Genomic DNA, 55,020 nt, shown 5'->3' with positions numbered 1-55,020 from the left:
GATCGGGCGGTCGCCGGCCTGGGCCAGAACCGCATCGAGCATCGCCAGATCGTCATAGGTCGTCACCGCCTGCTTGATCGGATATTCACCCTGCAGAAACACCGCCAGCGCGCCTTTGGGCAGCGCGGTGCTCTCGGCCTTCTGCCCGTATTTCGACAGGCGCCGGTCCACCATCCGGGCGCGCTGGGTGTCAAAGAAGCTTTTCGCCCGGGCAAAGGGCATCGAGCCCGGCTCATATTCCAGCGCCCCGATCGAGGACAGGGCCTTGGTGCCCAAGGGATCGAGGTGCCAGAACTCCCAGAAATAGGCGACGCCGGCATTCAGCACGCCTGCGGCCCGGATCGAGCGGTCGTCGATGATGTGCAGATTGCCATCGGCAAAGCGGTCGTCGCTGACCTGGCGGGTCGCGCGGGTCAGGTCGTCGGCGCGGGGCCGGATCTGCAGCGCGATGCCCTCGGCCCGGGCCAGGTCGCGGATCACCCGGTAAAGCCGCAAATGCCGCCCGCTCAGGTCCGGCGGAGCGGTCTCCGGCAGGTGCAGCACGATGGCAGGCGGGGGATGAGGCACGAAAGCGAGGTCCTTTGAGCGCGGGCGGTCTTCTCCCGCCCGACCATAGCCGGGGCCGTGGCCGGATGCGCGCGAAAAAGGCCGCAGCCCCAAAGAACTGCGGCCTCGAAGAATTGCGGCCTGGCGGATGAGGGCCACCCGGGTGGCTCCGGTGGCGACCCCCGAAGGGGCCGCCGGGGCGGGCTTACATGCCCAGAGCTTTCTGAACGGCAGCGACGGCTTCCGGCACTTTGGTCGCGTCGGTGGCGGCTGCGGCCACCGAAGCCTTCAGCGAGGCCTTGGTCGCATCGTCCAGCGAGGAAGCGTCGATCAGCGCGGTCACTTTGACAGCATCGAACTTGGTCGGGTCGAGCGTCGCCATCATCTCGGTCATCGAGGGCGCAGCGGTGGTGGCTGCGGCCCCTGCGGCGGCAGCGGCTGCGGCATCGGCGGCGGCCTTGTCTGCAGCGGCCTTGTCGGCGGCGGCCTTGTCGGCGGCGGCTTTGTCGGCGGCGGCCTTCTCGGCGGCGGCGGCATCGGCGGCGGCTTTGTCAGCAGCGGCCTTGTCGGCGGCGGCCTTGTCGGCAGCAGCCTTGTCAGCGGCGGCTTTGTCGGCGGCCATCTGGGCCTCGTGCTGCGCTTCGGCCATCTTGTTGGAATTGTACTTGTAGTAAACTCCGGCGGCAGCCGCGATCACGATGATGGCGAGGATTACGTTTCTGTTCATTTTAGTCTCCCTAAACCGGCGGTTAAACACGCTGCGGCCATATGACAGACGATACCACCGAAGGAAAGCCTTGGGAAAGGCTTTGCAGAAGGTGCCAAGTGCCGCTTTGCCCACGCCTATTGGGTTGAAGCTTGCGTCGAGGAGGTCTATCTTGCGCCATCATAACAACGATGAAGGACCACAACCATAGCACGCCGCCCTCACAACGCTCCGCCGCAACGCGAAACCGGCCCGCGTATCAATGACCGCATTCGCTCGCCCGAAATCCGCCTGATCGGCGCGGATGGCGAGAATGTGGGTGTCGTGACCCCCGCGCGCGCGATGGCCATGGCCGAGGAAGCGGGTCTGGATCTGGTCGAGATTTCGCCCACCGCCGAACCGCCGGTCTGCAAGATCATGGACTTCGGCAAGTACAAGTATGAGCAGCAGAAACGCGAGGCCGAGGCCCGCAAGAAGCAGCACATCATCGAGATCAAAGAGATCAAGTTCCGCCCCGGCACCGACACCAATGACTACGACGTCAAGATGCGCTCGGTCCTGAAATTCCTGGACGAGGGCGACAAGGTCAAGGTGACCCTGCGCTTCCGTGGCCGCGAAATGGCCCACCAGGAGCTGGGTCTGGCCCTGCTGCACCGCGTCGCAGCCGATGTCGGCGACAACGGCAAGGTCGAATCGATGCCGCGCCTCGAAGGCCGCCAGATGGTGATGATGATCGGGCCGAAGTAAGCCCCTCTCCCACAGCCAAAAGAACCGGGGCCGTCTGGCCCCGTTTTTTTATCGCATCATTCCACCTTTTGGTTGACCGACTCGGCGGGGTCGGCTAATTCAACTATATGGTTGAACAACACCCTAAACCCGACCTGACCGAGATATTGAAGGCTGCCAGCGACCCGTCGCGGCGCGCGATCCTGACGCTTCTGGCGCAAGCCGGGCCGACCCGCGTGACCGAGATTGCCGCAAGGTTCGAGATGAGCCTCAACGCCGTCTCCAAGCATATCAAGGTTCTGGAGGCCGCCGGGCTGGTCAGCCGTCGCACGCTCTGGCGCGAACATCTGATCGAAGTGCAGCTCGGCCCTCTGTCCGAAGTGGACAGATGGTTCCGCCAGCTTCGCTCGATCTGGGACCTGCGGCTGGAGGCCCTGTCCGATCTTTTCGAGGAGAAAAAGGATGAACGAGATGACCCCGACCGAAGTTGACCCCGATACGCTGAGCCTGACCCTGCAACGCCATATCAAGGCCCCGGTGGACCGGGTCTATGCCGCCTGGCTCGACCCCGCCACCCTGACCCGTTTCATGAGCAATTGTCAGGGCATGAGCCTCGCCGCCGCCGAAACCGACCCCCGCGTCGGCGGCCGCTTCCTTCTCGGCATGAACACCGGCAGCCGCGTGATCGATCACCGCGGCACCTATCTGGAACTGGTGCCGCACAGCCGCATCGCCTTCACCTGGGAATCGGAATACTCCACCATCGAAGGCAGCCGCGTGACGCTGGACCTTGTGCCCGAGGGCGATGGCACCCTGCTGACCCTGACCCATGTCCGCTTTGCCAACGCAGACAGCCGCGATGGCCACAGCGGCGGCTGGGCCACCATCCTCGACGGTCTGGTCAAGACCAACCTCTGAAACGCAAAACGCCGCCCCGCAACGGGCGGCGTTCTGATCTGTCGCGGCGCGGGCCTTAAAACCCCGGATCGCCACCGCCGCCACCCTGCCACTTCTGCGCCAGGTTGCCAAAGCGGGTGAAGCGGCCTTCAAAGCTCAGCTCGACTGAGCCGATCGGCCCGTGGCGCTGCTTGCCGATGATGACCTCGGCCTTGCCATGGACGTTCTCCATGATGGTCTGCCACTGCGCCATCTTTTCCAGCTCATGGTCGCCGGGCTTCTCGCGTTCCTTGTAGTATTCATCGCGGTAGACGAACATCACGACGTCGGCGTCCTGCTCGATCGAGCCGGATTCGCGCAGGTCGCTGAGCTGCGGCCGCTTGTCCTCGCGGCTTTCCACCGCCCGCGACAGCTGCGACAGGGCGATGACCGGGATGTTCAGCTCCTTGGCGATGGCCTTGAGCCCTTGGGTGATTTCCGAGACTTCCTGCACCCGGCTTTCCTTGGACGAGCCTTTCAGGAGCTGCAGATAGTCCACCACGATCAGATCCAGCCCATGGGTCCGCTTCAACCGCCGCGAGCGCGCCGCGACCTGAGAAATCGGCAAGGCCGGCGTGTCGTCGATGTAAAGCGGGCAGCTTTCCAGCGATTTGGCGGCCTCAACAAAACGTCGGAACTCCTGCTCGGTCATGTCGCCGCGGCGGATCTGCTCCGAGGGCACTTCCGAGGCTTCCGAAAGGATCCGCGCCGCCAGCTGTTCCGCGCTCATTTCAAGGCTGAAGAACCCGACCGCCCCGCCCTCGATCGTGCCTTCGCTGCCGTCCGGCATCCGGCCACGCTTGTAGGCCTTGGCGATGTTGAAGGCGATGTTGGTGGCGAGCGAGGTCTTGCCCATCGAAGGCCGCCCGGCGAGGATCAGAAGGTCGGAGGGGTGGAGGCCGCCGAGCTTCTTGTCCAGATCAATCAGCCCGGTCGAAATCCCCGCCAGGCCGCCGTCGCGCTGATAGGCGGCGTTGGCCACGTTGACGGCCTCGGTCACGGCCTTCAAAAAGCTTTGAAATCCGCGCTCTGCGACGCCTTGTTCACCCAGTTTGTAAAGCCGCTGCTCGGCCTCGATGATCTGCTCGCGCGGCTCGGAGTCGACCTCGACCTTGCCCGCCCGCGCGGCGATGTCGCGGCCAAGCCCGATCAGCTCGCGCCGTACCGCCAGATCATAGATCATCTGGGCATAATCGCGCGCCGCATAGGCCGAGATCGCAGCCCCGGCCAGACGCACCAGATAGGCCGGCCCGCCCAGTTCCTTCAGCCCCGGATCATCCTCGAAGAACGGCTTCAAGGTCACGGGGCTCGCCAGAGCATTCTTCTGGATCCGCGCCGCCATACGCTCAAAGATGCGCTGGTGAACCGGGTCGAAGAAGTGCTCGGCCTTGACCAGGCTCGAGACCCGGTCATAGACCTCGTTGTTGGTCAGAATGGCGCCCAGAAGCTGCTGCTCGCCCTCGATGTTGTGCGGCATCGCCTCGGTTTCGGGAACCGCAGGCAAAACCTGCCGCAGCGTGGCCACTTCATTCATGCTCGTCCCCATTTCTTATTATGCCTGCGACATAGCCCCCGGACCGGCCCACCGGCAAGCCATGAACAAGTCGGTGGATAAGTCCCGGACAAGACTCATGCCAGACCCTCACCCTACCACATCTGGCGGTCAAATGGGCAAGGAAACCCCATAGTCACGATTCGGACCGGCAGTTATCCCCAAAATGCCCACAGAAGCATCCCCCGCTTTCCCTTGCGCTTTGCCGAAATACTCTCGGGGGGTGCAGGGGGGCAGACAGCCCCCCTGCGGCCGGGACAGATCACTTCGCCCGGGCAGCCTGCCAGGCGCGCGGGTCACGCAGGAAGGCTTCAACCTCGCTCAACGTCGCTTCGTCAAAGGCACCCTGGGCGCGGGCTTCGGCCAGAACGTCCCACCAGGTGCAAAGATGGTGCAGGGCCACACCGTGATCGGCGAGCTTGCCCACGGTTTCCGGGAAAATACCGTAGTAGAAGATCACCGCGGTATGGGCGCAGGTCGCCCCGGTCTCGCGGATCGCATCGACGAAGGAGAGTTTCGAGCCGCCATCCGTCGTCAGATCCTCGACCAGAAGCACGCGCTGGCCGGGGGTCATGGCGCCCTCGATCCGGGCGTTGCGGCCATAGCCCTTGGGCTTCTTGCGCACATAGGTCATCGGCAGGGCCAGACGCTCGGCCACCAAAGCCGCGAAGGGAATCCCCGCCGTCTCGCCGCCGGCGATGTTGTCGAATGCCTCCATCCCGGCATCGCGCAGCACGGTGGCCGAAAGGAAATCCATCAGCACCGAGCGGATGCGCGGATAGGAGATCAGCTTGCGGCAGTCGATATAGGTCGGCGAGGGCAGGCCCGAGGCGAGCGTGAAGGGCGTCTCGGCGTTGAAATGCACCGCCTTGATCTCCAGAAGGGCGCGGGCGGTCAGGCGGGCGATTTCCTCTTTCGGGGGGAAGCTTGCAGGGATCATGCTCTCTCTCTTTGCGCTTTCATTTTGGTGCAAATATCCCCCGCGGAGCGTCCGGCAGCAGCCGAAAGAGCCTCCGGCGGGGATATTTTCGCCAAAATGAAATCAGCTTGCCACGCGCCAGAAGACGGGGAAGCCGGGGTTGAAGACGGTGACCGGGCCTTGGCCCGAGGCGATCTTTTCGGGGAAGCTGCTGGCTTCGGGCGCCTTGACCAGGGTCAGGGTCGCGTCGTTGGGCGGCAGGCCGTAGAAGGCGGCGCCGTTGAGGCTGGTGAAGGCTTCGAGCTTGTCGAGGGCGCCTTCCTCATCAAAGACATGGGCGAGAAGCGGCATGGTGTTGGTGGCGGTGAAGCAGCCGGCGCAGCCGCAGGCGTGTTCCTTCAGCGCATCGGTATGGGGCGCGCTGTCGGTGCCGAGGAAAAAGCGCGGGCTGCCGGAGGTGGCGGCACGGCGCAGCGCCAGGCGGTGCTTCTCTCGTTTAGCGACCGGCAGGCAGTAGTAGTGCGGCTTGATCCCGCCCACGAGGATATGGTTGCGGTTGATGATCAGGTGGTGCGTCGTGATCGTAGCGGCGAGGTTGGCGCCCTCGGCGGCATAGGCGACACCTTCCTCGGTGGTGATATGCTCCATCACCACGCGCAGTTCGGGCAGGCTGCGGCGCAAGGGGTCCAGAACCGTGTCGATGAAGACGGCCTCGCGGTCGAAGATATCGACCTCGGGCGTCGTCACCTCGCCATGGGTGCAAAGCGGCAGGCCGATTTGGGCCATCTTTTCCAAGACCGGCATCACCTTGGTGAAATCGCGCACCCCGCCGTGGGAATTGGTCGTGGCGCCCGCGGGGTAGAGTTTCACCGCCTTCACGAGGCCGGAGGCCGCGGCGGCGGCCACGTCGGCCGGGTCGGTGTCCTCGGTCAGGTAAAGGGTCATCAGGGGTTCAAACGCGGCACCCTCCGGCAGGGCGGCGAGGATGCGGTCGCGGTAGGCCGCGGCCTGCGCCCCGGTCACCACCGGCGGCACGAGGTTGGGCATGATGATCGCGCGGGCGAAATCGCGGGCGGATTCGGGGGCGACCGCCGCCAGCATCGCGCCATCGCGCAGATGCAGGTGCATGTCGTCGGGGCGGCGGAGGGTGAGGTTCTGGTGCATGGCCCCGCCCTAGCGCAAGGTCCACCGAATTTCCAGTGGGATTGCGCCGAACCGATCGCGCGGTCTAGGATCAAACCTCCTTTGGAGACCTTTGTGATGAAAGCCTTTGCCGCCCTGCGTCTTGCCCTCTGCGCCCTGCCCTTTCAGACGCAGGCCCTGCGCGCGCAGGAGGTCGATTGCGCCAATGCCACCGCCCAGGTCGAGATGACCTATTGCGCCGAACAGGACTGGAACGCCGCCGATGCCGCCCTGAACGCGGCCTACAAGCAGGCCATGGCCCTGATGAAGCAGACCGACCAGCAGCTCGACCCCGCCGATCAGGGCGCGGCCCTGGCCCTGCGCAACGCCCAACGCGCCTGGGTCACCTTTCGCGATGCCACCTGCGCCGCCGAGGGCTGGGCCTATCACGGTGGCTCGGCCGAGCCGATGGTGATCTATGCCTGCCGGGCGCGGGTCACCCAGAGCCGGGCTGAAGAGCTGGACAATATGGCGGCGGCAGACTGATGCCCGCAGACTGACTCGCGCAGCCTGGGCACCCCAAGTCCTCAGCCTTGGCTTTGCGCCGGCGGGGTCAGTTCGGCCAGGCGCCGCTTGAAGCGGTTCTGGTTCAGCCGCGTCACGACATTGCGGCAGAGCATCGCCTCGCGCGCAGGGTGCGAGGCGGTCGCGGCCTGCAGCTGGCGCAGATAGGCGGTATCGCCGCGCCGGTTGCGCCAGAGCGCGCCGAAGCGGGTGCCGTCCAGCCCGCCCTCCATCGCCGCCACGATCAGGTGGTTCAGGATGCCGAGCCGGGCAAAGCTCGCCTCAAGGTCGGGGCCGCCGAAGCGGGCGGTCAGGTGCGAGATATGGGGCGCGTGGAACAGGGCGGCCTGCATCGCATCGGCCGGGCTCACCGGATCGCAGATCACCGTGGCGGCCAGCGCGCCTTCCAGCATGTCCGGCGCGAAACCGAACCGCGAGGTGAAATCGAGCCGCCGTGCCGAGCGGTAGCGCTGCTCCCACGAGGCGAGGCCCGGGTTCAGCGTGGCCACCGGGTTGACCAGAAGCACCCTCGACCCCGGCGAGGCGATCGAGAACGCCGCCGCCGCATGGCCTGAGGGGCCGGCGCCGTAAAACAGCACGCGGTCGAAATCCTCAAAGAAGCCATCGTCGATCAGGCGGTCGACATGGGCATAGACCTCAGGGTCGCGGTACCAGGGCCCGGCCTGCGACAGAAGACACAGATGCGACCAGTCACATTCGTCGGCCACATCCATCCCGACCGGCAGCTTGCGCGGCCGGCTGCTCGCCGACTCGAAACTGTCGAAGCTGACCAGAAGAGTCGTGGAATTGTCGAGGAACAGCGCCTTGTGCTGCGCGCCCACGGCGTGGAAATGGCCAGCCTCTTCCCCGATGGCGGCCAGAATGCCAAGCCATTCCTCCTGCGACGTCGCCGCTGAGGCATCCAGCATCAGGTCGCTGTCAAGATCCATCATACCAACTGTCACTTTACCGAATGCACAAAACCCGAAGCCGCATGGCCGCTCACCTCAGCCGCAATTGCCGAGCTTTGTCGTAGCGCCCCGATCCCCTTCGGTTCAACAAAATAAGTCTTTGGATTGCGGGCTTTGGCGGAACAGTGCCGGGGCATTGTTGACGCGCCTCCGTTTATCGGCGGTATTGCTGCAAAAGCGCCGCCTCGCGCGCGGTCAGGCTGCGGCTCGGGCCGGTCATCAGAAGGCGGCCGAAGAGGGCGCGCCAGGGCTCCTCCTCCATCAGGGCGGCGAAACGCGCCTTGCGCCAGGCCACCGCCTGGGCGTGCAGGGGTGCCAATACCTGATCGACGCGCAATTCCGCCCGCAGATCGCCCGAGGCCAGGGCGGCAATCGATCGGTCCTCGACCTCGCAAAGGTTGCGCTCCACCCAATAGCCCATGTCGAAGGCCGAAGCCTCGCGGTTGGCGCGGCCCCGGTCGCATTTGACGAGGTAGCTTTCGGCCGACCCCAGCGCGTAGTGGTTGAGCTGTACCAGACGGTAATTGTCCTGCCGGTAGTCCGAGAACAGCCTTTGCCCCAGCGCCACCTCGCGCCCCGATCCGTCGAACCAGCGCGCCTCGGTCCCCGGCGCGGGCGATTTCGGGCGGTGGACGCCCAGCTTGCGGAAGAGTGCCGGGCGGAACAGCGTCTTGAACATCTGCGCCCGCCAGGGCCAGGCGAGGGTCACCGGGGCGGCCTTGTGAAAGACCTCGGTCACCGGGCGGTCCTCGTAGGCCACCACCCCGGCATTGCCGAACATCCGCCAGGTCAGGGTGATGGCATCCGCCTCCGGGACGGCCGCCAGAAGGTCGGGCAGACGGCGGGCGCCGACATGGATGTTCACATATTCATCAATGTCGGAAAACAGCACCCAATCGGCCTGCCGCACCAGAGGATGCTTGTCTGCCGCCTTCAGCGCCGCCCATTGCGGGCCTTCGGCATGGGGGCCGTCGTTGCGGACATGGCTCAGCCAGCCCAACGCCTGCAGCCGGTCGAGCATGGCATCGGTGCCATCGGCGCAGTCGTTGGAATAGACCAGCACATCGCTGAACCCGCAGGCGCGATGATGGGCGAGCCAGTCCAGAAGGAAGGCCGCCTCGTTCTTGACCGTCAAAACCAGAGTGGCGCGCATCTCGAAGGCCTAGCATCCCGCACCCTGCCGCGCAAACACCTTGACCATCCGCGCCCGCCCCCGCACCTTGGCGCCATGACCCAGCACCTGCGCATCAGCGAACCGCATCCCGGCCTTCTGGCCTTTTATGATGGCCGCATCCCCGGCCACCGCTTCATGGCAGAGGACAACTGGGTCGATGACGGGGCGATCTCGCTGGGGGTCGCCTCCTATGCGCTGATCCGCGGGGCCGAGGCGCTGGTCTATGACACCCATGTCTCGCTGCCCCACGCCCGGGCCATCCGCGCCGCGCTGGAGGCGCGCGGGGTCACGCGCTTTACCGTGGTCCTGTCGCATTGGCATCTGGACCATGTGGCCGGCACCGAGGTTTTTGCCGACAGCCCGGTGATCGCGAATGCGCTGACCCTGGCGCATCTGACCCGCCACCGCGCCGCGATCGAGAATGGCAGCCTCAAGGGCCTGCCCGTCATCGCCCCCCTGATCCTGCCCGACCGGGTGTTTTCCGGCCAGATGACGCTGGACCTTGGCGGCACAAAGGTCGTGCTGATCGAGGCCAATATCCATTCCGACGATGCCACCCTGCTGTGGCTCCCCGAGACCGGGGTGCTTCTGGCCGGCGATACGGTCGAGGACAGCGTGACCTATGTCGGCGAGCCTGCCGATTTTGCCACCCATCTGGAAGATCTGGACCGGCTGGCCGCCCTCAATCCGCGCTTTGTGCTGCCCAACCACGGCGCGGCCGAGACGATCGCGGCGGGCGGCTATGGCCCGGGCCTCTTGACCGCGACGCAGGCCTATATCCGCTGGCTGCAGGGCCTGCAGCACGACCCGGCCCGTGCAGATATGCCGCTGTCCGAGGTGATCGGCGCCGATACCGCCGCCGGCACCCTGCGCTATTTCGCACCTTACGAGGTGGTCCACGCCCAGAACATCCGCCGCACCCTGGCGCTTTGGGCGTAAACCCCGCCGCCCGGCAAAGCATGGGGCGGCAGACTGGCGCATTCTCGCCTAAAGGGGCGCCGGACATGGGCTTTCATCACGTCGATATCGCATATCAGCCCGAAAAACCGGCTAGTGACGCCATGCAATCGGCAAGAATCGGGCCCTTTGCAAATATGCACGGACAGTTGGGGAACGTCTTGCCGACTGGCGCGTTTGTGCCGCGACTGTCCCTTCACTTCGAAAGGTGTGCGAATGAGAAGACTGATCAACACAACCACGATCCTGTCGCTGGCGCTTTATGTCGTGCCGCCCTTTGCGGCGCAGGCTGAAGACCTGCAGAAGGTGACCGTGGGTGACAAAGAGGTGATCTGCCTGCCCAACAAGGCCGCAGCCTGCCCTGACGGCGCCTTTTGCGTGATCGCGAAAAACCCGAACAATTGCCAGACCAATGCCGACAAGGCCGTGGCCGAGGGCAAGGCTTCGGCGGGTGTCTCGGCAGACGCCGCCGTGACGGCGGACACTTCGGCAACCGATCAGGCGGCAAGTGATCAGGCCATGGCCGACAAACTCGCCGCGGACAATGCCGCTGCCGAGGCTGCCGCTGCCGCGAAAGCCGCCGCTGACCAGGCTGCTGCCGACAAGGCCGCTGCCGATCAGGCCGCCGCTGACCAGGCGACGGCTGCCAAGGACGCGGCCGACAAGGCCGCAGCCGATCAGGCCGCTGCTGAAAAGGCCGCAGCCGACAAAGCCGCTGCCGATCAGGCTGCTGCCGATCAGGCCACTGCTGATGCCGCCGCTGCGACCAAGAAAGCGGTCGCCGACCAAGCTGCCGCCGATCAGGCAGCTGCCGACAAGGCCGCCGCTGATGCCTCGGGCACGGCCACCGCGGATGCGACGATCACCCCGCCGGTGATGAACCCTGAACAAAAGCCGGCCACGACCCCGCCGGTGATGAACCCCGACCAGAAAACCGTCACGGTGGACGGCGTCACGGTCATCTGCCTGCCCAACAAGGCCGCGGCCTGTGCCGAGGGCGATGTCTGCGTCGTGGCGGCCAAGACCGCCAAATGTGAAGAGCTGGCCACCAAGAAGGTCGGCAAGATGACCCCGGCGGAGCTTGCCACCGCGCAAGGCGCTGCCAGCGCCGATGCGACGGCCGGTGCGACCGTTGAGGGCACCACCGCGGCTGACGGCACCACGATGGCTGACGGCACCACGGCGGGCGCCGATCCGACGGTCGTTCTGACCCCGGAACAGAAGGCCGCCAAGAAAGCCGCCAACAAGAAAGCCCGCGAAGAGCAGGCTGCGATGGACAAGGCCAGCATCGCTGCGGCCCAGAAAGCCCAGGAAGACGCCGCCAAAGCCGCGGCCGCCGACCCGAACCTGAAGCCGGTCGAAGCTCCGGTGCCCGATGCCAAGGCCGTCCAGACCCTGGCGACCGTCCTCGACGCCCCGGTGGCCGATCCCTCCGACCCCGGCAAGGCCCCTGAAGTGGCCGCAGCCGCCGGCGAGACCGCCGACCTGACCAAGGCCCCTGCCGATCAACCGGCGCCCAAGGATGCCAAGGTCACCACCGAGACCGTGACCGAAGCCGATACCCGCACCTCGTCGGAAAACTTCTCGGCGGCACCGGCCACGGTGTCCCCGGGCAAGAAATCCGGCCTGTCGGACCTGGAAAAGGTCGGTCTGGTCGCTCTGGGTGCGCTCGCCATCGGCGCCATGCTGAAGGGCAACAAGGAAGTCGTCTCCAACACGGGTGACCGGGTTGTGGTGCGTCAGCCGGACGGCACCTATCAGGTCTACAAGGACGACAACGCCCTGCTGCGCGAGCCGGGCAACAAGGTCACCACGCAAAGCTTCAACGACGGTTCGACCCGTTCGATCGTCGTGCGCGAGGATGGCAGCCAGATCGTCACCGTGCGTGACGCCTCGGGCCGGGTTCTGCAGCGCATCGCCTATGACCGCGATGGCCGTGGCACCGTGCTGATCGACGACCTGCAGCCCGAACAGCGGGTCGATGTGTCCCGTCTGCCCCGCACCCAGCCGCGTGGCAATCTGATCGAGATCGGTCAGAGCGATGCCGACATGCGTGCCGCCCTTGCCGCTTCGAACGCGGTGGATTACGGCCAGAAGTTCTCGCTGCGCCAGATCCGGACCATCTTCGAGGTCCGCAACCTTGCGCCGATGATCGATGTGAACAACATCACCTTCCAGACCGGCTCGGCCGCGATCCAGCCGAGTGAAGCCAAGAAGCTGAACACGCTGGGCGGCTTCATTGCCAAGATGATCCGCAACAACCCCGGCGAAGTCTTCCTGATCGAAGGCCATACCGATGCGGTGGGCTCTGCCGCCTCGAACCTGGCGCTGTCGGACCGTCGTGCGGAATCGGTGGCCAAGGCGTTGACCGAGTATTTCAACGTGCCGCCGGAAAACCTGGTCGTGCAGGGCTATGGCGAATCCGAGCTGAAGGTGGACGTGGCGGGCGACGAGCGGATGAACCGCCGTGTGGCCGTGCGCATCATCACTTCGCTGCTGCGTCAGTCTTCCAACTGAGGTTGCAGGGTTGATGTTGCAGCTGTGAGGTTGCAGCTTTGAGACAGAACGCCGCCGGGTTCGCGCCCGGCGGCGTTTCCTTTTCCGCCGTGCGGGTGCATGCTGGGGCCATGCCCCATCGCGGCGGCCACCGATGACCGCCGCCTTTCCCTGCCGGAAGGAACCCAGGATGTCCGAACCCTCCTTCACCCCCGACCAGATCCCCGAGATCGCCCTCGCCTGGAGCAGCGCCGGGCGCGCGCCCTGGCTTGCCACGGTGATCGAGACCTGGGGCTCTGCCCCGCGGGCGGCGGGCAGCCAGATGGTGGTGGACGCCTCTGGGGCGATGATGGGCTCGGTCTCGGGCGGCTGTGTCGAGGGCGCCGTGGTGGCCGAGGCGCAGGCCGGCGGGGTGGCACGGGTGCTGACCTATGGCGTCTCCGATGACGAGGCCTTTGCGGTGGGCCTCGCCTGTGGCGGCACGATCCGCGTGCTGCTGGTGCCGGTGGCCGAAGAGCCGGGGGCGCTGAGCCCCGCCCTGCTGGCCGACCTGGTCGCCGCCCGCGCCGCCCCGCGTGCCGTGGCGCTGGAGGTGGGCCTGGAGGATTTCGCGCACCGCCTGGTGCCCCTGGGCGCCGACCCGGCCGTCGATGCCCGCCTGCGCGCCGACCGGTCCGGCGTCGAGGAGGGGCGTTTCATCGGCGTCCACAACCCGCCCCTGCGGCTGTTCGTGGTGGGGGCCGTGCAGATCGCGCAAAGCCTGGTGCCGATGGCGCGCGCCTTGGGTCACGCGGTGACGCTGATCGACCCGCGGAGCGCCTTCGGTTCCGCCGCGCGCTTTCCCGGCGAGGCTTTGGTGGAGGAGTGGCCGGACGAGGCCCTGCCCCGCTTCGCCCCCGATGCCCGCAGCGCCATCGTGACGCTGACCCATGACGCCAAACTCGACGACCCGGCGATCGCCTTCGCCCTGCGCGCGCCGGTCTATTACCTCGGCTGCCTCGGCTCGACCCGGACCCATGCGAAAAGGCTGGACCGGCTGCGGGCCCTGGGCTTCACCGAGGCCGATTTCGCCCGCATCCACGCGCCGGCGGGGCTGAACATCGGGGCGAAGTCCCCGGCGGAGATTGCGCTGTCGATCATGGCGGAGATCACCCAGGTGTTGCGCAAGGGGGCCTGACCTGACCGGGGGGCGCTCGGCGGACCCGGCCGGGGCTCTGCCCCGGACCCCGGGATATTTGGGCCAGTATGAAAGGGGGGGCCGGGGGGGACTTCAGCCCTTGGGTTTGCGGATCGGGTCGGCGAGGAGGCGCAGGCCGTTCAGGACCACGAGGAGGGTGCCGCCCTCGTGGCCGACCACGGCGAGCGGCAGCGGCAGGTGGAAGAACAGGCTGCTGGTGACCAGAACCAGCATGGCGCCGATGGCGAAGGTCAGGTTCTGGTGGATGATCCGCATGGTGCGGCGGGCGAGGCGGCGGGCCTCGGCGAGGCGGGCCATGTCCTCGGAGAGGAGGGCCACGTCGGCGGCTTGCAGCGCCACCTCGCTGCCCGCCGCGCCCATGGCGATGCCGACATCGGCGCGGGCGAGCGCCGCGGCATCATTGACGCCATCGCCGACGAAGGCCACCTTGCCCTGCTGCGCCAAGGCATCGACCAGTGCCACCTTGTCCTGTGGCAGGAGGTCGGCGTGGACCTCTTCGGGGGCGAGGCCCAAGCGGGCGGCGATGCGCAAGGCCACCGGGCGGCGGTCGCCGGTCATCATAACGATCTGCGCCACGCCATCGCGACGCAGCGCCGCCACCGCCGCCGCCGAACTGCCGCGCGGCTGGTCGGCCACCGCGACCGCCCCCAAGAGCCGGGCACCGCGGCCGAGGTAGATCAGCGTCTCGTCCCCGTCGCGCAAACCCTGCAACCCGGGATGGTCCGGCGCCGCCCCCATCCGCGCCAGCATGCGCGGGTTGCCGGCCCAGAGCGCGCCCGCGGCATCGCGCCCGGTGATGCCTTCGGAGGGGGCGGTGGTCACCTCGGCCACCGGGGTAGGCGAAAGACCGCGTCGGGCCATCTCGCGGCGCAGGGCGCCGGCGACGGGATGTTCGCTATGCGCCTCGATCCCGGCGAGGAGGCTCAGAAAGCCGTCCGCGTCGCCGTCGAGCGCCACCACCGCGGTGACCTCGGCGCGGCCCGTGGTCAGAGTTCCGGTCTTGTCGAAGGCGAAATGCCGCACCTCGGCCAGGCGTTCCAGCGCGGCGCCGCCCTTGAAGAGCACGCCACCGCGCGCCGCCGCCGACAGCGCCGAGAGGATCGCCGCCGGGACCGAGATCACCACCGCGCAGGGCGAAGCCGCCACCAGGAGCGTGGCCGCCTGATAGAGCGCCGGGCGCACCGCCACCCCGAGCCACAAGAGCACCAGGAAGGCCGCGACCGAGCCCAGAAGCACCGCCACGGTATAGCGTTGCCCGAACCAGTCGCTGAAGCGTTCGGAGGGCGCCTTCATGCCCTGCGCCTCGGTCACCAGGGTGATCATCCGGGCCACGGTGGATTCCTCCAGCCGGCGGGCGACTTCCATCACCAGGACCGCGTTCAGGTTCACCGTGGCCTCGTGCAGTTTGGAACCCGGCTCTTTCGCCACGGCCACCGATTCCCCGGTGATCGTGCTTTCGTCGATCTCGCCCAGCCCCTCGGCCAGGATGCCATCGACCGGGACCCGCGCACCGGGACGCAGCACCACGCGGTCGCCGGGTTCCAGATCACCGACCGCCACCTCGACCGCCACCCCCTCCACCAGCTTCAGCGCGGTTTCGGGGCGCAGCGCCATCAGGGCCTCCACCGCGCGACGCGCCTTGCCCAAGGCACGATGCTCCAGCGTGCCGGAGAGGGAGAAGAGCGCCAGAAGCACAGCCCCTTCCAGCACCGCGCCGACCGAGGCCGCGGCCAAGGCTGCCACCACCATCAAGAGGTCAATATCGAGGCGGAACTTGCCAAACAGATCGCGCAGCGCCGCGATCCCGGCCGGCACCCCGCCGCAGAGATAGGCGAGGATCAGCGCCGCCGTGACCAGCGCCTGCGGCAGGGGCAGCACGAAGGCCGAGAAGCCCGCCACCGCAAGGCCCACGATGGTCAGAAGGGTCAGGCCGAGGTCGCGGGTGTCGTTCGTCACGGGGGGCTCTCCGGTTGCCTGCGGCTTAGGCTATCGCATTTTGCGACGCAGCCCTATCGGCGGTAACGCCGCAGGGGCGAACTTTCCCCCTTGACCCCAGACGCCTGCCTGTCAAAACCCCCGCATGGCAGTAGCAACTCTCACCATCGACCTTGATGCGCTGGCCGCCAACTGGCGGGCGCTGGACCGTGCCTCGGCCTCGGGCGTGCAAACCGCCGGAGTCGTCAAGGCGGATGCCTATGGCCTGGGCGTCGCCCCCGTGGTGCGCACCCTGGCCAAGGCCGGTGCGCGGCGCTTTTTCGTGGCGGCGACCGAAGAGGGGGTCCTTGTGCGCAAGGCCCTCGGGCCGGGACCGCAGATCAACGTGCTGTCGGGGCACATGGCGGGCGATACGGCGCTGATCCGCGACCATGACCTGACACCGATGCTGAACTCGCTCGACCAGGTCACCCGGCATCTGGAAAGCCTGCATGGCCATGCCTTTGGCGTCCAACTGGATACCGGCATGAACCGTCTGGGCATGGAAGAGGCCGAGTGGGAGGCCGCCGCTCCCTTCGTGCTGGAGGCTGGGCCCGATCTTCTGATGTCGCACCTCGCCTGCGCCGATGATCCCGATCACGGCATGAACGAGGTGCAGCTGGCGAATTTCCACGCGATGACGGATGGCACCGGCGTGCCGCGGTCCTTGGCGGCCACTGGCGGCATCCTTCTGGGGCCGGCCTATCACTTCGACCTGACGCGCCCCGGCATCGGCATGTATGGCGGCCGGCCCTATGAGGGGGCGGCGCCGGTCGTGGCGCTGTCCTTGCCGGTCATCCAGACCCGTCCGGTCGCGGCGGGCGAGGCGGTGGGTTATTCCTGCACCTGGACGGCGGAGCGGCCCTCGGTCATCGCCACCGTGCAGGGCGGTTACGCCGATGGCATCATCCGCAGCCTGTCCTCCAAGGCGACGTTTTGGGCCGGGGATGTGCCCTGCCCTCTGGTCGGCCGGATCTCGATGGACCTGATCACCGTGGATGTGACCCACTTGGCCCATGTGCCCGAGGCGCTGGACCTGATCGGGCCAGAGCAGGGCATTGACCGGCTGGCCGATGTCGCCGGCACCATCGGCTACGAATTGTTGACCCGGATGGCCCCGCGCCTGAACCGGCGCTATATGGGGGGCGTGCGATGATCCTCACCTTGGCGAGCGGTTTTCTGGCCGGGATCGGCCGCATGGTTCTGGGCGCCCTTGCGGCCTTTGGCCGGGTGGCGCTGTTCGGCCTCAGCACGCTGCGCCATCTGGCTACCCCGCCATTCTACTGGCGCGAGTTCCTGCAGGCGCTGTTGCAGATCGGCTGGTTCTCGCTTCCCGTCGTGGCCTTGACGGCATTCTTCACCGGCGGGGCGCTGGCCCTGCAGATCTACGCCGGCGGCTCGCGCTTTTCGGCGGAGGCCGTGGTGCCGCAGATCGTGGCCATCGGCATGGCGCGCGAACTGGGTCCCGTTCTGGGCGGGTTGATGGTGGCGGCAAGGGTCGCCTCCTCGATCGCGGCGGAGATTGGCACGATGAAGGTGACCGAGCAGATCGACGCCCTGGTGACCCTCTCCACCCATCCGATGAAATACCTGACCGTGCCGCGCGTGCTGGCGGCGACCATCGCCGTGCCTCTTCTCGTCGCGGTCGGTGACAGCATCGGGATCTCGGGCGGCTGGCTTGTGGGGATCATGCAGCTCGGCTTCAACTCCTCGACCTATCTGAAAAACACCAGCGATTTCCTGGAGTTCTGGGATGTCGGTTCGGGTCTGGTCAAGGGCGCGGTCTTTGGCTTTATCGTGGCCCTGATGGGCTGCTATTTCGGGATGAACTCCGGCCGGGGCGCCCAAGGGGTGGGGGCTGCGACCAAATCCGCCGTCGTCGCCGCCTCGATCCTGATCCTGGCCGCCAACTTCCTGCTGACACAGGCGTTCTTTTCCTCATGATCACCCTCAACGGCGTTCACAAGACCTTTGGCCAGAACCGCGTGTTGCGCGGGGTCGATCTGACCCTGCCCAAGGGCGAGAGCATGGTGATCATCGGCGGCTCGGGCACCGGCAAGTCGGTGCTTCTGAAATGCATCCTCGGCCTTGTGACGCCCGATTCCGGCACCATCACGCTGGAGGGCCGCGATGTCACCGCCAAGGGCCAGTCGGGGGCGGAGCGTGATGCTTTCCTCGCCCGCTTCGGCATGTTGTTCCAGGGCGGCGCCCTCTTTGATTCGCTGAAGGTCTGGGAGAATGTCGCCTTCCGTCTGGTGCGGGGCCTGAAAGCCATGCCGAAGGATCAGGCCCGCGCCGTGGCGATCGAAAAGCTGCGCCGTGTTGGGCTGAAGCCCGCGGTCGCCGACCAGTTCCCGGCAGAGCTGTCGGGCGGCATGCAAAAGCGCGTCGGCCTCGCCCGCGCCATCGCAGCCGAGCCGGAGGTGATCTTCTTTGACGAGCCGACCACTGGCCTTGACCCGATCATGTCAGGCGTCATCAACACCCTGATCCGAGAGATCGTGGTGGAGATGGGGGCGACGGCCATGACGATCACGCATGACATGTCCTCGGTCCGCGCCATCGCCGACCGGGTGGCGATGCTGCATGACGGGCTGATCCGCTGGACCGGCCCCGTGGCGGAAATGGACACCGCAACAGACCCTTACCTGCAGCAGTTCATCCACGGCCGCGCCGAAGGCCCGATTGAATCGGTGCGCTGAGACGTCAGGCCCCCAGTGCAGGCTTGACCTTGCGCCGGCTTCGGTGATGGTCAGGCGATGATGCGCGCCCTGACCTACCTCAACCTCTGCCTTCTGGTGCTTTACCCCGTCGCGTGGTTTGCGCCCCTTCTGCGGGCGGCGCTGCTTCCGATCTTTGGCATGACGGAAATCTCGGTCATCTCTGGGCTGCAGTCGCTCTGGGCCTCGGACGCGGCGCTGGCGCTTCTGGTCACCTTCCTTGCGGTCTTTGCGCCCTATGCCAAGACGATCCTGCTGGCGCTGGTGCAGTTCGGGCTGCTGTCGGACCGTGTGCTGCCGGTGCTGCACCTTCTGGGGCGGCTCGCCATGGCGGATGTGTTTCTGGCCGCGCTTTACATCGTGCTGGCCAAGGGCATCGGCCATGCCACGGTGGAGGTGGCTTGGGGCCTCTGGCTTTTCACCTTCTGCATTCTGGGCCAGATGGCGCTGTCCTGGGCTGCGGGCCCTGCCAAGGCTTGATGCGGCCTCACTTTCATAGCATCAAGCTGGCATGAGCAAAGCCAGTCATAGTTTCACCTGCACGGCCTGCGGCGCCAGCCACAAGAAATGGAACGGCCAGTGCGATGCCTGCATGGCATGGAACACGCTGGTCGAGGAATCCCCCCTTTCCGCCGGGCCGAAAGGCCCCGTCGCCAAGGGCCGCACCATCCCCCTGACCGATCTTGCGACGCAAGCCGAGGCGCCTCCGCGCGCAGCCTCGGGGCTGGCGGAACTGGACCGGGTGCTGGGCGGCGGGTTGGTGCCGGCCTCGGCCATTCTGGTCGGCGGCGATCCGGGGATCGGGAAATCCACCCTGCTGTTGCAGGCGACGGCGGCTTTTGCCCGTTCGGGCCTCAAATGCATGTATGTCTCGGGTGAAGAGGCGGCAGCCCAGGTCCAGATGCGGGCGCAAAGGCTCGGGCTGCAGGATGCCAAGGTGCAGCTTGGGGCGGAAACCAACCTGCGCGACATCCTGACCACGCTCGACCGCGAACGCCCGCATCTGGCGGTGATCGATTCGATCCAGACCATGTGGCTTGATTCCATCGAAAGCGCCCCCGGCTCGGTCAGCCAAGTCCGCGCCGCAGCGCATGAGCTGGTGACTTTCGCCAAGAAGCGCGGCGTTTCCATCGTGCTGGTCGGCCATGTCACCAAGGACGGCCAGATCGCCGGCCCCCGCGTCGTCGAGCACATGGTCGACACCGTGCTCTATTTCGAGGGCGAGCGCGGCCACCAGTTCCGCATCCTGCGCGCGGTCAAGAACCGCTTTGGCCCCGCCGACGAGATCGGGGTTTTCGAGATGACCGGCGGCGGGCTGTCCGAGGTTTCCAACCCCTCCGCCCTGTTCCTGTCGGACCGCGAGAAGGCCACCCCCGGCTCTGCGGTCTTCGCCGGCATCGAGGGCACAAGGCCCGTCCTGACCGAGATTCAGGCGCTCGTCGCCCCCTCCACCCTCGGCACGCCACGCCGCACCGTGGTCGGCATCGACGGCGGCAGGCTTTCGACGATCCTCGCCGTGCTGGAAGCGCGGGTCGGGATTTCCTTCGCCGGGCTGGACGTGTTCCTGAACGTCGCGGGCGGCTTGCGGGTCAGCGAGCCTGCCGCCGATCTTGCAGTCGCGGGGGCGATCCTTTCGGCCCGCGAGGATGTGGCAATTCCGCCAGACATGGTGCTTTTCGGCGAGATCAGCCTGTCTGGCGCGCTTCGTCCGGTGGGTCAGACGGAAAACCGGTTGAAAGAAGCCTCCAAACTTGGTTTCACACAGGCCGTAGCCCCGCGTTTGTCCAAGTACACGCAGGCCAGCGGGATCACCTTGCGCGAAATGCCGGATCTGACGGCTTTCGTGGGGGAAATGTTCGGCGCCGGTTAAAAGGCGAAGGTTAAAGGGCGCGGATCAAACTGCGCAGGTCAAACGGCGCAACACTTGGCGCGGGAGAGAGTGATGAACGGATTTACCCTAGTCGATGGTGTCGTGGCCGGTGTGATCGTGCTGTCGGCGATCCTCGCCTATTCGCGCGGCTTCGTCCGCGAGGCCCTGGCCATCGCAGGTTGGGTCGGGGCGGCGGTGCTGGCCTATCTCTTCGCGGCCTCCGCCCAGCCCCTGGTCAAGGAAATCCCGGTGATCAACAAGGTCATCGGCGAGAATTGCGAATTGTCGATCATCACGGCCTTCGCCCTGGTCTTTGCGGTGGGGCTGATCATCGCCTCGCTCTTCACGCCCTTGTTTTCCTCGGTGGTGCAACGCTCCTTCCTCGGCGGGGTCGATCAGGGCATCGGCTTTCTGTTCGGCGCCGTGCGCGGCATCGCGCTGGTGGCGGCGGCCTTTTTGATCTATGATATGGCTCACCAGTCGATTGGCATGGTAGACCAGTCGCGGGCGGCAAAGGTCTATGCCAGCTTCAAGGACGGCATCCAGTCGGCGATGCCGGACAATGTGCTGAACCTGGTGGTGGACCGCTACAACACGCTGACCGCGACCTGTCCGACCGTGGGCGGCACCCCGGTTGATCCCACCGCCACTGGTACCACCGGGGATTCTTCAACCACCCCGAGCAACTGATCTGTGCAATGCCGCAATGCGGCAAATGCCTGTATTACGGGCGTGACTTCCCGCCCGCAAAGTCCTAAACCACCCGCAGATTCACCCGCCCCCCGGAGGAACCATGCAACGTCACCTGGCCAACCCTTTTGACGACGACAAACTGAAAGAGGAATGCGGCGTCTTTGGCGTGATCGGGGTGGGGGACGCTTCGAACTTCGTGGCCCTCGGCCTGCATGCCCTGCAGCACCGCGGCCAGGAGGCCGGCGGCATCGTCAGCCATGATGCCGCCTCGGGCTTCAACTCGGCCCGCCGCTTTGGCTATGTCCGCGACAATTTCACCAAGGCGGATGTGATGAACACCCTGCCCGGGCCCCTGGCCATCGGGCATGTGCGCTATTCCACCGCCGGGTCCAAGGGCGCCACCGCGATCCGCGACGTGCAACCCTTCTTCGGCGAGTTCTCGATGGGTGGCGCTGCCATTGCCCATAACGGCAACCTGACCAATGCCGCGGCTTTGCGGAAAGAATTGATCGAGCGCGGCTCGATCTTCCAGTCCTCGTCGGATTCGGAATGTATCATCCACCTGATGGCGCGCTCGATCCAGAAAACCATCCCCGAGCGGATGAAGGACGCGCTGCGCCGCGTCGAGGGCGCGTTTTCGGTCGTCGCCATGACCCGCACCAAGCTGATCGGCGTCCGCGATGCCTTGGGCGTGCGCCCCCTGGTCCTCGGTCGTCTCGGCGACAGCGCCTGGGCCCTGTCTTCGGAAACCTGCGGTCTGGACATCATCGGCGCCGAGTTCGTGCGGGAAATCGAGCCGGGCGAAATGGTGGTGATCGAGGATGGCAAGATCACCTCCTCGCGGCCCTTCGGTGCCCCGGCCTCGCGCTTCTGCATCTTCGAACATGTCTATTTCTCGCGCCCCGATTCGATTCTGGGCGGGCGTTCGGTTTATGAGACCCGCCGCCAGATCGGCGTAGAACTGGCGCGTGAGGCGCCGGTCGATGCCGACCTCGTCTGCCCGGTGCCCGACAGCGGCACCCCGGCGGCGATAGGCTACAGCCAGGAATCGGGCATCCCCTTCGCCATGGGGATCATCCGCAACCAGTATATGGGCCGGACCTTCATCGAGCCCTCCGAAAGCATCCGCAACATGGGCGTGCGGCTGAAGCTGAACGTGAACCGGGCGCTGATCCGTGGCAAGCGGGTGATTCTGGTCGACGATTCCGTGGTGCGCGGCACCACCTCGCGCAAGATCAAGGACATGATCCTTGAAGCCGGGGCCGCCGAGGTCCACTTCCGCATCGCAAGCCCGCCAACGGCCTGGCCCTGCTTCTACGGGGTCGACACGCCGGAACGTTCGAAACTGCTCGCCGCCACCATGTCGGAAGACGAGATGCGCGACTGGATCGGCGTCGACAGCCTTAAGTTTGTCACGCTGGACGGCCTCTACCGCGCCGCGGGCGAGGTCAACGGCCGCGACCCGAAGGCGCCAAAATACTGCGACGCCTGCTTCTCGGGCGAATACCCGATCATCCCCTCCGACAAGATCGACGAGGGTTTCGAGATGAAGGCGGCCGAATAGGTCCGGCGCAGAAACCAGGGGAATCGAGACAGGGCGGGCGCGGGGCAAGACCTCTGCGCCCGTCTTCCTATCCGCGCGGCCTGCCCGGCTCTTGGGCAGCGAGGGGCCGGGCGCCTCAAAAGGCGGCGGATTCCCGGCCTGCCGCGGTCCCGCCCACCTTGCCCTTTCGGCTTTGCTCACATAATTCAAAAGGGTGCGGGGTGATCAGACCTTGCGTCCCTTCCCCCCTGCGCCGGACCGATCCCCGCGCATCGCCTGACCGGAGCCCTGCATGACCCAGAATGTTGCCCTCAAGGTGGCCCTCGTGACCGGAGCCTCCCGGGGCCTCGGCGCTGCCTTTGCCCAACAGCTCGCGTCGCGTGGCTGGCAGGTGGTGGCGGTGGCACGGACCGTGGGCGGGCTGGAGGAGCTGGACGACCGGGTCAAGGCGCTTGGCCTGCCGGGCGCGGGTGGTGTCACGCTGGCGCCGATGGACATCACGCAGGACGATGCGATGCAGCATCTCTGCCTGTCGATCCACCAGCGCTGGGGCAAGCTCGACCTCTGGGTCCATGCGGCGATCCATGCCACCCCCCTGACGCCGGCAGGGTCGCTCGCGGCCAAGGACTGGGACAAGGCACTGGCGATCAACATCCGCGCCACCGGCCAGCTGATCCCGCTGGTCGAACCCCTGCTGAAGGTGGGTCAGGGCACCGCGCTCTTCTTCGACGACCCGCGCGCCGGGCAAAAGTTCTTCGGGGCTTATGGCGCCTCCAAGGCCGCGCAGATCGCCCTCGCTTCCAGCTGGCAGGCCGAGACCCAGCGCATCGGCCCCCGCGTCGTCATCGCCTCGCCACGCCCGATGCCCACCGCCACCCGCGCCCGCTTCTTCCCCGGCGAGGACCGCAAGCCGCTGGCGGCTCCGATTGCCGAAGCCGACCGCATCCTGCGCGAGATGCTGCCCAAGGCCTGATCCGTAGCGCCCGGCGCCCCGCTGCGGAAGCCTCCGGCGGGGATATTTGGACCAAAATGAAAGCGCAAGAAAGCGCGCGCCCCGCGACCGGAGCGCGCGCATTTGATTTCATTTTGGCAAAAATATCCTAGGGTGAGGCCCGCAGGGCCGAGGGGCGAAGCCCCTATTTCAGCCAGTCCTCATAGTCGCTGACCAGAAGATGGGTGGGGGCCACATCTTCCTCGATCCGGGCGAAACGGCCGATCGGTTCGCGGAAGATGTTGTCGGTGACGTCATCGTTCACCGTCGAGACCTCGCCGATCAGCACATCGCCGCCCTCGCCCCAGAAGGCGTGCCAGTCGCCGGGCTTCAGCGTGACGCTTTCACCGGGGGCCAGTTTCAGCTTCTGGCCCGGCGCATAGGGCACGTCGATCCCGTCGCAGCGCACGAGACCTCCACGGTCTGCCGCCCAGTTGCCCTTGTCGTCCGAGCCGAAGAGCTCGACGACCAGCGTCGCCCCGCCCCGGTTGATGATATCCTCGGCCTTGATCACATGGGTATGCATCGGCGAGAGCTGATCCTGCCGCGAGATCAGCAGCTTTTCGGCATAGCACATGCCGCCGCCGCGCTGCAGGTCGGCGAGTTGGCCGTTGCGCAGGGTGAAGAGGAAGAGGCCCATCTGGTCAAAGCGGCCCTCGCCGTAATCGGTGATGTCCCAGCCGCAACGCCCTTCGATCACCCTTGAGGCGCGCGCGGCATTGGCCTTGAACTCTTCCGGCGACCAGTTGGCGAAGGGCGGCAGGACGAAGCCGTAATGGCCGATCATCTCTTCGGCCGCGGCCATGATCTCGTTGACGCGCGAGCGTTTCATTGCAGTCCTCCCCCGGTGTGTTGCAGCGGACTATAGCGATCGCAAGGCCGCCAACAACCGGTTTTCACCGCGCGAGGCCCGCTTGCCACTGCGTCAGGCTTTCCGAGAGCGCGGCCCAGTCGGTGTATTCCTTGTCGGCATGGGGATCGACGTCGTCGCCCTTGGAGCGCGCGATGCGGCGCATCATCCAGGCGCGGAAAAAGTCGTACTCGGTGAAGCGCAGCGCGCCCGCCACATGGTCGACGCGGGAGGGTTGCCAGGCCGTTTCGGCCAGGAACTGCGCCACGGCAGCGTTGAGGCCGGCCCAATCCTCGGCATCCTGCCCCGCCGCCGCCAGCGAGACCGCCAGAAACAGCGAAGGCCGGGCGTTCAGCGCCGCCGCATTCTGCCGTATGAAATCCGCCAGGGCCTTCTGGAACCTGCCGACATGCAGCGAGCCCGCCAGCACCACCCCGGCGAACCGGATGAGGTCGAGGCCCGAGGCATCCGCGACATTCAGCAGTTCGACCGAGTGGCCGAGACCGCTCAGCACATCGCCGGCAAAGCGGGCGATCTTGCGGGTCTGCCCGTCGGTGGTGGCATAGGCGATCAGGACGGTCATGGAAGCCTCCGGGAGATGACGACTGCCGGCAGCCTATCCTGTCGCGGGGGGTTGTGCCGTGACGCCGCGCAACGGCGGAGCGCGTGGCGCGGCGGGGGCCGGTGGATCAGGCGCTGAGGCGGATCGGGCGGCGGGCTTCGGCCCAGGCCCGGGCGGCCTGGCCGAAGGCCGTGAACAGCGGGCGCGACACCGGGTCGTCGGCGGCGTTCCATTCCGGGTGCCATTGCACGGCGAGGGTGAAACCCGGCGCGTCCTTGACATAGGTCGCCTCAGGCGTTCCGTCCGGCGCCCAACCGTCGATCACGATGCGCTCGGCGGCGCGCTGGATGCCCTGGCCGTGCAGCGTGTTGGTCATCACCTCGGGCGCGCCCATCAGGCGTTCGAACACCCCGCCTTCGGTGAAGCGCACCGCATGGCGCGGCGCGAATTGCTCTTCCAGCTTGGCATCCGGCGGCATCCGGTGGTTCATCCGTCCCGGAATCTCGCGGATCTCGGGGTGGAGCGAGCCGCCGAGCGCCACGTTGATCTCCTGAAACCCACGGCAGATGCCGAGGAAGGGCTGGCCGCGCGCCACGCAGGCCCGCACCAGCGGCAGGGTGATCGCATCGCGGGCGCGGTCAAAGGCGCCATGGGCCGGGGTCTCATCCTCGCCATATTCGCTGGGGTGGACATTGGGCCGCCCGCCGGTCAGCAGGAAGCCGTCGCAAGCCTCCAGCAGTTCCTCAACCGAGACGAGGCCCGGGTCCGCCGGAATGATCAGCGGCATCCCGCCCGCCACATTGGCCACGGCGCAGGAATTCATCGTGCCTGCGGTATGGGCCGGATAGCGGTCATTGATCGAGAAAAGGTTTCCGATGATGCCGATGACGGGTCTGGGTGATGTGAAACGTGTCATGATCATGTTTTGCGGATTTGGCATCATACTAGGCCTGCAATTCTGCAGGGGAAAGCCTTGAAATTGCGCTAATGCCTCAAGAACGCTTGATCAGCCGGGGCCCGTGCTGCCAATCTGGGCGAACTGCCCGAAATAAGGACCGCCCATGCCCAAACCGCGCGCCCGTGACCTTGGCCTGCCCTTTCCCGGCCGGACCGGGCCTTTCAATGCCATCACCGATGTGCCGGGCGTCAAGGTCGGCTTCTGCACGCTGACCGATCCGGCCAAGGCGATGCGCACCGGGGTAACCGCGATCCTGCCCCGCGCCGAGCGCGGTGCGCCGCAGCCGGTCTGGGCCGGGCAGTTCACGCTCAACGGCAATGGCGAGATGACGGGCACCCACTGGATCCAGGATGCCGGTTATTTCATCGGTCCCGTCTGCATCACCAACACCCATGGCGTCGGCGCCGTTCACCACGGCATGACCGAATGGATGATCGAGACCTATGCCGAATGGTTCGAGACCGAGCACTCCTGGGCCATGCCCGTGGTGGGCGAGACCTATGACGGCATCCTCAACGACATCAACGCTTTGCATGTGACACCCGACCATGCCAAGGCGGCCATCCGCGCCGCGAAGGGCGGCCTCGTGGAAGAAGGCTCCTCCGGCGGCGGCAACGGCATGATCGCTTACGAGTACAAGGCGGGCACCGGGACCGCCTCCCGCCAGGTGACACTGGGCGGGCAAGGCTTCACGCTCGGCGCGCTGGTTCAGGCCAACCATGGGCGCCGCGAGTGGTTTCAGGTGCTGGGCAAGCCGGTGGGCAAGCTGATGCCGGAGGGCGCCTTCCGCGCCAAGGAGCAGGGCTCGATCATCGTGGTCATCGCGACCGATGCGCCCTTGTCGGCCCTGTCGCTGCGCCATCTGGCCCGGCGCGCCAGCATGGGCGTGGCGCGGGGCGGGACGCCTGCGGGCAATTCCTCGGGCGATATCTTCCTCGCCTTTTCGACCGCCAATGCCGGGCCGATGCCGCAGGCCGCCTGGCCCTTGCTGACCAAGGTCGAGCTGAACAACGAGATCCTAGATCCCCTGTACCTTGCCGCCGTCGAAGCGGTGGAGGAGGCCGTGGTCAATGCGATCGTGGCCGGTGTCGATGTGGCCGCTGTCAAACCCAAGGGGCTGATCGTGCCCGGCATCGACAGCGCCCGACTGGCCGCGCTGTTTCAGGACTGATCCGCCTCTGCCGACACTCATTGCCCTGAGTCCCCCGGCGCGGCGCAGCGTCCGGTGAGGGCAAGCGGCGTCTTGCCCAAAAGGCCGGCTCATTCTGCCTTTCCCCCCAGGCACAGAATATTCCGGTCGCCTCCGCGAAATCTTTGAAATGGACCGGCAGGGCTTAAAGCCGTAAATATCTACCAACTAAGTAGATATTTGGAGTCCATGATGCCACACCTCAACCTGATCGGCCTGTCCGGCAATATCACGACCCCCTCCAAGACCCGAAAACTCGTGGAAACGGCGCTGGCGATTGCGGCGACCCGGTTGAACATCACAACGCAAGTCATTGAAGTGAATGACTTTGGCGACCAGCTGGGCCGTGCGCGCCGTCTGGAGGATCTGGACGCCAGGGGCCGCGATCTGGTGGCGCGGATCGTGGCCGCCGATGCGCTGGTGGTGGCAACGCCGATCTACAAGGGCTCCTATCCCGGCCTCTTCAAACACCTGATCGACCTTCTCGACCCCACCGCGCTGCACGGAAAACCGGTGCTGATCGCGGCCACTGGGGGCGGCGACAAGCACGCCCTGGCCGTCGAGCACCAACTCCGCCCGCTGTTCGGCTTCTTCGAGGCGCAAAGCCTCGCCACCGCGGTCCATGTCTCGGACAAGGATTTCGAGGAGGGTCGCCTGACCAGCCCCGCCGCCCTCGCCCGCCTGACCCGCGCCGTGGCGCAGTTCCATCCCCTTTTCCCGCAACACCTCCGCGTCGCTGAAGCGGCCGAATAAGCAGGAGTCCCTCATGACCGAACCCGTCAAATTCGCCTATTGGGTGCCCAATGTCTCGGGCGGCCTTGTGATCTCGAACATCGAGCAGCGCACGGATTGGAGCCTTGAATACAACGTGAGACTGGCGCAGATCGCCGAGGCCGCGGGCTTTGACTATGCCCTGAGCCAGATCCGCTTTACCGCGGGCTATGGTGCGGACAGCCAGCACGAGCCGGTGTCCTTCAGCCAGGCCCTGCTGCAGGCCACCGACAAGCTGAAGGTGATCGCAGCCCTGCTGCCCGGCCCGTGGAACCCGGCGCTGGCCGCCAAGCAGATCGCCACCATCTCGGTCCTCAGCAAGGGGCGCATCGCGATCAACGTCGTTTCCGGCTGGTTCCGTGGCGAGTTCCATGCCATCGGCGAGCCCTGGCTTGACCATGACGAACGCTATCGCCGTTCGGAAGAGTTCATTCGGGCGCTGCGCGGCATCTGGGGTCAGGACGATTTCACCTTCAAGGGCGATTTCTACCGCTTCACCAATTACACGATGAAACCGAAACCGGTCGATCCGCAGCCCGAGATCTTTCAGGGCGGCTCCAGCCGGGCGGCGCGCGACATGGCGGCGCGGGTCTCGGACTGGTACTTCACCAACGGCAACACGCCCGAGGGTCTGGCGGCCCAGGTCGATGACATCCGCACCAAGGCCGAGGCCGAGGGCCGCCGCGTCAAGGTCGGCATCAACGCTTTCGCGATTGCGCGGCCGACCGAGGCCGAAGCCCGCGCCGTGGTGGACGAGATCGTGGCCAAGGCCAATCCCGAAGCCGTGCAAGGCTTTGCCCATGAGGTGAAGAACGCCGGCAAATCCAGCCCCGAGGGCGAGGGCAACTGGGCCAAGTCGAGCTTTGCCGACCTCGTCCAGTACAACGACGGCTTCAAATCCAACCTGATCGGCACGCCAGAGCAGATTGCCGAACGCATCCTTGCGCTCAAGGATGCCGGCGCCGACCTGATCCTTCTGGGCTTCCTGCACTTCCAGGAAGAGGTCGAATTCTTCGGGCGCCACGTCATCCCGCTGGTCCGCCAGCTGGAGGCGCAGCGCGACCAGGCGGCCAAACCCGCTGTGGCGGCCGAATAGGCCGCCCCTAACCCCAACCGAAGGAAGACGAAAATGACGGGCGTCACGTTGCGCACGGCGGCTTCGGCCACCCTGAAGGAGGCCGCGATTGCTGCCGCCTATGCTCCCCCCCATCCGATGGCGATGACCGGCACCGCGCTGGCCATGGGCGGCATCAGCCTGTCCTTCGGCGGCATCCGCGCCCTGCGCCATGTCTCGTTCCACGTCGCCCCGGGTGAGATCAGGGCGGTGATCGGGCCGAACGGGGCGGGGAAATCCTCGGTCCTGAACGTGATTTCCGGGCTTTATCAGGCGGATGCCGGCAGTCTGGTCGTGGGCGGGAAAAGCTTCGCCCATGTGCCGCCGCAGGATCTGGCCCGGCTGGGCGTGGCGCGGACCTTCCAGAACCTCGCCCTGTTTCCCGGCCTGACGGTGGCGGCCAACATCGCCGCCGGCCTGACCTTCCGGCGCAAGAGCGGGCTTCTGGCGCAGGTGCTGCACCTGCCCGCCGCAAGGGCCGAGGCCGCGGATGTCGCGGCCCGCGTGACCGAAGTGGCCGGGGCGCTGGACCTTCTGCCGCATCTGGGCCGGCCTGTCGCCACCCTGCCCTATGGATTGCAAAAGCGCGTCGAACTGGCCCGCGCCCTGGTGGCCGAGCCGCGCCTTTTGCTGCTGGACGAGCCGATGGCCGGGATGACCGCCACCGAAAAGGCCGAGATGGCCCACCACATCCGCGCCGCCCGCGACCGGCTGGGGCTGGCGGTGGTGCTGATCGAACATGACATCGGCGTCGTCATGGGCCTGTCGGACCGGGTGGCGGTGCTGGACCACGGCGTCAAGATCGCCGACGGCACGCCCGCCGAGGTGCAGCACGACCCCGAAGTGATCCGCGCCTATCTGGGCCAGGATGCCGAGGGGGTGGCCGCCTGATGTCCTATGATGATGTCCTTTTCCTGATCGAGGTCACGCTGGGCGGGCTTCTGTCCGGTGTCATGTATGCCCTTGTCGCGATTGGCTTTGTGCTGATCTACAAGACCTCGGGCGTCCTGAACTTTGCGCAAGGGGCGATGGTCCTTTTCGCCGCGCTGACTTTCGTCAGCCTGGTGGAGCGCGGCGTGCCCTTTGCGCTGGCCCTGGCGGTGACGGCGGCGATCATGACAGCACTTGGCTTTGCGATCGAACGCACGGTGCTGCGCCCGCTCGCCAACCGCTCGCCCATGACGCTGTTCATGGCGACGCTGGGCCTGTCCTATGTGATCGAGGGCGCGGCGCAGCTGGTCTGGGGCACCGGGGTGCACCGGCTGGACCTTGGCATCTCCAACGCGCCATTTGAGGTCGCGGGGGTCTTCATCTCGACCTTCGATCTGGTGGCGGCGGGGATTGCGGCGGCGCTGGTGGCGGGGCTGACGGCCTTCTTCCGCTGGACCCGCACGGGATTGGCCTTCCGCGCCGTGGCGGATGACCAGTTTGCGGCCCTTGCGGTGGGGCTGCGGCTGGACCGGATCTGGGCCACCGTCTGGGCCGCCGCCGGTATCGTGGCCCTTGTCGCAGGCCTTCTCTGGGGCGCGCGGCTGGGCGTGCAATTCTCCCTCTCGCTCATCGTGTTGAAAGCCTTGCCGGTTCTGGTGCTGGGCGGGTTCGACTCGATCCTTGGCGCCATCGTGGCGGGGCTTCTGATCGGCGCCTCTGAAAAGCTGGCCGAGGTCTATCTCGGCCCCTTCGTCGGTGGCGGGATCGAGGGCTGGTTTGCCTATGTCGTGGCCTTGTCGGTGCTGCTGGTGCGTCCGCAAGGCCTGTTCGGCCAGAAACTCGTGGAGCGCTTCTGATGTCGCATCTTGCTGAAACCGAAGCCGCACCGCTGCAACTGAACAGGTTCTGGCCCTTGACCACGCTGTTGGTCGTGGCCTTCGCGGTCGTGCCGCGCTTTGCCTCGCCCTATGTGATCGAGGCGATCCTCCTGCCCTTTCTCGCCCTGTCCTTGGCGGGAGTGGGGCTGAACCTGCTGACCGGCTTTGGCGGGCAGGTCTCGCTCGGCTCGGCGGCCTTCATGGCGGTCGGTGCCTTTGCGGCCTACAACTTCACCCTGCGCCTGCCCGGCCTGCCCTTGCCGGTGGTGATGCTTCTGGCCGCGGGAACGGCGGCGGCGGTGGGGTTGGTCTTCGGCCTGCCGAGCCTCAGGCTGCGCGGGTTTTATCTTGCGGTTTCAACGCTTGCCGCGCAGTTCTTCGTGCAATGGGCGCTGACCAAGTTCGGCTGGTTTTCCAACAACAACCCCTCGGGCATCATCTCGGCTCCGGCACTCTCTCTCTTCGGCGTCAGCCTTGACGGGACCGAGGGGCGCTATCTTCTGGCCCTGACCACGGTCAGCCTGATCACCCTTTTCACCTGGGTCCTGACCCGCACGCCCTTCGGCGCCAACCTGATCGCGGTGCGCGACAACGAGACGGCGGCCCGCGTGATCGGCGTGCCGGTCCTGCAGACCAAGCTGGTGGCCTTCGCCCTGTCCTCGGCGATCATCGGGGTGGCCGGCGTGCTCTGGGCCTTCGCCTATCTGCGCACGGTGGAGCCTGCGGGCTTCGACCTCGACCGGTCGTTCGATGTGCTTTTCATCATCATCATCGGCGGGCTGGCCACCATAAGGGGCGCCTTCCTTGGTGCTGCCCTGATCGTCGTCTTCCCGCTGGTCCTGTCGCGCCTCGGCGGTCTGGCCCTCGGCGGCCTGATCGACAGCGGCATGCAGGAGCTGATCCAGCGGATCGTGCTCGGCGTCCTCATCCTCCTTTTCCTCATCGCAGAACCCAACGGGTTGTCGGCCATCCTGGACCGCATCACCCGGGCTTTGCGGCGGGGCTGAACCCATCCAACCTACGGAGTTATCATGGCTTTCCTGAAACACATCGCCGCGGCGGGCCTGGCGCTCGGCCTTCTGACCGTGGCCCCCGCCCACGCGGATGAGCAGTACTTCCCCCTGCAATCCTACCGCGTCGGCCCCTATGCGGCGGGCGGCACCGGGTTCTTCGGTGGCTTCATCGATTATCTGAACCTGATCAACATCCGCGATGGCGGCGTCAACGGCGTCAAGCTGACCTGGGATGAATGCGAGACGGAATATGCAGTGGAAAAAGGCGTCGAATGCTACCAGCGCCAGAAAAGCCATGCCGACACCGCCGCCTGGAACCCGCTGTCCGTCGGCATCGCCTATGCGATGATCGACGGGGTGACGACGGACAAGACGCCGCTGATCACCATCAACCACGGTCGCACCGACACGACCGACGGCAGGGTTTTCCCCTACGTCTTCCCGCTGCTCCTCAACCCCTATTCGGAGACCTCGGGCATCATCAACTACATCGCGGGCAAGGAAGGCGGGCTGGACAGCCTGAAGGGCAAGAAGATCGTGGTCCTCTACCACGGCTCGCCCTATGGCAAGGAAACCATCCCGATCTACGAGCTTCTGGCCGCGAAATACGGCTTCACGCTGGACCAGATCGAGGTGCCGCATCCCGGCAACGAACAAAGCGCGCAATGGCTGCAGATCCGGCGCGAAAAGCCCGATTGGGTCGTGTTGCGCGGCTGGGGCGTGATGAACCCGGTGGCCCTGACCACGGCGCAAAGGAACGGCTTTCCCGCCGACCATATCGTCGGCAACGTCTGGTCGAACTCGGAAGAGGATGTGCGCCCCGCCGGCGACGCGGCGATCGGCTATACCGCCATCACCACGCAAGCCTCGGGCAACCAGTATCCGGTGCTGCAGGACATCATCAAGACGGTCTATGACGCGGGCAAGGGCAATTTGGAGGACAAAAGCCGCATCGGCTCGGTCTACCACAACCTCGGCATCGTCAACGGCATCCTCAACGTCGAGGCGATCCGGATTGCGCAGGAAAAATTCGGCCACCGTACCCTGACCGGGGACGAGGTGCGCTGGGGCTTCGAACACCTGCAGCTTGATCCCGCACGTGTGAAGGCTTTGGGGGCCGAGAACCTCTTCCATTCGATCAACGTGACCTACGACAACCACGAGGGCGACGGTTACGTCACCTTCCAGCAATGGGATGGCCAGAAGTGGAAGGTCGTCTCGGACTGGATCGCCCCCGACTGGGCCCTGCTGCGCCCGATCATCGAAAAGTCGTCCGAGGCCTATGCCAAGGAAAAGGGTCTGCCGATCCGCACCGCGGAAGAGGCCGACAAGGTCACCCAGTAGAACTCCGGGCGGCCCTGTGTCTGGGCCGCCCCCACCTCGGGAAGAAGAACATGTCAGAGGTCATCCTCGCATTCGAACAGGTTTCCGCCGCCTATAACGGCGCCATCAAGGCGCTGCATGGCGTGAGCCTGCAGGTCCGTAAGGGCGAGATCGTGGCGCTTCTGGGCGCCAATGGCGCGGGCAAGACCACGCTTATGAAGGCCGCCTCCAACCTTCTGCCGGCCGAGCGTGGCCGGGTGACGGCGGGCCGGATCACCTACAAGGGCCGGGACGTGACCAGTGACAGCCCCGCGCTGCACATCCGCAATGGCCTCGTGCCGGTGCTGGAGGGGCGGCGCTGTTTCAAATCGCTCAGCGTGGAGGAGAACCTGACCACCGGCGCCATCGGGCGCGGGCTGGACCGCGCGCAGATCGCCGAGACGCTGGAGCAGATCTATGACCTCTTCCCCAAGCTGAAGCTGCGGCGGCGTTCGCTCGCCGGCCTCACCTCGGGCGGTGAGCAGCAGATGGCCGCGATCGGGCGCGGGCTGATGGCGCGGCCCGAGGTTTTCCTGCTGGACGAGCCTTCGATGGGCCTTGCCCCCCTCGTCGTGGCCGAGATTTTCGAGGCCTTAGCCCGGCTCAACCGCGACACCGGGCTGACGCTGCTGGTGGCCGAACAGAACGCTTCCATCGCCCTGAAATACGCCCACCACGCCACGGTCATCGAGAATGGCCGCTCGGCGCTGGCCGGCCCCGCCTCTGACCTCGCCGCCCGCGCCGATATCCGCGCGCTTTATCTCGGCGGCAGCCAAACCCCGGAACTTACCCTGGAAAGGATCTGACCCATGACCATCCATGACACGCCGAAAACCCCGGTCCCGCCGGTCGCCCGCCCGCAAGGCCTGGCACATAAGATCAAGACCGACGCGGAAGCGATTGAAATCGCGCACAAACTCGCCGCCGACTTCGCCAAGGGCGCTTCGGAGCGGGATCGCAACCGGATCTGGCCGAAGGAAGAGCTCGACGCCTTTTCCCAATCGGGCCTCTGGTCGATCAACGTGCCGAAAGAATACGGCGGGCCGGGGCTGTCCTATGTGACGCTCAACCGGGTGATCGCGATCATCTCCGAAGCCGACCCCTCGCTGGGTCAGGTTCCGCAGAACCATCTGGGCGTGGTGGCCGCGATCAACACCGTGTCGGACCCGGCGCAGAAGGCGCTGCTGTTCGGCGAAGTGCTGAAGGGCACCCGCTTTGGCAATGCCTTTTCCGAGTTCGGATCGAAGCGCGCGGTGGATTTCGAGACGAAGTTCACCGACCACGGCGATCATGTCGAGGTGACGGGGCGCAAGTTCTACGCCTCGGGCGCGCTGCTGGCGCATCTGGTGCCGATCGTCGCTTTGGATGATCAGGGTCGCGCCTGGTACGCGATTGCCGACCGCGGGGCCGAGGGCCTCAGCGTGATCGACGACTGGTCGAGCTTTGGCCAGCGCACCACCCTGTCGGGGACGGTGATCCTTGACCATGTGAAAGTGCCGAAAACCCATCTGGTGCCGGGCTGGAAGGGCTATGCCGAACCCTCTGCCGATGGCGCGATCTTCCAGGTGATCCAGGTCGCGGTGGACCTTGGCATTGCCCGCGCCGCGATCAAGGACACGAAAGAGTTTGTCCTGCACCGCAGCCGGGCTTGGGTGGATTCCGGCCTCGATCACGCCTCGCAGGACCCCTACACCATTCAGGCTTACGGCGATCTGCAACTGCGGGCCAATGCGGCGGCGGCCCTGATGGACCTCGCCAGCCTTGCGATTGACGAAGCGGTCGCCAAGCCCACGGCGGAAAGCGTCGCCAAGGCGCAGATCGCTACGGCAGAGGCAAAGGTTCTGTCCACCGAAATCGCCATCCTCGCCACCAACAAGCTGTTCGAACTGGCCGGGACGCGCTCGACGCTTGGCGAGCACAACCTCGACCGCCACTGGCGCAACGCCCGCACCCATACCCTGCATGACCCGGTGCGCTGGAAATACGCGATCCTCGGCAATTACTACCTGAACGGGGTCAATCCCCCCTTCCACGCTTGGAGCTGACATGAATATCCCCAGCAAAATCAACGTCCTGTGGTTCATCCCGACCCATGGCGAAAGCCGCTACCTCGGCACCTCGGAAGGCGGGCGTCCGGTCGATCTGGCCTATCTGACGCAGGTCGCCAAGGCCGCCGACAGCTTGGGCTTCTATGGCGCGCTGCTGCCCACCGGCCGCAGTTGCGAGGACAGCTGGGTCGTGGCCTCCGCCCTCGCCCCGCAGACCGAACGGCTGAAGTTCCTTGTCGCCGTCCGCCCCGGGCTGCAATCGCCGACGCTGGCCGCGCGGATGACCGCCACGCTGGACCGCATTTCCAACGGCAGGCTTCTGATCAACGTGGTGACCGGCGGCGATCCGGCGGAAAACCGCGGCGACGGGATCAACCTGCCCCATGCCGAACGCTATGAAATCACGGATGAATTCCTCGGCATCTACCGCGCCTTGCTGCGCGGCGAGACGGTCAACCACAAGGGCAAGCACTTCGACATCGCGGATGGCCGGGTGCTTTATCCCACCGTGCAGAAGCCCTATCCCGACCTCTACTTCGGCGGCTCCTCCGAGCCGGGGTTCCGCGTCGCGGCCAAGCATGTCGACAAATACCTGACCTGGGGCGAGCCGCCAGCGCTGGTGGCCGAAAAGATCGCCACCATGCGCGCCCATGCCGAACGTGAGGGCCGAGAAGTCAGCTTCGGCATCCGCCTGCATGTGATCGTGCGCGAGACCACGGCCGAGGCCTGGGCCGCCGCCAACCGCCTGATCTCACGCCTCGACGACCAGACGATCGCCGAGGCGCAGAAGGTCTTTGCCCGGATGGATTCGGTCGGGCAAGCCAGGATGAGCGCCCTGCACGGCGGGCGCCGCGACAAGCTGGAGATCAGCCCCAACCTCTGGGCCGGGGTCGGCCTCGTGCGCGGCGGGGCGGGGACGGCGCTGGTGGGTGATCCGGCCACCGTGGCCGAGCGGATCGACGAATACCGCCGGATCGGCATCGACAGCTTCATCTTCTCGGGCTACCCGCATCTGGAAGAGGCCTACAGCTTTGGCGAACAGGTCCTGCCGCTTCTGCCCCTGAACCACCCGATCCCGCGCCGCGACCTGCAGGTCAACATGGGCCCCTTTGGCGAGACCGTCGCGGGTGACCACAAGCCGAAGTTGCAGGCCGCGCAATGACGGAAAAACCCACCCTTGCCGTGATCGGCGGCGGGTTGTCGGGGGCGGCGGTGGCCTATCACCTCACCGCCCTCCTGCCGCCCGGATCGGTGGATCTGGTGGTGGTCGAACCCCGGGCGGAACTGGGTCGGGGTCTGGCCTATTCCGCCGCCGACCCCGACCACCGCCTGAACGTGCCCGACCACAAGATGAGCCTGCGCAGCGACCGGATGGACCATTTCCAGCTCTGGCTCGCCTCGCCCGGGGCGCCGAGCCTGCCGCCCGGCGCGGCGCGGCTGAATGGCGAGATCTTCGCCCCCCGCGCCGTCTTTGGCACCTATGTGGCAGCCCATCTCGCCCCCCTGCTGGCGGCGGGCCGGGTGCGGCATCTGCAGGCCGAGGTCACCGGGGTCACGCGCAATGCTGGCTATGATCTGCAGCTGTCGGATGGCGCGAACCTGCGCGCCGATTGTCTGGTGCTGGCCGCCAGTCACCCCAAGGCCGCGCTCCCGCGCGAGCTGGCGCCCTTGACGGGCGATCCGGCGCTGATCACCGACCCGCTGGCGCCCGGCGCGCTGGACGGGATTGACCCGGACGCGCGCCTTTTGATCCTCGGAAATGGCCTGACCTCGGCCGACATCATCGCCACCCTGCAGCGCAGGGGCCACCGCGGCCAGGTCACCGCCCTGTCGCGGCACGGCTGGCGTTCGCGCGAGCATGGGCCGCGGCAGGCCGAAACCACGGCCGATTTCGCCCGCGACCCGGCGCGGACCGCTTTGCAGCTGCTGCAAAACGTGCGACGGGCGCTGGACGCCGATGCGGCGCAAGGCCTGACCTGGCACGCTGTCTTTGACCGCTTGCGCGCCCAGGGTCCGGCGATCTGGGCCGCCCTGCCCCTGCCCGAGCGGCGGCGCTTTCTGCGCCATCTGCGGGCGCTGTGGGACGTGCACCGCTTCCGCATCGCCCCGCAGACCGAAGAGGCGGGCCAGCGGATGCAGCGTCAGGGCCAGCTTGTCCATCTCGCCGCGCGCATCAGCAAACTCCGCCTCGGCGCGCCGATCGAGCTGCGCGTGGTCGAACGGCACAGCCGGATCACCTTTCCCGTCACGGTGGACCGGGTGATCCTCGCCACCGGGCCGGCGCATGGGTCGGTCATCGAGACCACCCCCGTGCTGGCGGCGCTGGCGCAGCTTGGCCTTCTGGCGCCCGACCCGTTGGGCCTTGGCCTCCACACCTCGCCCCTTGGCCATGCCTTGCCTGCCGAGGGCCAGCCGGACGGCAGCATCCTGATCGCGGGCCCCCTTGCCCGTGGCACGGTGGGGGAACTGATGGGCGTGCCCGAGGTGATCACCTGGGCCGAACACATCGCGCGGCAGGCCGCAGCCCGCATCCTGCGGCATCAGACGCTTGCCGCAGCGGAATAGGCCATGCGCTTTGGTCGCAGGCTGATAGAATAGGCCCCTACCCCGCGTGTCAGCGCGGGCGGGGGGCGGGAGTGGGGGCCGATGGACGAACAGGTGGCGGATTATGTGATCGTGGGCGCAGGCTCCGCCGGCTGCGTCGTGGCCAACCGGCTGAGCGCGGACCCTTCCGTCAGGGTCATCCTGCTGGAGGCCGGCGGCCGCGATACCAACCCCTGGATCCATATCCCGGTCGGCTACTTTCGCACCATGCACAACCCGGCGGTGGACTGGTGCTACCGGACCGAGCCCGACCCCGGCCTGAACGGCCGCTCCCTGGCCTGGCCGCGGGGCAAGGTACTGGGCGGCTCCTCTTCGATCAACGGGCTGTTGTATGTGCGGGGGCAGCGCCAGGACTATGACCACTGGCGCCAGCAGGGCAATGCGGGCTGGGGCTGGGACGATGTCAAACCCCTGTTCCTGCGCGCTGAAAATCAGGAGCGTGGCGCAAGTGCGGATCACGGCGGCGACGGCCCCCTTAGCGTGTCGGACCCGCGGGTCTCGCGGCCGATCTGCGATGCCTGGGTGGCGGCGGCGCAGGCAGCAGGCTACCCCTTCAACCCCGATTTCAACGGCCCGGATCAGGAGGGCGTCGGGTATTTCCAGCTGACCTCCCTCAAGGGCCTGCGCTGCAGCGCCGCCGTGGCTTACCTGAATCCGGTCAAGCACCGCGCGAATTTGCAAATCACCCCCCGGGCCCATGTTCAGCGCCTGACGGCGGAGGGGCGGCGCGTCACCGGGGTGCTGTACCGCGATGCCGCTGGCATGGAACGGCGGGTCAGTGCCCGGGCCGAGGTGATCCTTTGCGCCGGCGCGATCGGCTCGCCGCAGATCCTGATGCTGTCGGGCATCGGCGAGGCAGCGCATCTGCAGGGCATGGGGCTGCCGGTCGTGGCCGATCTGCCCGGCGTCGGGCGCAATCTGCAAGACCACCTGCAGGCGCGGCTGGTCTTTTCCACTACCGAACCCACCCTGAACGACGAGGTGCGCAGCCCCTGGCGCAAGGCCGCCATGGCGCTGCACTATGCCCTGAACCGCCGCGGGCCGATGGCGATGGCGGCGAGCCTTGCCGCAGGCTTCCTGCGCACTTCCCCGCATCTGGATACCCCCGACGTCCAGTTCCACATTCAACCCTGGAGCGCCGACAGCCCCGGCGAAGGCGTGCATCCCTATTCCGCCTTCACCGCCTCGGTCTGCCAATTGCGCCCCGAAAGCCGGGGCGAGATCCGCCTGCGGGCGCCCCGCGCCGAGGTGCATCCCCTGATCAGCCCGAACTACCTCGCAACGCCAACCGACCAGAGGACGCTGGTCGCCGGCATCAGGATCGCCCGCCAGATCGCCGGATTTGCGCCCCTCAATGCCAAGATCAGGGCTGAGCTGCGCCCCGGCCCCGAAGCGCAAGACGATGCCGCGCTGCTCGACTGGGCACGGAATGCCGCGACCACGATCTACCATCCGACCGGCACCTGCAAAATGGGCACCGGCCCCGAATCGGTGGTCAATGCGCGCCTGCGGGTGCATGGGCTGACGGGGCTGCGGATCGCCGATTGCTCGATCATGCCCGAGATCGTCTCGGGCAACACCAATGCCCCCGCCATCATGATCGGCGAGAAGCTGAGCGATCTGGTCCTGCAGGACCGACGGGCGGGAAATTCGCCGCTCTTCTAGGTCCACCCGGCAGAGCGCGCATTCCGATCTTTGCCAGCCGGCAGAATGCCATTTCCCAGGCGCAGGGGCCCCGGCCGCGCCGGATTAAATTTCGCATTTAAAGCCAGTATGTTAGCGGAATCCCCCCAGGCGCCCCTCCCCGTCTCCACACTCAATCCCTCTTACTTGACAATATCTACCATATTAATAGAGATTTATCTCACAAACAGGCGATACCCCAGCCTGCCGGACAATGGAGAGACAGATGACGCTTGTGACAAGACGCGCCTTCGGGGCCAGCGTGCTGGCGGTGACGGCCGCTTTGGGCTTTGCGGCCCGGGCCGAAAAGGCCACGGTTCTGAAGGTCGGTTACCAGAAGACCAACCTGCCGGTGATCGCCAAGAAGCTCGGCGTGATCGAAAAGGCGCTGGAGCCGAAGGGCATCAAGGTGGAATGGGTCGAATTCCCCGCCGGCCCACCGCTGGTCGAGGCGCTGAACGTCGGCGCGATCAATGTGGGCTGGACGGGCGACGCGCCGCCGATCTTCGGGCAGGCGGCAGGGGCGGCCATCGTCTACACCGCCGCCCTGCCCTCGAACGGCGCGGGAGAGGCGGTCTTTGCCAAGGAAGCCTCCGGCATCAAGACGATTGCCGATCTGAAGGGCAAGAAGGTCGCGGTGGGCAAGGGCACCTCCGCCCATAACTCGCTGATCGCGGCGCTGGAGAAGAACGGTTTGACGCTGGCCGATATCGAGGTGGTCTATCTGGGTCCTGCCGATGCGGCAGCGGCCTTTGCCGCCGATCAGGTCGTGGCCTGGGCGGTCTGGGACCCGTTCTTTGCGATTGCCGAGACCAAGTACAAACTGACCATCCTGTCGCGGACCTCGGATGTGCTGAAGGTGAACACCTATTTCCTGGCCAACAAGGATTTCGCGGCGGACAACGCCGACCTGATCACCACCACCATCGCAGCCCTCGGCGAGGCCGCGGCCTGGGCCGATGCCAACCGCGATCAGGTGGCCGAGGCCGTGGCCGCTGTGACCAAGGTGCCGCTTGATGCCAGCAAGCTGGCGGTCAGCCGCGCGACCTTTGGCATCTACCCGATCACCGATGCCATCGTGGCCAGCCAGCAGGCGACCGCCGACCGCTTCTTCGCGCTTGGCCTGGTGCCCAAAGACGTGAAGATCGCCGACGCCGTCTGGAAAGCCAGCTGACCGCAACGGGTCCGGCACCTCCCCTCTTCCTCCTCGGCGGGCGGGCCGGACCCTTTCAGGATTGCCCACGATGACCTCTCTCCGCTCTCCGGCCCTGACGGGCTGGATCCTGCCCGCCGTGATCCTCGCCCTGTGGGAGATCCTCAGCCGGGCCGGCTTCATCACCGCCAACGTCCTGCCCGCGCCGAGCCAGGTCTTTGTGGCCTTCTGGAACCTGCTGTTGTCAGGGGAACTCCTCGCCAACATCGGCATCAGCACCTGGCGCGCCCTGTCGGGCTTTGCGATCGGCGGAGCGATCGGCCTGGCCCTCGGCTTCGCCAATGGCCTGTCGCGCCAGAGCCGCGATCTGACCGACACCACGCTGCAGATGATCCGCAATGTGCCGCATCTGGCGCTGATCCCGCTGGTCATCCTGTGGTTCGGCATCGGCGAGGAGGCCAAGCTGTTCCTTGTGGCGCTTGGCGTGTTCTTCCCCATCTATGTCAACACCTTGCTTGGCATCCAAAGTGTGGATCCCCAGCTGATCGAGATGGGCCGGACCTATGGCATGGGCCCCGGCACGCTGCTGCGCCGGGTGATCCTGCCCGGGGCGCTGCCCGCGATCTTCACCGGCTTGCGCTATGCGCTCGGCATCATGTGGCTGACGCTGATCGTGGCCGAGACGATCTCGGCCACCTCGGGCCTTGGCTACATGGCGATGCAGGCGCGCGAGTTCCTGCAGATCGACGTGATCGTGCTTTCCATCCTGATCTACGCGCTTCTGGGCAAGCTGGCCGACAGCCTGGCCCGTGCGATGGAGCGCGCCAGCCTGAAATGGCATCCCGCCTTTCAGACCGTCCGTTCATGAAAAGGGGGCCAGAGATGTCCGTGATCAGTGCGTTTCCCAAGACCCCCTCCTTTGCCTTTCGCGACGTGACGCGCAGGTTTGGCGCGAAATCGGTGCTGACCGGCATCGACCTGGAGGTGAGCCAGGGCCAGTTCCTCGCCATCATCGGCAAGAGCGGCTGCGGCAAGAGCACGCTTCTGCGGCTTCTGGCGGGGCTGGACCAGCCCGATGGCGGCAAGATCGAACGCGCCCCGGTGCCGATCGGCCAGACGGCGACCCGCGTGATGTTCCAGGAGCCGCGCCTTTTGCCCTGGGCGCGGGTGGTGGACAATGTGGCGGTGGGCCTGACCGGCCTCACTTCGGGTGCCGAGGCGCGGCTGCGCGCGCAGGGCATGCTGGCCGAAGTGGGCCTTGCGGGGCGTGACGAGGATTGGCCCGCCGTCCTGTCGGGCGGCCAAAGGCAGCGCGTCGCCCTGGCGCGGGCGCTGGTCGGCCAGCCGGGGATTCTGGCGCTGGACGAACCGCTTGGCGCCTTGGACGCGCTGACCCGGATCGAGATGCAGCACCTGCTGGGCCGGATCTGGCAGGCGCAGAAATTCACCGCGGTTCTGGTGACGCATGACGTGTCCGAGGCCGTGGTTCTGGCCGACCGCATCGTGGTGCTGGAAGCGGGCAAGGTGGCACTGGATGTCAGCATCCCGATCCCGCGCCCGCGCCGCCACGGTACGCCCGAGGTGGCGCATTACGAACAGATGATCCTCGCCCGCCTGCTGGAGGAGGAACGGCCCTGACCGCAGGGTCAGGATCGTGCCCATGGTCGGGAGACCGCGGCGCGAGGTGGCACACCTGCCGGTGATCCGGCGTGGCCGGGCACCGCGTGCAGGCCCGGGACAGGCATGCCCCGGGCCTGCGGCAGATCACACCCCGCCCAGAAGATCCGCAATCCGGATCGGGAAGTGGCGGACCCTCTTGCCGGTGGCGTGCCAGATCGCGTTGCCGATGGCGCCGACGGTGCCGGTGATGCCGATCTCGCCCACGCCCTTGATGCCCAGCGGGTTCACATGGGGGTCATCCTCGTGCACCGTGATGACCTTCAGCCCGGTGACATCGGCATTCACCGGGATATGGTAGCCGGCCAGATCGGCATTCATGATCCGCCCGGTGCGGGCGTCGAAGCGCGCCTCTTCGTGCAGGGCAAAGGAGATGCCCCAGATCATACCGCCCATCAGCTGGCTTTCGGCCAGCTTGGGGTTGATGATCCGCCCCGCCGCGAAGGCGCCGACCAGACGGGTGACCCGCATCTGGTAGAGTTCCGGGTCAATCTTGACCTCGGCAAAGACCGCGCCATGTGAATACATCGCATGTCCTGCCGCGGCCTCGGGCGAACGACCGCCGCTGCCGGTGCCCTCGACCTGCAAGCCGCCGGCGCGGGCAATGATCTCGGCATAGCTTTCCGAGCGCGCCTCGTCACCCCAGACGTAAAGCCTGCCGTCGCGCGCCACCACCCCGGCATTGCCCGCGCCGAACAGGGGCGAGGTCGGGTCGGCGGTGGCAATCTCGGCCAGTTTGCGCACCGCATCCACGCCCGCCGCATGCAGGGCATTGCCCGCCGTCGCGGTATGGCCCGAGCCGCCCGCAATCCCGCCATCCGGCAGGTCGGATGAGCCGGAGCGGAACTCCACCTTCTCCAGGGGCAGGCCAAGGCTGTCGGCAGCGATCTGGGCCAGCGCGGTCCAGGCGCCCTGCCCCATGTCGGCGGCGGCTGTCTCTACCAGGCCGGTGCCATCGGGGCGCAGGGTGGCGCGGGCCTGAGCTGCAAACATCGGGGCCGCAAACATCGCGGTGCCCATGCCCCAGCCAGTCAGAAGCCCGTTCTTGTCGCGCATCTGGCCCGGCTTCATCGGGCGTGCCGACCAGCCGAAGGCCTGCGCGCCCTGGGCATAGCATTCGCGCAAGGCTTTCGAGGAGAAGGGCCTGCCGGTGCCGGGCTCGGTCTTGGCATAGTTCTTCAGGCGGAAGGCCAGGGGGTCCATCCCGAGCTTCTCGGCCATCTCGTCCATCGCACATTCCAGCGCGGCCGATCCCGGCGCCTCGCCCGGCGCGCGGACCGGACCGGGCGTGCCGGTATCAACCCGCACACCGCTGTGGGCAGAACGCAGCGCCGGGGTCGCGTAAAGCCCCTGGCTTGCGTTGGCGGCACTTTCGATGAAGTCGTCGAAGGTCGAGGTGGTGGCCAGCGCGTGATGGTCCAGGACCGTCATCTGGCCCGCCGCATCGGTGCCGATCCGCAGGCGTTGCCGCGTCGCACCCCGGTGGCCAACCGGGCCGAACATCTGGCCGCGCTGCAGCATCATCTTGACCGGCCGCCCCATCATCCGCGCCGCGAGGATCGCCAGAACCTGCGGCCCGTTGACGATGGCCTTCGAGCCGAAGCCGCCGCCAAGATAGGGGCTGCGGATCAGCACATTCTCGGGCGGGATGCCGAAGTAATAGCCGTAAACGCCGCGCGACATCACGATGGCCTGATTGGGCATGTCGAGTATCAGGTGATCGCCGTCCCACTGGGCAACGACGGCATGGGTTTCCATCGCGTTGTGGTACTGCTCGGGCGTCTCGTAGGTCACATCGACCGCAAGTTCGGCGGCGGCATGACCTGCGACGATATCGCCGTGGATGGTCGTGCTAGGGCGGCCGAAAGCGCCGATCTCGAACTCGTATCTTGTGTCGACGTCCAGGCCGATGCGGGGCGGCAGGGCGTCATATTGCGGGTTGAGCAGGCGGGCGCCTTCGGTCGCGGCCTCCAGACTTTCGCCCAGCACAAGGGCGATCGGCTGGTTGGCATAGCGGACGGTGTCGTCCTGCAGGGCCTCGAACTTGAAGGCGAACATGAAATGCTTGGATTCGGGGTCGCCGGCCAGAGCCGGGCGGTTTTGCGGTGTCATCACCTCGACCACGCCGGGATGGGCCTTGGCGGCGGCCACATCCAGTGCTGTCACCCGGCCCCGCGCGATGGTGGCGGGGACGTAGACGGCATAAAGCAGCCCCTCGGGGTGGTTATCCGCGGCAAAGGTCGCGGTGCCCGTCACCTTGGCCAGACCGTCGCGGCGCGAGAAGGACTGGCCGGAGTTCGATCCGAAGCGGGTCGGAAAGGTCACTGTGTCAGACATGGGCGAGATCTCCAAACGGCGAGGCGGGAAAGGCGGGCATCCGCGCCGGGGTTCCGGCGGCGGCCAGCGTCAGGACCCGCACCACGGCCCGGCGGGCCAGTTCGATCTTGTAGAGGTTGTCTCCGGACGGAGCCGCGCCATCAAGCGCCACCTCGGCTGCCCGGGCGAACAGCGCGGCGCCCGGTGCCTGCCCGATCAGCAGGGCCTCGGCCGCGGCGCTGCGCCAGGGCTTGGCCGCCACCGCGCCCAGAACCAGACGTGCGGCCACGATGCGGCCGCCTTCAAGCTGGATGGCGCCCGCCGCCGAGACGAGGGCGAAGGCAAAGGAGGTCCGCTCGCGCACCTTCAGATAGCGCGAATAGGCGGCGAAATCGCGCGCCCCGGCGGGAAGCCGGATGGCGAGGATCAGCTCGCCCGGCTGCAGCGCCGTCACCTTTTCGGGCGTATCCCCGGGCAGCAGGTGGAAATCGGCAAGGGCGATCTCGCGCGTACCGTGTGGGCCCTGCACCTCGACCACCGCCTCAAGGGCGGCGAGCGCCACCGCGAAATCCGAAGGGTTGGTCGCGATGCAGGAGGCGCTGAAGCCGAGGATGGCGTGGTTCTGCGTCTCGCCGCCGATGGCCGCGCAGCCCGCGCCGGGGCTGCGGCGGTTGCAGGCGGAATGCGGGTCCTGGAAATAGGCGCAGCGCGTCGCCTGCATCAGGTTGCCCGCCACCGTCGCCGCATTGCGCAGCTGGCCCGAGGCCCCCGACAACAGCGCCTCGGCCACCATCGGGAAGGTTCCGGCGAACTGCGGGTCATGGGCCAGGTCGGCATTGCGGACCAGCGCGCCGATCCTGGTGCTGCCATCGGCCAGAACCTCGATCCGGTCCAGACCGGGCAGACGGGTCAGGTCGATCAGGTGGTCGGGCGCGGCCACGCCGGTCTTCATCAGGTCCACGAGGTTGGTGCCACCGCCAAGAAAGGCCGTGCCCGGCGCCCAGGCGGCAAGTGCCTCTGCCACCGAGGCGGGTTTGGTATAATCGAAGCTTTTCATGCGGATACCTTCATATTTTCGGCCTCGATCCGGCGGCTCGCGTCCAGGACGGCCTCGGTGATGCCGTGATAGGCCGAGCAGCGGCAGAGGTTGCCGCTCATCCCCTCGCGGATGCGTTCGGGGTCGGTGCCGGCCTGGCCTTCGGCGATGAGGCCGACGGCGCTCATGATCTGGCCCGGCGTGCAATAGCCGCATTGAAAGCCGTCATGCGCGATGAAGGCGGCCTGCACCGGGTGCAGATGGTCGCCCTGGGCCAGACCCTCGATCGTGGTGACCTCGGCGCCGTCGAGGGTGACGGCGAGTGCCAGGCAGGAGTTGATCCGGCGCCCGTCGACCAGCACGGTGCAGGCACCGCATTGGCCACGGTCGCAGCCTTTCTTGGTGCCGGGCAGCGCGAGGCTTTCGCGCAGAAGGTCAAGCAGCGTGACGCGGGCGTCATCGAGCGTCACGTCGCGGGCAATACCGTTGACGGTCAGGCTGATGGAGTGGGACATGCATCCTCCATTGGCTGTGATATGAATGGGGTTCCCGGCCTGCGCTTCGGCGTCAGGTCAGGAAAAGGGTCTTTGGGGTTCTGCGTTGAAACCGGGGACTCGAATCGACGGCGCCGGTGTGATATTGTTATACGGAGGCACCCTCCGTTTAGCAACAGGATTTTGGGCAAGTGGATCACGACCGGCGCAAGCCGCGCGCAGACGGGTTGCGCAACCGCGAAAGGCTGATCGAAGCGGCCAAGGACGTGCTGGGCCGTGGCGGCCCGGGCGCGAGCCTGGAAGCTGTGGCACGTCAGGCCGAAGTGGGCATCGGCACGCTCTACCGCCACTTCCCGACGCGGGAGGCGCTGTTTCAGGCGGTTTATCGCCATGAGGTCGAGCAGCTGATCAAACTCGCCGCCGAGCTCGAGGCGATGCCCGACGGTGTGCAGGCTCTGCGGTCCTGGCTTCATGCCAATGTGGCGCTGGTGGCGACCAAGCGCGGGCTTCTGGGCGCGCTGGCGGTGGTGCCGACCGACGAATCCAAGGCGATGTACAGCGAGCTTTCGGCCCGCCTGACCGCGGCGGTGGCGCAGCTGTTGCGCCGCGCGACTGAAACCGGGGCGCTGCGCCCCGATGTCACCTCGGGCGATCTGCTGCAGACCATGTACGCGCTTTGCTACGCCCGCCCGGTCGAACCGGGCTGGGAGACGCAGGTGCTGCGCCTGCTCGACATCTTCATCGACGGGCTGAAACTGCGCTGACCCCGGAGTCGGCAGGGCAACGCCCCTGCCCCGCGTCCGGGTGCCATTCGCGCCAAGACCCCGCCCTTGAATGCGCCGCCTGGCCGAATTAGCTTGAACCGACAAATCATGCGGCGGGGGCAGGTATGCGGCAGGTTGGTCTGATCCTTGAGAACGGGTTCCAGCTGATGGGACTTGCCGCACTTTCCGCCTTTGAATTTGCCAATCAGGAGCTGGGCGAGGCGGGTTATCAGCTGACCCTCCTGTCCGAGGATGGCGGCACGATCCGCTCTTCGATGAACGCGGGGATCGAGACGCTGCCCTTTGGCGCCATGCCCGACACGCTGATGGCAGCGGGCGAGTTGCGGCCGACCACGCCCTCCCCTGCCCTGCGCGAGTTTATCGCGCGGGCCGGGCGCGAGGCGCGGCGTGTCGCGGGCCTCTGCACCGGGGCTTTCCTGCTGGCCGAGGCGGGGCTTCTGGACGGGCGCAGCGCCACGACGCATTGGGCCCATGCCCAAAGGCTGCAGGCGCGCTTTCCCAAGGTGCGGGTCGATGTCGACCGGATCTTCATCCAGGACGGCAATATCTGGACCTCGGCGGGGATGTCCTCGGCCATCGACCTGACGCTGGCCCTGATCGAGGAGGACCACGGCGTGGCCCTGTCGCGGCTGATCGCGCGCAAGCTGGTGGTCTATCACCGCCGCCCCGGCGGCCAGTCGCAATTCTCGGCCCTCTTGGAGCTGGAGCCGCGCTCGGACCGGGTGAAACGCGCCCTGACTTATGCGCGCGAGAACCTGCGCAACCCCCTGTCGGTCGAGGAGCTGGCCGATGCGGCCAGCCTCTCGCCGCGCCAGTTCAGCCGGATCTTCCGCGAGGAGACCGGGCAATCCCCGGCCAAGGCGGTCGAGTCGCTCCGGCTGGAGGCGGCCCGCCTGATGCTGGAAGACGGCCGCCACCCGATCGAGACTGTGGCCCGCGATACGGGCTTTGCCGACCGCGACCGGATGCGCCGCGCCTTCCTGCGCGCCTATGGCCACCCCCCCGCCAGCCTGCGCCGCAGCCTTCGGCTGATGGAGGGCGATCCGGTCGCGTGAGCCGGCGCAGGCCGCGGGCAACCGGCACTGCCGCCTCAGACGCGGGCGGGCCGGGCGTTTCGGGCTTCTGGCGGATTTGGCCCTCCTGCCCCAGGGGCCGGATGTCCGGAAATGCAGCCTCTTCGTCTTTTGTGCTGCGCGCGCCATCGCCTATATCCGGGTGACCAAGCCCGCCCGTCCGCGCGAACCCCGACCACAGGCAGAAACCGTCCGATGTCGCCCCCCGTTCCCCGCGCCAGCGCCGTCTGGCGTTATGACCTTTGCGCATGCCAAGGGTTCGTGGCGCGGCACCTGCGCGCGTGGCGCACGGACCCTTCTCACCTGCCGGCCAACGACGGCACACCGCGCCCCCTGAAGGGCAGGCAAGGCCCGCCGCATGTGTGGCGGAAGCCTGACCTCCCGAAATCTGACCCCACAGCCCGAAAACTGGTATATGCCCGACAGGCCCGCCCCCGGGGCGCGGCCTGCGACATTGGATCACCCCGGCCCGCCGTCCGTAAGACGGAAGCGGCGGATCGTTTTGGAGACTGAGTTGGACCATTCGTCGCCCGACACCCGTTCCGCCATGCCGGTCCTCGGGACGCTGGCCCTGCTTGCCGCCGGGTTTGCAGCCCATTTCGCCCCCGATCCGCTGCCGAGCGCAGGTCCCTTGCTTTTTGCCCTCGCCGCCCTGATCGGCCCGCTGGTTCTGCCGGGCCGCAGCGCCGCCGCCCTCGCGGGCCTTGGCGTGGCGCTGGCCCTTGCCGCCTGCGCAAGCGCCCTGTGGCAGGCCACGCCGGCGGGTGCCACCCTTGCGCTTCTTCTCCTTGATCTGGCAGCGCTCGGCCTGCCCCCGGCGACCCTGCGGCTGACCGGAAAGCTGCACGCCAAGCCCCGGGCCCGGGCCTTCTGGACCGACGACATCCGCAGCTTTGCCGATGCCGTGCCGCTGGTGCTCTGGGTGTCCGAGCCCTCGGGCAAGCTGATCTACCTGAGCCGGAGGTTCTCCGAATGCACCGGGATCGACGCCGAGGCCGCGCTGCGCACCAACAGCTGGCACACCCCGATCTGGCACGAGGATTTGCCGGGCTACAAGGCCTATTGGGAGGAGACCCGGCGCAAGGGCACCGAAGGCCACACCCATATGCGGGTCCGCCAGGCCAACGGCACCTACAAATGGATGCATACCGTCGGCACCCCGGTCCGCGCGCCCAAAACCGGCGAGATTATCTTCTGGGTCGGCGGGCTTCTGGACGTGGACCAGGAGATCCGCGCCCGCGAGACGATCGGCCATCTGGTGGAAAAGCTGCAAAGGTCCGAGGAAATCCGCACCCAGAAGCTGGAACTGACCGAATGGCGCCACCGGGTGCTCTATGACGACAAGAACTTCGGCGTGGCCGAGCAGAATTTCAGCGGCTGCCTGCCGATCCTGGCCGAGCTTCGCGCCAAGGGCGTCACCAACCTGCGCGAATACCTGCTGGCGCATCCCGAGGTGATCGCCGCCTGTGCCGCGGTCTGGAAGACGATCGACGTCAACGACACGATCCTGCGGATGCTCCATGCCGAAAGCCGCGAACAGGTCGTGATGCGGCCGCCGCGCGAATCCGTCACCAACGGGACCGAAGTCTTCATCCTGCAGCTGGAGGCAATCTATGAGGGGCGCGAGTCGGCCAATGGCACCACGGTGCTGCTCGGCGCCGATGGCAGCCGGGTCCATGTCGCCTTTTTCGTCAACTTCCGCCCCGATGGCACCGCCTATTCCACCCTCTTCGACATCGGGGTTCAGGCGCGCACCCATGAATTGATGCTGGGCGTCCAGAAGGAACTGGCGCGGGTCAACCGGGCGGCCACGGTCGGAGCGCTGTCGATCTCGATCGTGCATGAGCTGAACCAGCCGCTGACCTCGATCGCGGTCGATGTCGACAACCTGTCCCGGGCCCTGACCGCCGAGGCGCCCGACCTTGCCCTGCTGCGCCGGCTTTCGGGCCGGCTGACCGGCACCACCGCGCGGCTGTCCTCTCTCGTCCAGGCCACCCGCAACAAGATCGCCCGCCGCAAGGGCGCCGAGGAGCCGACCGACCTGCGCCGCCTGCTGAACGAGACCCATGCCCTTCTGGCCGACGAGATCACCAACCGCCGCGCGCTGGTCCGGATCGACTGCCCCGACGATCTGCCGCCCGTGGTGGTCGAGCGCGTCCAGCTGCAACAGGTCATCATCAACCTGGTGATGAATGCACTGGAGGCGATGGAATGCCTGCCGCCCGATCTGCGCAATGTGCAGATCCGGCTGGCGCGGACCGAGGCGGGCAACCTCTCCTTCGCGGTGGCCGATTCCGGCCCCGGCATCGACACCGCCCTGCAGGAGAAGATCTTCGAGCCGCTCTTCACCACCAAATCCGGCGGCATCGGCATGGGGTTGCAGATCTGCAAATCCTCGGTCGACGAGATGGGCGGGCATCTCTCGGTGCGGAACGGACCGGAGGGGGGCGCGGTGTTCGAATTCAGCCTGCCCTTGACCGGGACCTGATCCGGCCCCCAACCCATACTCCTCGCCCATACCAACGTATGGGATCGCCATATGCAAACCCGTTGGACCGATTGGCTGATCCTTGTTAGGCTTTTTGCGTGCAGATCGTGAAGAGGCGCGCCGTTTCGCAAAAGGCCCGCAGTTTGAAAAAGACTTGGGCAGGACAGGCTTCAGGGCTGCGCTGCAAGGCCCGCGACGTGACAGGAGATCCCGAGTGGGAATGAAGCAAAAGACATCCCCGGACCCAAGGGCTGCCGGAGCGCCGGACCCGGATGGCGACAAGCCGATTGTTCTTGTTGTGGACGACGACCCCGATGTCCGGGAAAGCCTGCGCGACCTTTTCGCCTCGATCCAGCTGGAAACCGCCACCTACGGCTCGACCGCCGAGCTGCTGGCGGCGGGCCTGCCGGACCGGCCGAGCTGCCTTGTCCTCGATCTGCGCCTGCCCGGCTCCAGCGGGCTGGAGCTGCAAAAGACCCTCGCCGATGCCGAGACGCACCTGCCGATCGTCTTCATCACCGGCCATGCCGATGTCTCCACCTCGGTCAGGGCGATGAAGGCGGGGGCGGTGGATTTCCTGCCCAAGCCCTTCCGCAATCAGGAGCTTCTGGATGCGGTGACCCATGGGCTGGAGGTCGACCAGCACCGCCGCAACGCCAATCTGGCGGTGGGCGAGCTGCGCGAACTGGCCAAGCAGCTGACCCCGCGTGAGGTCGAGGTGGTGCTGGGCGTGCGGCGCGGCCTTCTGAGCAAACAGATCGCCTATGAGCTTGGCATCGCCGAGATCACGGTGAAAATGTACCGCAGCAGCGCCGGGCGAAAGCTGAAATCCCGCTCGGTCGCCGAGATGATCCGCAAGGCCGAGATTCTGGGGCTTTAGCCCCCTTCCCCATCCCAGACCGCAAGACGGCCCGTCCCCGACGGGCCGCCTGCGGCGCCATGTCCGGCTCCGCCCCCTCCCGCAGGCGCGGGTGCAGTCGGCCTGCGCGGTCCGGCGCGGGGCGTGGACGCATGTCCGTTTATGCCGCTTCAATGACATTTGAGACGGGATGCAAGTGACCTATCCTGAACCACAAGCAAACCACCGATCAGCAGGAGATTGATCATGACGAAAACCACAGCCCTCGTGACGGGTGCCTCCTCGGGCATCGGGGCGGTTTATGCCGACAGGCTGGCCGCGCGCGGCCATGACCTGATCCTGGTCGCCCGTAACGAGGCGCGGCTGAAGGCCCAGGCCGCGAAGCTGTCCGCTGCCCATGGCGTGCAGGTCCGCATCCATGTGGCCGACCTGACCTCGCCCGCCGACCTGCGCGGGGTCGAGGCGCTGCTGGCCAGTGACACCAGCATCGGCCTTCTGGTCAACAACGCGGGCTTTGGCGGCGCGGGCACCATGGAACAATCCGGCGTCGACGACATGGAGAAGATGATCGCCGTCAACGTCACCGCCGTGATGCGCCTCTCCTACGCCGCGGCACCGGCTTTCGCGGCGCGCGGCGCGGGCACGATCATCAACATCGCCTCGATCGTCGCCGTCGGCCCGGAGATCCTGAACGGCGTCTATGGCGGCTCCAAATCCTTCGTCCTGGCCTTCAGCCGCTCACTCAAGAAAGAGCTGGCCGACAAGGGCGTCACCGTGCAGGTCGTCCTGCCCGGCGCCACCGCGACCGAGTTCTGGGACATCGCCGGCATGCCGCATTCCAACCTGCCCGAGGCCTGGGTGATGACGCCCGAAACCCTGGTCGATGCCGCGCTGGCCGATCTGGATGCCGGGTATTTCGCCTCGATCCCCTCCTTGCAGGACGAGGCGCAGTGGCAGGCCTGGGAGACCGCGCGCGAGGCGATGCTGGGCGGGCTTTCCTCGCGTGAGGCGGCGCCGCGCTACCGCAAGCCCAAAGCCGCCTGAAACATGAAAGAACCGGGGCCACCATCGGCGGCCCCGGTTCCCTTGCGCCACAGGTGCGCCATCAAAGCGCGTCGTAAGCGTCCAGCGCCCGGGTCGAATAGACCAGCGCCGCCCCGGCGTTGAGGCTGACCGCCACGCCCAGCGCCTCGGCGATCTCTTCCTTGCTGGCGCCGTTCTTGCCGGCGGCTTGCGTATGGACCGTGATGCAGCCATCGCAGCGCAGGGTGACGGCACAGGCCAGCGCGATCAGCTCGCGGGTCTTGGCGTCCAGATGCCCGGTCTTCTCCCCCGCCGCGCCCAGCGCCACATAGCCGCGCACCGTGTCGGGGCTGAGTTTGCCCAGACCCCCGACCCCGGCCATGATCTTGCTGCGGTAGGTGTTCCAATCCAACATCGACATCAAAGTCACTCCTTTAGTTGAGGGTAAAGCAAGGCGATCAGGGCAAAGGCGATCACGGCGCCCGCCGCTTCCGCCAGAAGGAAACCGGGCACGACCTCCGGCGAAAGACCGAAGGGGCTGGCCGACATCAGCGCGCCAAGCACGACAGCCGGGTTGGCGAAAGAGGTGGTCGGAAAAGCAAGGATCGCGGCAACCAGCCAGGCGCCGACCGCGAAGGGTGCAAGATCGCCGCGCTGGCCGCGGCCGCAGCCAAGGACCACGATCATCAGGCCGAGGCTGGCAAGCAGCTCGCTTTCAAAGCCCGTCCAGGCCGGAACGGGCGCGGCAGCGGCGCCACCGCCCCAAAGCTGTGCCCCCAGCAGCCCGCCGAGCATGCCGCCCGCGACCTGCGCCACCACATAGGCCAGGGTGCAGGTCAGCGTCCGCTCCCGCCCGAGCCATTGCAGGATGCTGATCAGCGGGTTGAAATGCCCGCCCGAGACTTTGCCCAAGGCGACGATCAGCCCGACCAGAGCACCCGAGATCATCACCGCCATCGCTGGCAGCACCAGCCCCGGCATCTGCGCAAAGGCCCGCGCGGCGGCCATGCCGCCAGAGCTGGCCGCAAGGGCCAGAAGGCCGGTCCCCAATGCCTCGGCCCCGGCGCGGCGCGACAGGGCGAGGCCGGGGTCCGCCTCCTGAAAGCAGGTCCAAGACATCTCAGTGGTCCGTGCAGGGGTCGGTGAAGCGGGCCTCGACCTCGGCCATCTTCTCGGCCAGCTCCGAGGGGGTGAAAAAGCCCTTGGTGAAGCCGATATTGGCGAAGGCCACGATCCAGCGTTCGTAATAGGGCAGCTTGCCGATGAGGGCTTCCCCCAGCGCCTCGACCCCTTTGCGCTTTTCCTCGGTGTTGATCAGCTTGGTGAAGTCGAGGACATCGGCCAGCGCATGGCAGCGCTTCTCCCAAGGCTCCAGCATATGTTCCTCGCGCAGAACCGAGCCTGCGGCGAAACCGCCGATGTCATTGGGCAGGCGGCTGACGAAATCTGCGGTGCTCATGCGGCTTTTCCTTCTGGCAGGGTGACGGGGATGACCCCGATCATCGCGTCGCGGGTGACGAGGGCGGCGAGGTCTGCCTCGCTCCAGCCCTCGGTGCCGGCGGGGCGCAGCGGCAGGACGAGGTAGCGGATCACGGCGGTGGAATCGCTGACGCGGACCTCGACATCGTCCGGGATCACGGTGCCGAATTCTGCCAGAACCTTGCGCGGTTCGCTGACCGCCCGGGCGCGGAAGGGTTTGAGCTTGTACCAGTCCGGCGGCAGACCCAGCACCGGGCGCGGGTAGCAGGAGCAGAGCGTACAGACGATCAGGTTGTGCACCTGCGGCGTATTCTCCAGCACGATCAGCTGGGTATCGTCATAGAAGGTGATCCCCATCTCCTCGCAGCCCTTGCGGCCATCGGCCAGAAGCCGGGCCTTGAAGGCGGGGTCGCTCCAGGCATGGGCCACCACGGCGGCCCCCAGGGCCGGGGTGCGGGAATCCAGCACCTCGATCTGGTGGCGGATATCGTTGGCCTTGAAATAGCCCTTGGCGATCATCAGCTCGCGGACGGCGGTTTCCATGATGTCGTAGTAGCCCGGCATGCCCTCCTGGCTGATCGGGGCGTGGGGGTGATCATGGTCGAGCCCGTGGTCGTGCCCGTGGTCATGGTCGTGTCCGTCATGCGGCATGATGCAACTCCAGCCAGGTTTCGATGACTTCGATGCGCAACTCGTCGCGGGGGGCGCCGCCATACTCTGGCCAGAGCGCCGTCATCGGGATCGAGATGCGGTAATAGTGCTTCTTGCTGCCGGCATTGCGGCCATAGGCCTCTTCCTCGTTGTCGATCAGCATCGAGGAGATGACCTGTTCGACCCGCGCCACCTTGCCGCGCAGATAGAAGGGCACCCGGTAATGCCCGATCGGCGCCCTTGTGCCGACGCGCACCATGTCGCCCACGGCAAAGGCCGGCGTCTCGCCCACCGCGGGCACCACGACCCGTGCGATGCCGTCATGACCCGCAATCACCCCCCCATCGGGGGCCATCCTGACGGCCA

Annotated in this window: 54 protein-coding genes (2 of these 54 cut by a window edge); 35 read left to right on the top strand and 19 right to left on the bottom strand. The window is 66.7% G+C overall.

Annotated features, from left to right (window positions below):
• On the bottom strand, window positions 1–567 hold the 5' portion of the coding sequence (locus AC1DVR_RS15105; RefSeq protein ID WP_478001420.1) for a capsular polysaccharide export protein, LipB/KpsS family. It extends 417 nt beyond the left edge of the window; 567 of the gene's 984 nt are visible here — the first part of the coding sequence; the start codon lies at window positions 565–567; its stop codon lies beyond the left edge, outside the window.
• A gap of 184 nt (window positions 568–751) precedes the next feature.
• On the bottom strand, window positions 752–1,273 hold the full coding sequence (locus AC1DVR_RS15100; RefSeq protein WP_478001419.1) for a hypothetical protein: 522 nt from the start codon (window positions 1,271–1,273) through the stop codon (window positions 752–754).
• Between the two features lie 186 nt (window positions 1,274–1,459).
• Here AC1DVR_RS15100 and infC point away from each other — a divergent pair, with 186 nt between their 5' ends.
• From infC to AC1DVR_RS15085, 3 genes are all read left to right on the top strand, one after another.
• Window positions 1,460–1,999: a translation initiation factor IF-3 gene (infC, locus tag AC1DVR_RS15095; RefSeq protein WP_478001431.1), complete on the top strand. Its 540-nt coding sequence runs from the start codon at window positions 1,460–1,462 to the stop codon at window positions 1,997–1,999.
• Between the two features lie 107 nt (window positions 2,000–2,106).
• Window positions 2,107–2,469, top strand: coding sequence for an ArsR/SmtB family transcription factor (locus AC1DVR_RS15090; protein WP_478001418.1), 363 nt, complete (start codon window positions 2,107–2,109; stop codon window positions 2,467–2,469).
• Window positions 2,441–2,896 carry an SRPBCC family protein gene (locus AC1DVR_RS15085; protein WP_478001417.1) on the top strand — a complete coding sequence of 152 codons (456 nt, stop codon included), beginning with the start codon at window positions 2,441–2,443 and terminating at the stop codon, window positions 2,894–2,896. Before AC1DVR_RS15090 ends, AC1DVR_RS15085 begins: the two co-directional genes overlap by 29 nt.
• Window positions 2,897–2,951: 55 nt before the next feature.
• On the opposite strand, the gene AC1DVR_RS15080 is transcribed toward AC1DVR_RS15085, so the two are convergent.
• The 3 genes from AC1DVR_RS15080 to pyrC all read right to left on the bottom strand — a co-directional run bounded on the left by AC1DVR_RS15080 (window position 2,952) and on the right by pyrC (window position 6,549).
• Window positions 2,952–4,448 (bottom strand): replicative DNA helicase, encoded by a 1,497-nt coding sequence (locus AC1DVR_RS15080; RefSeq protein WP_478001416.1) that lies wholly within the window; start codon window positions 4,446–4,448, stop codon window positions 2,952–2,954.
• A gap of 280 nt (window positions 4,449–4,728) precedes the next feature.
• Entirely contained in the window at window positions 4,729–5,406 is a 678-nt protein-coding gene (locus AC1DVR_RS15075; protein ID WP_478001415.1) for an orotate phosphoribosyltransferase, read from the bottom strand.
• Between the two features lie 102 nt (window positions 5,407–5,508).
• Window positions 5,509–6,549, bottom strand: coding sequence for a dihydroorotase (pyrC, locus tag AC1DVR_RS15070; RefSeq protein ID WP_478001414.1), 1,041 nt, complete (start codon window positions 6,547–6,549; stop codon window positions 5,509–5,511).
• Between the two features lie 96 nt (window positions 6,550–6,645).
• Here pyrC and AC1DVR_RS15065 point away from each other — a divergent pair, with 96 nt between their 5' ends.
• On the top strand, window positions 6,646–7,053 hold the full coding sequence (locus AC1DVR_RS15065) for a lysozyme inhibitor LprI family protein (RefSeq protein WP_478001413.1): 408 nt from the start codon (window positions 6,646–6,648) through the stop codon (window positions 7,051–7,053).
• Window positions 7,054–7,094: 41 nt separating this feature from the next.
• Here the strand turns inward: AC1DVR_RS15065 and AC1DVR_RS15060 are convergent, their stop codons facing one another.
• Together AC1DVR_RS15060 and AC1DVR_RS15055 are read right to left on the bottom strand one after the other, a co-directional pair.
• The gene (locus AC1DVR_RS15060; protein ID WP_478001412.1) at window positions 7,095–8,024 is read right to left on the bottom strand and encodes a phosphoadenosine phosphosulfate reductase; all 930 of its coding nucleotides are present in this window, start codon (window positions 8,022–8,024) and stop codon (window positions 7,095–7,097) included.
• A gap of 172 nt (window positions 8,025–8,196) precedes the next feature.
• Window positions 8,197–9,195: a glycosyltransferase family 2 protein gene (locus AC1DVR_RS15055; protein ID WP_478001411.1), complete on the bottom strand. Its 999-nt coding sequence runs from the start codon at window positions 9,193–9,195 to the stop codon at window positions 8,197–8,199.
• 75 nt (window positions 9,196–9,270) lie between these two features.
• Here AC1DVR_RS15055 and AC1DVR_RS15050 point away from each other — a divergent pair, with 75 nt between their 5' ends.
• The 3 genes from AC1DVR_RS15050 (at window position 9,271) to AC1DVR_RS15040 (ending at window position 13,846) form a co-directional block, all read left to right on the top strand.
• Window positions 9,271–10,155, top strand: coding sequence for an MBL fold metallo-hydrolase (locus tag AC1DVR_RS15050; protein WP_478001410.1), 885 nt, complete (start codon window positions 9,271–9,273; stop codon window positions 10,153–10,155).
• A gap of 234 nt (window positions 10,156–10,389) precedes the next feature.
• Window positions 10,390–12,690, top strand: a complete 2,301-nt coding sequence (locus tag AC1DVR_RS15045; RefSeq protein WP_478001409.1) for an OmpA family protein — start codon at window positions 10,390–10,392, stop codon at window positions 12,688–12,690.
• Window positions 12,691–12,859: 169 nt separating this feature from the next.
• Window positions 12,860–13,846 (top strand): XdhC family protein, encoded by a 987-nt coding sequence (locus AC1DVR_RS15040; protein ID WP_478001408.1) that lies wholly within the window; start codon window positions 12,860–12,862, stop codon window positions 13,844–13,846.
• A gap of 93 nt (window positions 13,847–13,939) precedes the next feature.
• On the opposite strand, the gene AC1DVR_RS15035 is transcribed toward AC1DVR_RS15040, so the two are convergent.
• Entirely contained in the window at window positions 13,940–15,823 is a 1,884-nt protein-coding gene (locus AC1DVR_RS15035; RefSeq protein ID WP_478001407.1) for a heavy metal translocating P-type ATPase, read from the bottom strand.
• A gap of 124 nt (window positions 15,824–15,947) precedes the next feature.
• Between AC1DVR_RS15035 and alr the strand changes: the two genes are divergently transcribed.
• The 8 genes from alr to AC1DVR_RS14995 all read left to right on the top strand — a co-directional run bounded on the left by alr (window position 15,948) and on the right by AC1DVR_RS14995 (window position 23,640).
• Window positions 15,948–16,997 (top strand): alanine racemase, encoded by a 1,050-nt coding sequence (gene alr / locus AC1DVR_RS15030; protein ID WP_478001406.1) that lies wholly within the window; start codon window positions 15,948–15,950, stop codon window positions 16,995–16,997.
• Window positions 16,994–17,785, top strand: coding sequence for an MlaE family ABC transporter permease (locus AC1DVR_RS15025; protein ID WP_478001405.1), 792 nt, complete (start codon window positions 16,994–16,996; stop codon window positions 17,783–17,785). The genes alr and AC1DVR_RS15025 overlap by 4 nt, the downstream gene beginning before the upstream one ends.
• A complete protein-coding gene (locus AC1DVR_RS15020) occupies window positions 17,782–18,543 on the top strand; it encodes an ABC transporter ATP-binding protein (protein WP_478001404.1) in 762 nt (253 codons plus the stop codon). Before AC1DVR_RS15025 ends, AC1DVR_RS15020 begins: the two co-directional genes overlap by 4 nt.
• 57 nt (window positions 18,544–18,600) lie before the next feature.
• Window positions 18,601–19,041 carry a paraquat-inducible protein A gene (locus AC1DVR_RS15015; RefSeq protein ID WP_478001403.1) on the top strand — a complete coding sequence of 147 codons (441 nt, stop codon included), beginning with the start codon at window positions 18,601–18,603 and terminating at the stop codon, window positions 19,039–19,041.
• A 31-nt stretch (window positions 19,042–19,072) separates the two neighbouring features.
• Complete coding sequence (radA, locus tag AC1DVR_RS15010; RefSeq protein ID WP_478001402.1) at window positions 19,073–20,431, top strand: DNA repair protein RadA; 1,359 nt, start codon at window positions 19,073–19,075, stop codon at window positions 20,429–20,431.
• A gap of 72 nt (window positions 20,432–20,503) precedes the next feature.
• Window positions 20,504–21,121, top strand: a complete 618-nt coding sequence (locus AC1DVR_RS15005; protein WP_478001401.1) for a CvpA family protein — start codon at window positions 20,504–20,506, stop codon at window positions 21,119–21,121.
• Window positions 21,122–21,224: 103 nt separating this feature from the next.
• A complete protein-coding gene (purF, locus tag AC1DVR_RS15000; protein WP_478001400.1) occupies window positions 21,225–22,688 on the top strand; it encodes an amidophosphoribosyltransferase in 1,464 nt (487 codons plus the stop codon).
• A gap of 271 nt (window positions 22,689–22,959) precedes the next feature.
• Window positions 22,960–23,640 (top strand): SDR family NAD(P)-dependent oxidoreductase, encoded by a 681-nt coding sequence (locus AC1DVR_RS14995; RefSeq protein WP_478001399.1) that lies wholly within the window; start codon window positions 22,960–22,962, stop codon window positions 23,638–23,640.
• Window positions 23,641–23,803: 163 nt separating this feature from the next.
• Here the strand turns inward: AC1DVR_RS14995 and AC1DVR_RS14990 are convergent, their stop codons facing one another.
• The 3 genes from AC1DVR_RS14990 to AC1DVR_RS14980 form a co-directional block, all read right to left on the bottom strand.
• A complete protein-coding gene (locus AC1DVR_RS14990) occupies window positions 23,804–24,490 on the bottom strand; it encodes a D-lyxose/D-mannose family sugar isomerase (RefSeq protein WP_478001398.1) in 687 nt (228 codons plus the stop codon).
• Between the two features lie 64 nt (window positions 24,491–24,554).
• Window positions 24,555–25,091 (bottom strand): flavodoxin domain-containing protein, encoded by a 537-nt coding sequence (locus AC1DVR_RS14985; RefSeq protein WP_478001397.1) that lies wholly within the window; start codon window positions 25,089–25,091, stop codon window positions 24,555–24,557.
• A gap of 106 nt (window positions 25,092–25,197) precedes the next feature.
• A complete protein-coding gene (locus AC1DVR_RS14980; protein ID WP_478001396.1) occupies window positions 25,198–25,986 on the bottom strand; it encodes a gamma-glutamyl-gamma-aminobutyrate hydrolase family protein in 789 nt (262 codons plus the stop codon).
• 145 nt (window positions 25,987–26,131) lie between these two features.
• On the opposite strand from AC1DVR_RS14980, the gene AC1DVR_RS14975 reads away from it, so the two are divergent.
• The 15 genes from AC1DVR_RS14975 (at window position 26,132) to AC1DVR_RS14905 (ending at window position 42,411) form a co-directional block, all read left to right on the top strand.
• The gene (locus AC1DVR_RS14975; protein WP_478001395.1) at window positions 26,132–27,199 is read left to right on the top strand and encodes a P1 family peptidase; all 1,068 of its coding nucleotides are present in this window, start codon (window positions 26,132–26,134) and stop codon (window positions 27,197–27,199) included.
• Window positions 27,200–27,409: 210 nt separating this feature from the next.
• Entirely contained in the window at window positions 27,410–27,970 is a 561-nt protein-coding gene (gene msuE / locus AC1DVR_RS14970; protein ID WP_478001394.1) for an FMN reductase, read from the top strand.
• Window positions 27,971–27,983: 13 nt separating this feature from the next.
• Entirely contained in the window at window positions 27,984–29,084 is a 1,101-nt protein-coding gene (sfnG, locus tag AC1DVR_RS14965) for a dimethylsulfone monooxygenase SfnG (RefSeq protein ID WP_478001393.1), read from the top strand.
• Window positions 29,085–29,117: 33 nt separating this feature from the next.
• On the top strand, window positions 29,118–29,993 hold the full coding sequence (locus tag AC1DVR_RS14960; RefSeq protein ID WP_478001392.1) for an ABC transporter ATP-binding protein: 876 nt from the start codon (window positions 29,118–29,120) through the stop codon (window positions 29,991–29,993).
• Window positions 29,993–30,889, top strand: coding sequence for a branched-chain amino acid ABC transporter permease (locus tag AC1DVR_RS14955; protein ID WP_478001391.1), 897 nt, complete (start codon window positions 29,993–29,995; stop codon window positions 30,887–30,889). Before AC1DVR_RS14960 ends, AC1DVR_RS14955 begins: the two co-directional genes overlap by 1 nt.
• A complete protein-coding gene (locus tag AC1DVR_RS14950; protein WP_478001390.1) occupies window positions 30,889–31,917 on the top strand; it encodes a branched-chain amino acid ABC transporter permease in 1,029 nt (342 codons plus the stop codon). Before AC1DVR_RS14955 ends, AC1DVR_RS14950 begins: the two co-directional genes overlap by 1 nt.
• A gap of 24 nt (window positions 31,918–31,941) precedes the next feature.
• Window positions 31,942–33,267, top strand: a complete 1,326-nt coding sequence (locus AC1DVR_RS14945) for an ABC transporter substrate-binding protein (RefSeq protein ID WP_478001389.1) — start codon at window positions 31,942–31,944, stop codon at window positions 33,265–33,267.
• 50 nt (window positions 33,268–33,317) lie between these two features.
• The gene (locus tag AC1DVR_RS14940; RefSeq protein WP_478001388.1) at window positions 33,318–34,091 is read left to right on the top strand and encodes an ABC transporter ATP-binding protein; all 774 of its coding nucleotides are present in this window, start codon (window positions 33,318–33,320) and stop codon (window positions 34,089–34,091) included.
• Window positions 34,092–34,094: 3 nt separating this feature from the next.
• Window positions 34,095–35,330, top strand: a complete 1,236-nt coding sequence (locus AC1DVR_RS14935; RefSeq protein WP_478001387.1) for an SfnB family sulfur acquisition oxidoreductase — start codon at window positions 34,095–34,097, stop codon at window positions 35,328–35,330.
• 1 nt (window position 35,331) lies between these two features.
• On the top strand, window positions 35,332–36,495 hold the full coding sequence (gene ssuD / locus AC1DVR_RS14930) for an FMNH2-dependent alkanesulfonate monooxygenase (protein ID WP_478001386.1): 1,164 nt from the start codon (window positions 35,332–35,334) through the stop codon (window positions 36,493–36,495).
• A complete protein-coding gene (locus AC1DVR_RS14925; RefSeq protein WP_478001385.1) occupies window positions 36,492–37,898 on the top strand; it encodes an FAD/NAD(P)-binding protein in 1,407 nt (468 codons plus the stop codon). The genes ssuD and AC1DVR_RS14925 overlap by 4 nt, the downstream gene beginning before the upstream one ends.
• Before the next feature lie 81 nt (window positions 37,899–37,979).
• The gene (locus AC1DVR_RS14920; protein WP_478001384.1) at window positions 37,980–39,602 is read left to right on the top strand and encodes a GMC family oxidoreductase; all 1,623 of its coding nucleotides are present in this window, start codon (window positions 37,980–37,982) and stop codon (window positions 39,600–39,602) included.
• A gap of 244 nt (window positions 39,603–39,846) precedes the next feature.
• Window positions 39,847–40,794 carry an aliphatic sulfonate ABC transporter substrate-binding protein gene (locus tag AC1DVR_RS14915; protein WP_478001383.1) on the top strand — a complete coding sequence of 316 codons (948 nt, stop codon included), beginning with the start codon at window positions 39,847–39,849 and terminating at the stop codon, window positions 40,792–40,794.
• 70 nt (window positions 40,795–40,864) lie between these two features.
• On the top strand, window positions 40,865–41,641 hold the full coding sequence (locus AC1DVR_RS14910) for an ABC transporter permease subunit (protein ID WP_478001382.1): 777 nt from the start codon (window positions 40,865–40,867) through the stop codon (window positions 41,639–41,641).
• 14 nt (window positions 41,642–41,655) lie between these two features.
• Complete coding sequence (locus AC1DVR_RS14905) at window positions 41,656–42,411, top strand: ABC transporter ATP-binding protein (protein WP_478001381.1); 756 nt, start codon at window positions 41,656–41,658, stop codon at window positions 42,409–42,411.
• A 126-nt stretch (window positions 42,412–42,537) separates the two neighbouring features.
• Here the strand turns inward: AC1DVR_RS14905 and AC1DVR_RS14900 are convergent, their stop codons facing one another.
• Genes AC1DVR_RS14900 through AC1DVR_RS14890 form a run of 3 tightly spaced genes read right to left on the bottom strand, consistent with a single transcriptional unit; the run spans window position 42,538 to window position 46,317 of the window.
• Window positions 42,538–44,787: a xanthine dehydrogenase family protein molybdopterin-binding subunit gene (locus AC1DVR_RS14900; protein WP_478001380.1), complete on the bottom strand. Its 2,250-nt coding sequence runs from the start codon at window positions 44,785–44,787 to the stop codon at window positions 42,538–42,540.
• The gene (locus tag AC1DVR_RS14895; RefSeq protein ID WP_478001379.1) at window positions 44,780–45,823 is read right to left on the bottom strand and encodes an FAD binding domain-containing protein; all 1,044 of its coding nucleotides are present in this window, start codon (window positions 45,821–45,823) and stop codon (window positions 44,780–44,782) included. The genes AC1DVR_RS14900 and AC1DVR_RS14895 overlap by 8 nt, the downstream gene beginning before the upstream one ends.
• Window positions 45,820–46,317 (bottom strand): (2Fe-2S)-binding protein, encoded by a 498-nt coding sequence (locus AC1DVR_RS14890; RefSeq protein WP_478001378.1) that lies wholly within the window; start codon window positions 46,315–46,317, stop codon window positions 45,820–45,822. The genes AC1DVR_RS14895 and AC1DVR_RS14890 overlap by 4 nt, the downstream gene beginning before the upstream one ends.
• A 170-nt stretch (window positions 46,318–46,487) precedes the next feature.
• Between AC1DVR_RS14890 and AC1DVR_RS14885 the strand changes: the two genes are divergently transcribed.
• The 5 genes from AC1DVR_RS14885 to AC1DVR_RS14865 all read left to right on the top strand — a co-directional run bounded on the left by AC1DVR_RS14885 (window position 46,488) and on the right by AC1DVR_RS14865 (window position 52,545).
• A complete protein-coding gene (locus AC1DVR_RS14885) occupies window positions 46,488–47,060 on the top strand; it encodes a TetR/AcrR family transcriptional regulator (protein ID WP_478001377.1) in 573 nt (190 codons plus the stop codon).
• A gap of 125 nt (window positions 47,061–47,185) precedes the next feature.
• Window positions 47,186–48,136 (top strand): GlxA family transcriptional regulator, encoded by a 951-nt coding sequence (locus tag AC1DVR_RS14880; RefSeq protein ID WP_478001376.1) that lies wholly within the window; start codon window positions 47,186–47,188, stop codon window positions 48,134–48,136.
• A 532-nt stretch (window positions 48,137–48,668) separates the two neighbouring features.
• Window positions 48,669–50,642 (top strand): ATP-binding protein, encoded by a 1,974-nt coding sequence (locus AC1DVR_RS14875; protein ID WP_478001375.1) that lies wholly within the window; start codon window positions 48,669–48,671, stop codon window positions 50,640–50,642.
• 220 nt (window positions 50,643–50,862) lie between these two features.
• The gene (locus AC1DVR_RS14870) at window positions 50,863–51,522 is read left to right on the top strand and encodes a response regulator transcription factor (RefSeq protein WP_478001374.1); all 660 of its coding nucleotides are present in this window, start codon (window positions 50,863–50,865) and stop codon (window positions 51,520–51,522) included.
• Window positions 51,523–51,747: 225 nt separating this feature from the next.
• Window positions 51,748–52,545, top strand: coding sequence for an SDR family NAD(P)-dependent oxidoreductase (locus AC1DVR_RS14865; protein ID WP_478001373.1), 798 nt, complete (start codon window positions 51,748–51,750; stop codon window positions 52,543–52,545).
• A 61-nt stretch (window positions 52,546–52,606) separates the two neighbouring features.
• On the opposite strand, the gene AC1DVR_RS14860 is transcribed toward AC1DVR_RS14865, so the two are convergent.
• The 5 genes in view from AC1DVR_RS14860 to AC1DVR_RS14840 are tightly spaced (at most 5 nt apart) and all read right to left on the bottom strand, a layout consistent with a single transcriptional unit that may run on beyond the window.
• Window positions 52,607–52,945, bottom strand: a complete 339-nt coding sequence (locus tag AC1DVR_RS14860) for a carboxymuconolactone decarboxylase family protein (protein ID WP_478001372.1) — start codon at window positions 52,943–52,945, stop codon at window positions 52,607–52,609.
• A gap of 5 nt (window positions 52,946–52,950) precedes the next feature.
• On the bottom strand, window positions 52,951–53,643 hold the full coding sequence (locus AC1DVR_RS14855; RefSeq protein WP_478001371.1) for an aquaporin: 693 nt from the start codon (window positions 53,641–53,643) through the stop codon (window positions 52,951–52,953).
• 1 nt (window position 53,644) lies between these two features.
• A complete protein-coding gene (locus AC1DVR_RS14850; RefSeq protein WP_478001370.1) occupies window positions 53,645–53,983 on the bottom strand; it encodes a hypothetical protein in 339 nt (112 codons plus the stop codon).
• Window positions 53,980–54,654, bottom strand: a complete 675-nt coding sequence (locus AC1DVR_RS14845; protein WP_478001369.1) for a nitrile hydratase subunit alpha — start codon at window positions 54,652–54,654, stop codon at window positions 53,980–53,982. Before AC1DVR_RS14845 ends, AC1DVR_RS14850 begins: the two co-directional genes overlap by 4 nt.
• A protein-coding gene (locus tag AC1DVR_RS14840) for an SH3-like domain-containing protein (RefSeq protein WP_478001368.1) crosses the window boundary here: on the bottom strand, window positions 54,644–55,020 show its 3' portion. Its footprint extends 19 nt past the window's final position; only the last 377 of its 396 coding nucleotides appear in the window; its start codon lies off the right edge, out of view; its stop codon occupies window positions 54,644–54,646. The genes AC1DVR_RS14845 and AC1DVR_RS14840 overlap by 11 nt, the downstream gene beginning before the upstream one ends.

This window comes from Rhodobacter sp. P2_H5 (assembly GCF_056403335.1).
The sequence above is the reverse complement of the archived record's forward strand: the minus strand, read 5'-3'. Positions and strand labels throughout refer to the sequence as shown.

Bases quoted from the DNA above. Each gene is read 5' to 3' on its own strand.
- AC1DVR_RS15100 (WP_478001419.1), bottom strand. From the start codon at position 1,273: ATGAACAGAAACGTAATCCTCGCCATCATCGTGATCGCGGCTGCCGCC.
- AC1DVR_RS15090 (WP_478001418.1), top strand. From the start codon at position 2,107: ATGGTTGAACAACACCCTAAACCCGACCTGACCGAGATATTGAAGGCT.
- AC1DVR_RS15085 (WP_478001417.1), top strand. From the start codon at position 2,441: ATGAACGAGATGACCCCGACCGAAGTTGACCCCGATACGCTGAGCCTG.
- AC1DVR_RS15080 (WP_478001416.1), bottom strand. From the start codon at position 4,448: ATGAATGAAGTGGCCACGCTGCGGCAGGTTTTGCCTGCGGTTCCCGAA.
- AC1DVR_RS15075 (WP_478001415.1), bottom strand. From the start codon at position 5,406: ATGATCCCTGCAAGCTTCCCCCCGAAAGAGGAAATCGCCCGCCTGACC.
- pyrC (WP_478001414.1), bottom strand. From the start codon at position 6,549: ATGCACCAGAACCTCACCCTCCGCCGCCCCGACGACATGCACCTGCAT.
- AC1DVR_RS15065 (WP_478001413.1), top strand. From the start codon at position 6,646: ATGAAAGCCTTTGCCGCCCTGCGTCTTGCCCTCTGCGCCCTGCCCTTT.
- AC1DVR_RS15060 (WP_478001412.1), bottom strand. From the start codon at position 8,024: ATGATGGATCTTGACAGCGACCTGATGCTGGATGCCTCAGCGGCGACG.
- AC1DVR_RS15055 (WP_478001411.1), bottom strand. From the start codon at position 9,195: ATGCGCGCCACTCTGGTTTTGACGGTCAAGAACGAGGCGGCCTTCCTT.
- AC1DVR_RS15050 (WP_478001410.1), top strand. From the start codon at position 9,271: ATGACCCAGCACCTGCGCATCAGCGAACCGCATCCCGGCCTTCTGGCC.
- AC1DVR_RS15045 (WP_478001409.1), top strand. From the start codon at position 10,390: ATGAGAAGACTGATCAACACAACCACGATCCTGTCGCTGGCGCTTTAT.
- AC1DVR_RS15040 (WP_478001408.1), top strand. From the start codon at position 12,860: ATGTCCGAACCCTCCTTCACCCCCGACCAGATCCCCGAGATCGCCCTC.
- alr (WP_478001406.1), top strand. From the start codon at position 15,948: ATGGCAGTAGCAACTCTCACCATCGACCTTGATGCGCTGGCCGCCAAC.
- AC1DVR_RS15025 (WP_478001405.1), top strand. From the start codon at position 16,994: ATGATCCTCACCTTGGCGAGCGGTTTTCTGGCCGGGATCGGCCGCATG.
- AC1DVR_RS15020 (WP_478001404.1), top strand. From the start codon at position 17,782: ATGATCACCCTCAACGGCGTTCACAAGACCTTTGGCCAGAACCGCGTG.
- AC1DVR_RS15015 (WP_478001403.1), top strand. From the start codon at position 18,601: ATGATGCGCGCCCTGACCTACCTCAACCTCTGCCTTCTGGTGCTTTAC.
- radA (WP_478001402.1), top strand. From the start codon at position 19,073: ATGAGCAAAGCCAGTCATAGTTTCACCTGCACGGCCTGCGGCGCCAGC.
- AC1DVR_RS15005 (WP_478001401.1), top strand. From the start codon at position 20,504: ATGAACGGATTTACCCTAGTCGATGGTGTCGTGGCCGGTGTGATCGTG.
- purF (WP_478001400.1), top strand. From the start codon at position 21,225: ATGCAACGTCACCTGGCCAACCCTTTTGACGACGACAAACTGAAAGAG.
- AC1DVR_RS14995 (WP_478001399.1), top strand. From the start codon at position 22,960: ATGACCCAGAATGTTGCCCTCAAGGTGGCCCTCGTGACCGGAGCCTCC.
- AC1DVR_RS14990 (WP_478001398.1), bottom strand. From the start codon at position 24,490: ATGAAACGCTCGCGCGTCAACGAGATCATGGCCGCGGCCGAAGAGATG.
- AC1DVR_RS14985 (WP_478001397.1), bottom strand. From the start codon at position 25,091: ATGACCGTCCTGATCGCCTATGCCACCACCGACGGGCAGACCCGCAAG.
- AC1DVR_RS14980 (WP_478001396.1), bottom strand. From the start codon at position 25,986: ATGACACGTTTCACATCACCCAGACCCGTCATCGGCATCATCGGAAAC.
- AC1DVR_RS14975 (WP_478001395.1), top strand. From the start codon at position 26,132: ATGCCCAAACCGCGCGCCCGTGACCTTGGCCTGCCCTTTCCCGGCCGG.
- msuE (WP_478001394.1), top strand. From the start codon at position 27,410: ATGCCACACCTCAACCTGATCGGCCTGTCCGGCAATATCACGACCCCC.
- sfnG (WP_478001393.1), top strand. From the start codon at position 27,984: ATGACCGAACCCGTCAAATTCGCCTATTGGGTGCCCAATGTCTCGGGC.
- AC1DVR_RS14960 (WP_478001392.1), top strand. From the start codon at position 29,118: ATGACGGGCGTCACGTTGCGCACGGCGGCTTCGGCCACCCTGAAGGAG.
- AC1DVR_RS14955 (WP_478001391.1), top strand. From the start codon at position 29,993: ATGTCCTATGATGATGTCCTTTTCCTGATCGAGGTCACGCTGGGCGGG.
- AC1DVR_RS14950 (WP_478001390.1), top strand. From the start codon at position 30,889: ATGTCGCATCTTGCTGAAACCGAAGCCGCACCGCTGCAACTGAACAGG.
- AC1DVR_RS14945 (WP_478001389.1), top strand. From the start codon at position 31,942: ATGGCTTTCCTGAAACACATCGCCGCGGCGGGCCTGGCGCTCGGCCTT.
- AC1DVR_RS14940 (WP_478001388.1), top strand. From the start codon at position 33,318: ATGTCAGAGGTCATCCTCGCATTCGAACAGGTTTCCGCCGCCTATAAC.
- AC1DVR_RS14935 (WP_478001387.1), top strand. From the start codon at position 34,095: ATGACCATCCATGACACGCCGAAAACCCCGGTCCCGCCGGTCGCCCGC.
- ssuD (WP_478001386.1), top strand. From the start codon at position 35,332: ATGAATATCCCCAGCAAAATCAACGTCCTGTGGTTCATCCCGACCCAT.
- AC1DVR_RS14925 (WP_478001385.1), top strand. From the start codon at position 36,492: ATGACGGAAAAACCCACCCTTGCCGTGATCGGCGGCGGGTTGTCGGGG.
- AC1DVR_RS14920 (WP_478001384.1), top strand. From the start codon at position 37,980: ATGGACGAACAGGTGGCGGATTATGTGATCGTGGGCGCAGGCTCCGCC.
- AC1DVR_RS14915 (WP_478001383.1), top strand. From the start codon at position 39,847: ATGACGCTTGTGACAAGACGCGCCTTCGGGGCCAGCGTGCTGGCGGTG.
- AC1DVR_RS14910 (WP_478001382.1), top strand. From the start codon at position 40,865: ATGACCTCTCTCCGCTCTCCGGCCCTGACGGGCTGGATCCTGCCCGCC.
- AC1DVR_RS14905 (WP_478001381.1), top strand. From the start codon at position 41,656: ATGTCCGTGATCAGTGCGTTTCCCAAGACCCCCTCCTTTGCCTTTCGC.
- AC1DVR_RS14900 (WP_478001380.1), bottom strand. From the start codon at position 44,787: ATGTCTGACACAGTGACCTTTCCGACCCGCTTCGGATCGAACTCCGGC.
- AC1DVR_RS14895 (WP_478001379.1), bottom strand. From the start codon at position 45,823: ATGAAAAGCTTCGATTATACCAAACCCGCCTCGGTGGCAGAGGCACTT.
- AC1DVR_RS14890 (WP_478001378.1), bottom strand. From the start codon at position 46,317: ATGTCCCACTCCATCAGCCTGACCGTCAACGGTATTGCCCGCGACGTG.
- AC1DVR_RS14880 (WP_478001376.1), top strand. From the start codon at position 47,186: ATGCGGCAGGTTGGTCTGATCCTTGAGAACGGGTTCCAGCTGATGGGA.
- AC1DVR_RS14870 (WP_478001374.1), top strand. From the start codon at position 50,863: ATGAAGCAAAAGACATCCCCGGACCCAAGGGCTGCCGGAGCGCCGGAC.
- AC1DVR_RS14865 (WP_478001373.1), top strand. From the start codon at position 51,748: ATGACGAAAACCACAGCCCTCGTGACGGGTGCCTCCTCGGGCATCGGG.
- AC1DVR_RS14860 (WP_478001372.1), bottom strand. From the start codon at position 52,945: ATGTCGATGTTGGATTGGAACACCTACCGCAGCAAGATCATGGCCGGG.
- AC1DVR_RS14855 (WP_478001371.1), bottom strand. From the start codon at position 53,643: ATGTCTTGGACCTGCTTTCAGGAGGCGGACCCCGGCCTCGCCCTGTCG.
- AC1DVR_RS14850 (WP_478001370.1), bottom strand. From the start codon at position 53,983: ATGAGCACCGCAGATTTCGTCAGCCGCCTGCCCAATGACATCGGCGGT.
- AC1DVR_RS14845 (WP_478001369.1), bottom strand. From the start codon at position 54,654: ATGCCGCATGACGGACACGACCATGACCACGGGCACGACCACGGGCTC.